This window comes from Streptomyces sp. NPDC045701, assembly GCF_056432045.1.
Genome location: NZ_JBWKJV010000005.1, coordinates 27,482 through 83,981, shown reverse-complemented (window position 1 = coordinate 83,981; position 56,500 = coordinate 27,482). Strand labels below are relative to the sequence as shown.

The following is a 56,500-nucleotide window of genomic DNA, read 5'->3' as shown; positions in this document are numbered from 1 at the left end:
CCGCAGCGCGCCGCGGCCGAGCTCGGAGTCGGTGAGCGCGGCGGTGTAGTTGGCCAACCCCGCCCAGACCTCCTGGCGGGAGCCCCTGCCCAGGCCGAGGCCCTTGACCTCGATCCGGTGCAGGCTCAGCCAGACCGCGTAGCCGATGGGCAGTGCGAAGAAGACGGCGAACAGGAGCCCGGCCGGGAGGAGGAACAGATAGGGCGCGTTCCGCACCCGGCGCCGGTCGGCGCGGGAGGAGGAGCGGGCGCGCGCGGCTCCCGTCACGGGGCGACCTCGAAGCCCTGCTTCTTCAGGTCCGCGACCGTGGCGTTCCGCATCGCCGTGAGCGCCGTGCCGAAGCCCGACTTCGCCTTGGCGGCCTTGCCGAACTCGTCCTTGAAGGCGGTGTACGCGACATTGACGTTCGGCCCCCAGGCGGCGGGCGCGGTGGTCCTGGCTATCGCGGCGGCGCGGAGGTAGAAGTCCGGCTGGTTGGCGAAGAACGCGGGCGGCTCGGCGAGCGCGCCGCCGGACTGGGCGGCGGTGGCGGCCGGGTAGACGCCGCTCTCCTTCACCAGCGCGGCAAGCGCCTCGGGGTCGGTGTTCAGCCAGGTGGCGAACTCCACCGCGGCGGCCTTGTGCCGGGAGTCGTTGGTGACGGCGGTGGTCGAGCCGCCCCAGCTACCGGTGACGTTGGCACCCACGGTCCACTGGGGGAGCGGTGCCATCGCCCACTTGCCCTTGGTGTCCGGCGCGGCGGTGGTGAGGGTGCCCGGCGCCCACACCGCGCTCACCCAGGCGATCTGCTTGCCGGTGTTGAGCGCCTTGTTCCAGGCCGGGGTGTACATCGGCTGGTTGTCGACGGCGCCCTCCGCGACCAGGCCGCCCCAGAAGCCGGCGACCTTCCTGGTGGCCGCGTCGTCGATGCCGACCTTCCACTTCTCGCCCTCGGCCGTCCACCACCTGGCGCCCGCCTGCTGGGCGAGCCCGGCGAACAGGCCGGAGTCGTTGGCGGAGAAGGTCGTCAGGGCCTTGTCCGGGGCCTTCTTCTTCAGCGCGCGGGCGGTGGCGGCGAACTCCTCCCAGGTGGTGGGGACCTTCAGCCCGTACTGGGCGAACAGGTCGGCGCGGTAGTAGAACATCATCGGCCCGGAGTCCTGGGGCAGCGCGTACACCGCGTCGGTGCCCAGCGTGACCTGCTGCCAGACGCCCGGGGCGAACGCCTTCTCGGCGTCGCCGGCCTCCGCGGAGATGTCGGCCAGGACGTCGTTGCTGACCAGGGTCGGCAGCGCCTGGTACTCGGCCTGGACGAGGTCGGGGGCCTGGTGCGCCTTGGCCGCCGTGATGATCTTCGTGACCAGGTCGTCGCCGGAGGCCTGCTTCTTCACGGTCACCGTGACGTCCGGATGCTGCTTGTTCCACAGGGCGGCGACCTTGTCCATGCCGGGCGCCCAGGCCCAGTACGTCAGTGACACGGGGCCGGACGCGGCGTCCCCGTCGTCGCCGGGCGCCCCGCACCCGGTGAGGGCGGAGGCACCGAGACAGACGGCGGTGGCGGTGGCGATGGCGGAAATGCGGCGGCGCAGCGCGTGCGGCATGGGGGCTTCTCCCTGACCGAGGGGGGCGGCCTCCGCCGTGGTGGGAGGCCTGCCATGCTTCTGTGAGCGTTCACAGTAGAGAAACATCCCAGACACTTGTCAATGGTTGATGCTGTGCGGTTATGTTGCGTTCTAGCGGCGCCGCCTGTGTGTGCACGTTCCCACTTGATCGGTATGCCGCCGGACGCTTCCCGAGGAATCAGGAGAAACCCCATGCCGGAGACCACTCCCCGCGGCCTGCGCCGGCTCGCCTACGGCGGGGACTACAACCCCGAGCAGTGGCCGGAAAGCATCTGGCAGGAGGACGTCCGGCTGATGCGCGAGGCGGGCGTCACCATGGTCAGCGTCGGCATCTTCTCCTGGGCCAAGCTCGAACCCGAGCCCGGCGTGCACGACTTCGGGTGGCTCGACCGGCTCCTGGACCTGCTCCACCAGCACGGCATCCGCGCCGACCTCGGCACGCCCACCGTCGCCCCGCCCGCCTGGTTCTACCGCGCGCACCCGGAGGCGCTGCCCGTCACCCGCGAGGGCACGCGGTACGCCTTCGGCTCCCGCGGCGCCATCTGCCACAGCTCACCGGCGTACCGCGCCGCCGCCTCGGACATCACCGAGCGCCTCGCCCGCCGCTACGGCTCGCACCCCGCCCTCGCGCTCTGGCACGTCCACAACGAGTACGGCGTCCCCGTCAGCGCCTGCTACTGCGACACCTGCGCCGACCGGTTCCGCCACTGGCTCGACGCCCGCTACGGCTCCGTCGACGCCGTCAACGACGCCTGGGGCACCGCCTTCTGGGGCCAGTACTACACCGCGTACGACCAGATCGACCCGCCCCGCGCCACCCCCACCGTCGGCAACCCGGCGCAACAGCTGGACTACCGGCGCTTCGCCGACGCCACCATGCGCGAGAACTTCGTCCGCGAACGGGACATCCTTCACCGCCTGGCACCCGGCGTGCCGGTCACCACCAACTTCATGACCGCCCTCAGCCAGTGCGACAGCGTCGACTACTGGGCCTGGGGCCGCGAGGTCGACCTCGTCACCAACGACCACTACCTCATCACCGACGGCCGCCGCACCCACGTCAACCTCGCCATGGCCGCCGACCTCACCCGCTCCGTCGCCGGCGGCGCCCCCTGGCTGCTGCTGGAGCACTCCACCAGCGGCGTCAACTGGCAGGCCCGGAACCCCGCCAAGCGCCCCGGCGAGATGGCCCGCAACTCCCTCGCCCACGTGGCGCGCGGCTCCGAGGGCGCCATGTTCTTCCAGTGGCGCCAGTCCCGGCGCGGCGCCGAGAAGTTCCACTCCGCGATGGTGCCGCACGCCGGCACCGACTCACGCGTCTGGCGCGAGGTCGTCGCACTCGGTGCCGACCTCGGCGCACTGGCCGGGCTGCGCGGCACGCGGACCGTCGCCGACGCCGCCATGGTGTGGGACTGGCACTCCTGGTGGGCGCAGAACCTCGAATGGCGCCCCAGCGAGGACCTCGACGCCCGCGAGCGGGCCGACAGCTTCTACGAGACCCTCTGGGACCGGCACCTGACCGTGGACTTCGCCCACCCCGAGGCCGACCTGTCGGCCCATCCCCTCGTCGTGGTCCCCGCCCTGTACCTCACCACCGAGGCGGCGGGCCGCAACCTGCGCTCCTACGTCGAGAACGGCGGCACACTCGTCGTGTCGTACTTCTCCGGCATCGTCGACGAGCACGACGCCGTCCACCCCGGCCCGTACCCCGGCGCGCTGCGGGACGTCCTCGGCCTCACCGTCGAGGAGTGGTCGCCGCTGGGGGAGGGCGAGACGGTACGGATCACCGAGCGGGCCGGGGACCGGACGCTGACCGGTGACGTGTGGACCGAGTTCGTCGTCCCGCGCGGCGCCGGGACGGTGTGGACGTACGCCGACGGCCCCGCCGCGGGCCGCCCCGCCGTCACCCGCCACCGCCTCGGCAAGGGCACCGCCTGGTACGTCTCCACCCGCCTCGCCCCGCCCGCCCTGGACGCGATCATCGGCGCGGCCTGCGAGGACGCGGGCATCGCGCCGCGCACCGAGCTGCCCCGCGACGTGGAGGTGGTGCGCCGCGCCGGCGCCGGCGGCACCTACCTGTTCGCGCTCAACCACACCTCCGCCGACGCCAAGGTGCCGCTGGACGGCCCCGGCACGGAGCTCCTCGGCGGCGAGGCCGTCAGCGGCCACCTCGCCGTCCCGGCCGGCGCCGTCCGGGTCGTCCGGCTCGCCTGACCCGCACCGCACACCACCGCCGCACCAGGTACCACCCCGTCACACCCCGCATCACCGCCACGCACATCGTCGAAGGGACACGACATGCACGGCACCACCGGAGCGGCCGCGGCCGCCCTCACCGTCGCCGCGGGCCTGGTCCTCGCCGGGCTGCCGGCGACCACGGCCCGGGCCGCGGCCACGCTCACCAACCCGGGGTTCGAGAACGGCGCCACCGGCTGGTCCACCTACTCGGCCACCGGCCGGAACGGCGCCTCGTTCACCGAGGCCGGCGGGGCGAGCGGCAGCACCCGGCTCTCCCACTGGTCGTCGTCCGCGTACACGGTGGAGACCTACCAGTACCTGTCCGGGCTCGCCGACGGCACGTACACCCTGAGCGCCCGCGTCCGCTCCAGCGGCGGACAGAACGCGGCGTACATCGCCCTGCGCAACTGCGGTGGGGCCGAACAGCGCACCGACCTGCCGCCCACCGCGAACGGCGCCTGGATCCGGATCGTCACCTCCGTCAAGGTGACCGGCGGCGGGTGCACCGTGAGCCTCAACTCGGACGCCCACGCGGGCGAGTGGGCCAACTTCGACGACCTCACCTTCACCCGCGGCACGACCGGCCTCACCGTCAAGGGCGGCGACCTGTCGACGCTCCCCAAGAACGAGGCCCACGGAGCGGCCTACCGGTACGCGAACGGCACGAGCGGCGACGCGATGGCCGTCCTGAAGTCGGTCGGCATGAACTACGTACGCCTGAAGGTCTGGGTGAACCCCGCCGACGGCTACAACGACAAGGCGAAGGTCCTCGCCATGGCCAAGCGGGCCAAGGCCCAGGGCATGAAGGTCCTGGTGGACTTCCACTACTCGGACACCTGGGCCGACCCGGGCAAGCAGTACAAGCCCGCGGCCTGGTCCTCGCACACGTACGAGCGGCTGAGGAAGGACGTGTACGACCACACGTACGACGTCCTCGGCGCGCTCAAGGCACAGGGCACGACCGCCGACATGGTCCAGATCGGCAACGAGATCAACGCCGGCATGCTGTGGGAGGAGGGCCGTACGTCGAACTGGCCGCAGCTGGCCGGCCTGCTGACGTCCGGCGCGAACGCCGCCAAGGCCGTCTCACCGGCCACGCAGGTGGCCCTGCACCTCGCCAAGGGCGGCGACAACGGGGGCACCCGCTGGTGGTTCGACCAGGCCGTCGCCCACCAGGTGCCCTTCGACGTCGTCGCCCTGTCCTACTACGGCTACTGGCACGGTCCGCTCTCCGGTCTCCAGGCGAACCTGGACGACGTCGCCGCCCGGTACGGCAAGCCCGTGCTGGTGGCGGAGACGGCGTACGCGCACACGCTCGCCAACGACGACTTCCTGGAGAACAACGTCGCCACCGAGGACACCCTGGCGCCCGGCTACCCGGCCACCCCGGCCGGCCAGGCCGCGAACCTGCGGGACGTGATGAACGTCGTGGAGGCCGTGCCCAACGGCCGCGGCCTCGGCGTCGTCTACTGGGAGCCCGCCTGGACGGCCGTCACCGGCAGCGGCTGGGACCCGGCCGACCCGGCGTCGGGCAACGCCTGGGAGAATCAGGCCCTGTTCGACTACGACGGCAGGCTGCTGCCGGCGGCGAACTGGTTCCGCCACCGCTGACCGCGTCCGCCGGGCGGACCGCCCGGCGACGGCACCGCGAGGGGCGGGACCCCACCCGGATCCCGCCCCTCCACCCGTGTACCCGCCGCGCCGCGCCTCACCGCACCGGCGTGAAGTCCCGCGCCCCGATGAACTCCGGCCGGCGGACCGGGGCCGCGAACGGCTCCACCGCCGTGTTCTCCACGCTGTTAAACACGATGAAGACGTTGCTGCGCGGGAAGGGGGTGATGTTGTCGCCCGAGCCGTGCATGGCGTTGCAGTCGAACCAGGTCGCCGACCCCGCCCGGCCGGTGAACAGCCGGATGCCGTGCGCGTCCGCGAACCCGGTCAGCGCCTCGTCCGACGGGGTGCCCGCGTCCTGCATCTGGAGCGACTTCTTGTAGTTGTCCTTCGGCGTCTCGCCCGCGCAGCCCAGGAACGTCCGGTGCGACCCCGGCATGATCATCAGACCGCCGTTGGTGTCGAGGTTCTCGGTCAGCGCGATCGACACGGACACCGTCCGCATCCGCGGCAGCCCGTCCTCCGCGTGCCAGGTCTCGAAGTCCGAGTGCCAGTAGAAGCCCGAGGCGCCGAAGCCCGGCTTCACGTTGATCCGCGACTGGTGGACGTACACGTCCGAGCCGAGGATCTCGCGCGCCCGGCCCACCACGCGCTCGTCGCGCACCAGCCGCGCGAAGACGTCGCTGATCCGGTGGACCTCGAAGACCGACCGTACGTCCTGGGACTTCGGCTCGACGATCGAGCGCTCGTCGGCCCGGATCGCCGGGTCGGCGACGAGCCGGTCGAGCTCGGCGCGGTAGACGGCGGCCTCGTCCTCGGTGATCAGCTGGTCCACGGCGAGGAAGCCGTCACGCTCGAACGACTCCAGCTCCGGGGTGAGCGGCCCCCAGACGACCGGGTCCCGCCGGGGCGTGACCACCTCGGACGCGCCTCGGGTGGGGTACAGGTCCTGCAGGGTCGTGGTCGTCGTCATGGTTCAGCCCTCCTCGGTGAGCAGCGGGTAGACGCCGTTCTCGTCGTGGTCCTCCCGTCCGGTGACGGGCGGGTTGAACACGCACACGCACCGGAAGTCGGTCTTCGGGCGCAGGGTGTGGCGCTCGTGGCCGTCGAGCAGGTACATCGTGCCGGGCTCGATCCAGTGGGTCTCGCCCGTCTCGTCGTTGGTCAGCTCGGCCTCGCCCTCGACGCACAGCACGGCCTCGATGTGGTTGGCGTACCACATGGACGTCTCGGTCCCGGCGTACAGCACGGTCTCGTGCAGCGAGAAGCCGACCTTCTCCTTGGCCAGCACGATGCGCTTGGACTCCCAGGTGCCGGAGGCCGCCTTGACATGGCGCTCGGTGTTCTCGATGTCCTTGAACGATCGGACGATCACGGTGGTGCAACTCCCTTTCTTACGGGTGGGGGTCAGGCGGTCTCGCGGACCGCGCGGGCCAGCGTCCGCAGCCCCTCGTCGAGCTCGTCGGGCGTGATGGTCAGCGGCGGCAGCAGCTTGACGACCTCGCTCCGCGGGCCCGAGGTCTCCAGCAGCAGGCCCAGCTCGAAGGCGCGGGCGCAGACGGCGGAGGCGCGGGACTTGTCGGTGAACTCCATGCCCCAGACCAGGCCACGGCCCCGGAAGTGGGCGCCGTAGGCGGAGTTCTCGTCGCAGATGGCCAGCAGCGCCTGCTCGACCTGCTCGCCCCGGGCGATGGTCTGCTTCTCCATCTGGCCGTCGGCCCAGTAGCTGTCCAGTGCGGCGGTGGCGGTGACGAAGGCCGGGTTGTTGCCCCGGAAGGTGCCGTTGTGCTCGCCGGGACCCCACACGTCCAGCTCCGGCATGAACAGGCACAGCGACATCGGCAGGCCGTAGCCGCTGATGGACTTGGACAGGGTGACGATGTCGGGGGTGATGCCCGCCTCCTCGAAGGAGAAGAAGGCCCCCGTGCGACCGCAGCCCATCTGGATGTCGTCCACGATCAGCAGCATGTCCTGCCGGTCGCACAGCTCCCGCAGCGCCCGCAGCCACTCCGGCCGGGCGACGTTGATGCCGCCCTCGCCCTGCACGGTCTCGACGATCACGGCGGCCGGCTTGTTCAGCCCCGATCCCTGGTCCTCCAGGAGGCGCTCGAACCAGAGGAAGTCCGGCACCCGGCCGTCGAGGTAGTTGTCGAACGGCATCGGCGTGCCGTGCACCAGCGGGATGCCCGCCCCGGCGCGCTTGAACGCGTTGCCGGTGACGGCGAGCGAGCCCAGCGACATGCCGTGGAAGGCGTTGGTGAACGACACGATCGACTCGCGCCCCTTCACCTTGCGGGCCAGCTTCAGCGCGGCCTCCACCGCGTTGGTGCCGGTCGGGCCGGGGAACATCACCTTGTACGGGAGGTCGCGCGGCCGGAGGATCACGTTCTGGAAGGACTCCAGGAACGCCCGCTTGGCCGTCGTGGCCATGTCGAGGCCGTGGGTGATGCCGTCCCGCTCGATGTAGTCGAGCAGCGCACGTTTCAGTACGGGGTTGTTGTGCCCGTAGTTGAGGGAACCGGCGCCGGCGAAGAAGTCCAGGTAGCTGTGTCCGTCCTCGTCGGTGAGGCGGGCCCCCTGGGCGCGGTCGAACACGGCGGGCCAACCGCGGCAGTAGCTGCGCACCTCCGACTCCAGGGTCTCGAAGACGCTCAGGGCGGGCGGGGTGATGGTCACAGCGGTTCGTCTCCTCGGTGGGGGTGTCTCGGGCGTACGTGTCGGGCGGCGGGCGGCGGACGGCGACCGGGCGGTTCGGCGCGTCCGGGCGTGCGGCGATCGCGTGCCGGGCGATCGCCTGTCACACGACGGGTGTCAGGCGATCGGGCCGATGCGGTAGAGCACCTCGGGCTCGTGGGTCCCCTCGGGGAACAGCTCCCCGTCGAAGAGCACCTCGCGCTCCAGGGAGGCGCCCCGGCGCTCCGCGTACGACGCGAACAGCCGGTCGGACGCCGTGTTGTCCGGCGTGACGGTCGTCTCCACGGTGTCGACGCCCTGTCCGGCCACGCGCGCGGTCAGCGCGTCCAGCAGCACACCGGCCAGCCCCCGGCCGCGGTGTGCCTCGTCCACGGCGACCTGCCAGACGACGAGGGTCCGGGGGTGCTGCGGCCTGACGTACCCGGTGACGAAGGCGATGGGTTCCCCGTCGGCGCCACGCGCCACGAGGGACGTGCCGGCGAAGTCACGGCACCACAGGAGGTAGCTGTACGAGGAGTTCAGGTCCAGGACCTTGGAGTCGCGGGCTATGCGCCAGATCGCGGCTCCGTCCTCCACTCGTGGGGTGTCGATACCGATGGCCGGTGCGGCCGGTCGGTGGAATTCGTTTCGGGCACCTGCAAGGTCTGCTTGTGCGGCGGTCATGCGGATTGAACTTACCCAGCAATTTCTGAAATTGCATCGCCGGAAGGGGTTGGGTGAGCATCTGACCTGTGTTATCGCGCGGGCGCGAGCTCAACCGGGGAACGCCCGCAGGAGCCTGCCATTTGCCGGTATATGTACCGCCAAAACGGGCGTGATGTGGAGTCGATCACACCGGAGTGATCCACTCGGCGACTGCCCGGATTGACCTTGACGGCCTTATTGAAATCTCTGTGTTTAGCCTCGTCGATACGGGGCAGAAGAATGCGGGAAGCTATCCCCTATATAACACCCGTGGATATCCGGGTATCAATAGGAATTCTGCGTTCTGGTGAAGTGGATGTCCTGCGTTCCGGCCCGGGCCGGCCCCCTGGCCGCGCCATGTGCGCCGTGCTCCGCCGCGCCACCGGATGAGTCGTTCCGGTCTCCCCGTCCGTACCTGTGTTTCGACGCCGGGCGCGCGCCGGAAGACACACACGTAGGTGTCGGGAAGAAGAGCCGACCGGGAAGCGGTTGACGACCACAGTGATCATCAACGGTGATGGGTGGGGGCCAGAAGTGGAGCTGCGTCAGCTGGAGTGCTTCGTGGCGGTCGCCGAGGAGCTCGGCTTCGGCCGGGCCGCCGAGCGGCTGCACACCGTCCGGGCCGCGGTGAGCCGGCAGCTCGCCCTGCTGGAGGGGGAGCTGGGCCTGCGGCTGTTCGACCGCTCCGCCCGGCACCTGCGCCTCACGGCCGCGGGTGAGCGGCTGCTGCCCGAGGCCCGCGCCGCTCTCGCCGCCGCCGCCCGGCTCCGGGACACCGCGGCGGGCATCACCGCCGGGACCGAGGGGCTCGTCCGGCTCGGCACCTCCCGGTCCTTCGCCGACCGCGTCTTCCGCGCCCTCGACACGCTGGCCGCCCGCCGCCCCGGGCTGCGCGTCCGGTTGGAACGGGCGCCCCAGGAGGCCCGCCTCGCGGCCGTGCGCTCCGGGACGTTCGACGCCGCCCTGGTACGCGGCGTTCGGCACGCCGAAGGGGTCATCCTGCACCCGCTGTGGACGGACCCGCTGGTCGCCGCCCTGCCCGCGTCCCACGCGGCGGTGCTCGGCCTCGCCGACGACGAGCCCCCCAGCCTCGACCGGCTGGCGCGGCTGCCCCTGCGGCTCCCCCCGCGCGCCGCCGACCCCGACTTCCACGATCTGGTGACGGCCGCGCTCCCCGGCTGGACGCCCGGCCCGCCGTTCACCACGCTCCGGGAGACGCTCACCGAGCTCGCCGCCCACCCGGACCCCTCCTGGACCGTGTTCCACCCGGCCGGACCCCTCCCGCCGACCGGCCGGATCACGTTCCGCGCCCTGCCCGGCCTCACCGTCCCGGTGTCCCTCGCCGTCCCGGCCGGGCGCCCGCCCGCCCCGGCGGTCCGGGCCCTGCTCGACGCACTGGCCGCCACCGGGACCGACCCGCGCGGCCCGGGCGACCAGCGCGGCCCGGGCAGGGACGCCCCCGCGCCCGCAACGGCGCCCGCGCCTGCCCCCGCCCCCGTACCGGCGTCCACGCCCGCCTCCGCACTGGCGCCCGCCGCCGTGTGCGTGGGGCCCCTCCCGGAGGCCACGCCCCTGCCCCGGTGACCGGTCGCGCCCAGGCTTCGTGCCGGGTCAGGCCCCGACCCGTGCCGGGTCACGCCCAGGCTTCGGTGACCGCCCGGCGCGCGCCCGCCACGTCCACCGCCGCGCCGGTCAGCCGGCCCAGGGCCGCCCCGAGCGCCGCCACCGAGGACTCCACCACCTCCCGGTCCGCGTCCACCCCGTAGTGGTTGACCCGCACCATCTCCTTGGCCAGCGCCCCGCCGCCCGCCGCCAGGGGCAGCGAGGGGTCCGCGGCCAGGGCGGCGGCCACCAGCCCGGCGGCGTCCACCCCCGCGGGCGTGCGCAGCGTCGTCGCCACCGGGGCGGCGTCCCTCGCCTCGTACACGTACGGCTCCAGTCCGCCGCCGAGCGCGAGCACCCCGGCGCGGGTGGCCGCCGCCGCCGACGCGTGCCGGGCCATCAGCCTGTCCAGGCCCTCCGCCTCGATGCGGTCCAGGCACGCCTCCAGCGCCAGCATCTCCAGCTGCGCCGGAGCGTGCAGCAGCGCCTTGCGGCCGCCGTCGATCCAGCGCTCCTTCCAGTCCAGGAGGGAGAGGTACGAGCGGCGCGGCGCCGCCGGGTTGGCCGCGAACCGCTCCCACGCGCGCGTGCTGACCGACACGGCCGACACACCGGCCGGGCCGCCCATCGCCTTCTGCGCGCCGATGACGCACATGTCCACGCCCCAGGCGTCCGGCAGCACCGGCTCGGCGCCGATCGAGGCCACCGCGTCCAGGTGGAACAGCGCGCCGTGGGCCCGTACCACCTCACCGATCTCCGCGACCGGGTTGGTGTTGCCGGTCGCGGCCTCCGCGTGCACCAGCGACACGAAGTCGATCTCCGGGTTCCGCTCCAGCGCCTCGGCGATCTCCCCGGCGGTCACCGCCGTGTGGAACGGCACCTCCAGGTCCACCACCGTCGCGCCGCAGTCGTGCAGCCAGTCGCCGAAGGTCTGCCCGTACGGACCGGTCACCACGTTCAGCGCCGTCGAGCCGGGCCGCGCGCCACTGCGGATGCAGCCCTCCAGCGGCAGCAGCGCCTCGCCCTGGGTGATCACGACGTCCTGCCCGGTGTCCAGCAGCGCGGCCACGCGCCGCTCGATGGCCGCGAAGCGGTCGGCGGTCAGCGGGGGCAGGTCGAGGAGGGGGTGCGTCACGGGGCGGGCTCTCTTCCGGTGCGTTCACGTACGGGACTGCTCCGCCGAGCGTACTTCCGCCCTCGTAGAGTGCTGCACATGAGCGTGGTGCTGCATGTGACGGGGCGGGTGCTGGCGGGCCCGGAGGACGTACGGGACGAGCTGTGGGTGGTCGACGGGCGGGTCACCTACGACCGGCCGTCGCACGCCGGCGACGTCAGGAGGGTGCGGGGCTGGGCGCTGCCCGGCCTGGTCGACGCGCACTGCCACGTCGGCCTCGACGCGCACGGCGCCGTGGACGAGGCCACCAGCGAGAAGCAGGCACTCACCGACCGGGACGCGGGCACCCTGCTGATCCGGGACGCCGGGTCCCCGGCGGACACCCGCTGGATCGACGACCGCGACGACCTGCCGAGGATCATCCGGGCCGGCCGGCACATCGCCCGCACCCGCCGCTACATCCGCAACTACGCCCATGAGATCGAGCCCGCCGACCTGGTCGCGTACGTCGGCCGGGAGGCCCGGCGGGGCGACGGCTGGGTCAAGCTGGTCGGCGACTGGCTGGACCGCGAGACGGGGGATTTGGGCGCCTGCTGGCCGCGCGCCGAGGTCGAGGCGGCGATCGCCGAGGCGCACCGGCTGGGCGCCCGCGTCACCGCCCACTGCTTCGCCGAGGAGTCGCTGCGGGACCTCGTCGAGGCGGGGATCGACTGCGTCGAGCACGCCACGGGTCTGACCGAGGACACCATCCCGCTGTTCGCGGAGCGCGGCGTCGCCATCGTGCCGACGCTCGTCAACATCGCCACGTTCCCGAAGCTCGCGGACGGGGGAGAGGCCAAGTTCCCGCGCTGGGCCGACCACATGCGGCGGCTGCACGAGCGCCGGTACGACACCGTGCGCGCCGCGTACGACGCGGGCGTCCCCGTCTTCGTCGGCACCGACGCCGGCGGCTCCCTGGCGCACGGCCTGGTCGCCGCCGAGGTCGCCGAGCTGGTCAGGGCCGGCATCCCGCCCCTGGAGGCCCTGTCGGCGACGTCCTGGGGGGCCAGGGCCTGGCTGGGACGGCCCGCCCTGGAGGAGGGCGCCCCCGCCGACCTGGTGGTCTACGACGAGGACCCGCGCGCGGACGTCCGCGTGCTCGCGGCGCCCCGGCGGGTGGTCCTCGCCGGCCGCGTCGTCGGCTGACGGGGCGACGGCCCGGCCGGCCGCGCCACCGGGGCGGTGAACGGCGACCGGCCGGTCACCCGGCGGGGAACGGCGGGCGGGTGTTCACCGGGTGAGGACATGCCCCCGGCCGGTCACCCGGTGCGGAACGGCTCCCCGGGCGTTCACCGGCTGAGGAACATCAGCCGGGCGCGCTTCTCGGCGATGTGGACCTCGGGCAGCACGACCTCCGGCAGGACCACCTCCGGGCCCGTCTCGAACCCGGTGCGGACCAGCAGGGCGATCGCCTTGTCGTTGGCGGCGTCCGGTTCGGCGACGACCCGCTCGCGGCCCTCCAGCGCGTACGAGATCAGCGCCGACACCAGGTGCGTCGAGAAGCCGCGCTCGGGCGCGTTCGTGGGCGCGATCAGCAGGTGGACGCCGATGTCGCCGGGTCGGACGTCGTAGCACTCGCCGACCCGGTCGGCCTCCGGCTCGTACGTCTGGAAGAGCGCCACCGGCACGTCGCCGCGGTACACGAGGAACGCGTGGTGCGTGGTGAGCGAGTCGAGGTGGGCGTAGACCTCCCGCACGTCGTCGACGGTCGTCTCCCGCATGCCCCAGAACCGGGCGCGCTCCTCGCCGACCCAGCCGTGCAGCAGCTCCGCGTCGCGCTCCGGGTCGACGCGGGCGAGACGGACCGTCCCGAAGCCGTCGACGGCCCGCTCGTACACGTACTCAGTCGTGGTCATGGTGTTCCTCGTGCTCCTCGGTGAGCTGGTTCCAGTCGGTGACTACGGCGGCCAGTCCGCCCCGTAGCCACAGGGGCAGTTGGTCGCGCCGGTGCGGGTCGCCGGGGATGCCCGAGGCGCCGAAGGGCACCACCCACAGGCTGTCCTCGCGCCGCGCCAGGTCCCAGACGTAGCGGGCGGCCGGGCCGCGGGCGCTGAGGTCCGTGACCCCCGGGACGCTGGAGGTGGACAGCACGCAGTCGTGGTCGCCGTCCAGGCCGGGCCAGGTGTCGGCGGGGTCGGGCAGCGCGGCCCAGGGCGCGAGGCGGTGCGTGGTGCCCCAGGGCTCCGCCGGAGGGGCCGCGGCGACCTCCTCCACGGCGTCGCGGACCGCCGCCGACCGGTCGGCCTCCGGTACCGGCCCGCCGGTGAGCAGTGTCTCCAGGGCGTAGGCCACGCGCGGAACCAGGGCCAGCCACGGCTGGAAGAGCGCCGGGTACGCGGGCGGTTCGGCCAGCACCGCGAGCGCGGGGTGCGCGGCGAGACGGCGCACGACCGCGCCGCGTACGGCCGCGAAGAGGGCCGCGTCCGTACTGCCGGCCGCCATCCGGCGGTTCCAGCACAGCAGCCGGTCGCGCAGCTCGCGGGCGTGCGGGCTCAGGCCGGCCAGGCCGGCCACCAGCGACAGCAGGTGCCGCGCGGAGGCCAGGTGGGTGTCCATGTGGACGGCCGCCATGTCGGGGCCGGTCCAGTCCTTGCGCCCGTCCAGCAGGTGGGCGATGCGCTGGGCCCGGTGCGGTGGCGCGAACTCCACGCCCAGGGGGCCCGCGATCCCGCGCGCGTTGGCCATCACGGCCACGCCGTCGACCGGCTCGCGGGGCATCGGCTCATGGGCGCCGTGCCACTCGTGGCCGGGCTCCCAGGCGGGGACGACCCGCAGCCGGTTGTCGTGGCGGCGCAGCGGGACGTGGCCGGCGACCCGGTGGAGGGTGCCGCCCCGGGTGTCGGCGGCCTGGACGACGTTGACCGGTTCCACCCAGGGGTCGAACGCCCGGTCGACGTCCGCGACGGTGCGGGCGGCGAGCAGCGCGGGCAGGGTGGCGAAGCCCAGCCGGTGCGTGACCCGGGGCGGGTACCGCAGGCTGATCACGTCGTCCGGCCCGTCGACGACCACCGGTCCGCGCTCGGTCTCCACGACCTCCACGGTGACCGGCTCGGCGCCCTTCACCTCGATGGTCTCGGTGTGCGCGCGGGCCGGCGACCAGCCGTCCGGCCCGAGCGCCTCCACCCCGCCGTCCCCGGTGCGGCGCAACCGCTCCCGGTACAGGTCCTGGTAGTCGGCCATGGCGTTGGTGATGGCCCAGGCGACCGTGCCGGTGTGGCCGAAGTGGGCCAGACCGGGTACACCGGGGACGGCGAGCCCGACGACGTCGTACTCGGGGCAGGCCAGCCGGATCTGCTGGTACACGCCGGGAGCCTCGATGAACCGGTGGGGATCGCCCGCGATGAGCGGCGCCCCGGTCGCGGTGCGGTCACCGGTCACCAGCCAGCCGTTGCTTCCGGCGGTGCCGGGGGCGTCGGTGGCGAACAGCTCGGCGTACTCCTCGCCGAGCCGGCGGGCGACGTGGTCGCGCCACAGCTTGGTGGGGAAGCCGGCGAAGAGGATGTGCGTCGAGAGCCAGACGGCGAGCGGGGTCCACGGTTCCCACCGCCCGGGGGCCAGCCCGGTGGCGGCGAACTCGGGGGAGCGGCGGGCGCCGGTCGCGAGCCCGGCGTTGACCCCGTCCACGTAGGCGCGCACCCAGGCGCGGGTCGGCTCGTCGAGCGCGTCGAAGCAGCGACGGGCGGTGTCGGCCAGGCGGGCGCGGCGGGCGAAGACGTCCCAGTCGAGGGCCTCGGCGCCCAGGAAGGCGGCCGTCGTGCCCTGGGCGCGGTGCCGCTCGACCTCCAGCTGCCAGGCCCGGTCCCGGGCGGTGACGCGCCCCTGCGCGTGGCTGAGTTCGTGCGCGTCGGCGGCGCGGAGATGCGGGATGCCCCAGGTGTCCCGGTAGACCTCGATGCTCACTCTTGTCCCGATCTCTTTAGGTTAGGCTGCCCTAACTTAAGGCACGGTCGTGCGAGAAGCAATCCGAGGGCGCGTTGACACCCCGTGACGAACCGGCGGCCGCCATCGTTGGCCATCCTCCGTGCCGCCGTGGGGCGAGTGGGGATGCGGCGAACATCCGTGCCGGAAGATTCGAATATGCGAACGGAAACCCCCCTTTGGGGTGAACTCACGTCAGGTTCACGCCCCTTCACTCTCCGTGCGTAAAGATTCCGGTGTCCCGGCGTCGTCCCGCTCATGCGTTCCCCATGGGCCGGGTTCGCGACGCCATGTCTCCTGTGGGGGTTCCACCACCGTGAACAGCACCACCCTGCGCCTGCCCACCCGCCGCCGCACCCTCGCCGCGGCCGCCGTCGCGGCGCTCGCCGCCGGCCCCGTACTCCTCGCCGTGCCCGCCGCGCACGCCACCGGGGGAGAAGGGCGGGCGAGCGCCGTCGTCCTGCGCACCGACCTGGACGTGGCCCTGCTGAACAAGACCGTGCACGTCCCGCTCACCGCCGCGCTCAACGAGGTCCAGGCACCCGCGAGCGCCCGGAGGACGGCCCTCGCCGTCACCCTCGACGGCGTCGATGGGGGCAGGCCGGTCAGCGTCCTCAAGGCCGACGTCGCCACCGCCGACGCGACCGCCGACCAGCGCCGCGCGGAGGGGCGCACCGAACTCGCCCACGCGAAACTGCACGTCCCCGGCCTGCCCCTGCTGTCGCTGATCGAGGTCGAGAAGGTCACCTCCCGCGCGCTGTGCGAGGCGGGCCGGCGGCCGGTCGCCGAGGCGAACCTCCTCGGCCGCGTCACCGTCCTCGGCAAGCGCGTCACGCTCACGGCCGGCGGGCCGGCGAAGGTCGAGGTCCCCGGTGTCGGCGAGGTGACGCTCGACCTGTCGAAGACCCGCACCACCTCCCGTACCGCCGCCGCCACCGCCCTGGCCCTCACGGTGTCGGTGAACCCGCTGAAGGCGAACGTCGCCGACGTCACCGGCACGGTCACGCTCGCTGAGGCCACCTGCGAGTCCCCCGTTCCCACCGAGGCGCCCGCGTCCCCCGAGGCGCCCGCGAAGCCCGCCGGGGCCGAGCCCGCCGGCGTACGGCCCCAGACGGCCGGCGACCCCCCGGAGGCCAACCTCGCCGAGACGGGCGGCAGTTCGTCGACGCCCTACCTGGCGGGCGGCTCCCTCGCCCTGCTCGTCGCCGGTGCGGGCGCCCTGGCCCACACGCGCCGCGCCCGCGCGGCCCGCGCCCGCGGCTGACGCGGCGGTGCACGGCGCTCCCGGGGGGCGCCGTGCACCGGCCGGAGATTCTTGCGGCGGTGCCGATATGCGCACAGACTGGAGGGAGGGAAGCTCGCCCCTCATGCAGAGAAGGGGGCTCCCATGGACAGGCAGTTGCAGATTCACCTATTCGAGGAAGGAAGCGATCCCGAGCGGATCGACCGGATGACCGGACATCTCCGCCGGGAACTCCTCCAGCTCGAAGTCGACGACGTGGAGACCCTCCCCGCCGAGGAAATCCCGGCCGGTGCGCGGGCTTTCGGGCCGATGGAGATCGGCGCGCTGCTGGTCACCCTCGGGCAGTCCGCCACCGCCCTACGGCAGGTCGCCGGCGTCCTGCACGGCTGGTGGTCCCGGTTCCAGGAAGCACGTCCGTCCCTGCGGCTGACGATGGACGGCGACGTGCTCGAACTCTCCGAAGCGTCCCCGGACCACGTCGCCGAGGCCTTCGAAGCGTTCATCAGCAAACACTCCACCGTCGGGGCATGACCCGAGGCACCGCCATGAACGACTCCCGTCACGCCCTGATCGTCGCCAACGACGACTACCAGGAAGGCGGCCTGCAGAAACTCTCCTCACCCGCCGCGGACGCCGAGGCGCTCGCCGAGGTTCTGGGGGATCCGCGCATCGGGGGGTTCGACGTCCACGTGGTGCGCAACGAGCCGTCCCACGTCATCCGCATGCGCATCGAGGACTTCTTCGCCGATCGCAAGCGGGACGACACCTTGCTGCTGCACTTCTCCTGCCACGGGTTGAAGAGCGAGTCGGGGGAATTGTATTTCGCCGCTCCCGACACCCGCCCGAAGCGCCTCAAAGCGACGGGAATCGCCTCGGAGTTCGTCCAGACCTGTATGGCCGACACCCGGGCCCGCACCACCGTCCTGTTCCTCGACTGCTGCTACGGCGGCGCGTTCTCGCCGGGGACGGTCGCCCGCGCGGCCGGTGACGCCCATGTCCTGGAGAACTTCGCCGGCGAGAAACTCGGCGGCGAAGGACGCGGATGGGCCGTCGTCACCGCCTCCGACTCCATGCAGTACGCCTTCGAGGGCGCTCGGCTCGCCGACGAGGCGGACCCCAAGCCGTCCGTCTTCACCAGCGCGTTGGTGGCCGGCCTCGCCACCGGGGAAGCGGACCGCAACGAGGACGGCAAGGTCTCCCTCAACGAGCTGTACGACTACGTCTTCGAACAGGTGCGGCGGGAGAACCGGAACCAGACCCCCAGCTGCAAGTCCGACCTGCGCGGCGATCTGTACCTCGCGCGCAGCGAACGGCGCCGGATCGTCCCGGCCCCCCTGCCGGAGCAACTGCGCGCCGCGCTGGCCAGCGAGGAGATGTTCACCCGGCTCGGCGCCGTCACCGAACTGAGCAACTGGATGAGGCACCGGGACCTGCCCGTCGCCGCAGCCGCCCGTCAGGCGCTCGAGCACGTGGCGCGCAATGACATCCACGCCGTGGCCGAACAGGCGAGCGCCGCCCTCGGCGAGGTGCGGATCACCCCCGACCCGGCCGCCCTGCGCTTCGACCCGGTGGACCAGCACACGACGCCGCCCCGGCAGCATGTGCGCCTGCTCGGTCCACCGCTCGCCCGCCACTGCACTCCCCGCACCGCGTGCGACTGGCTGCACGCGACCCCGTCCGGGGCCGGCTTCGACGTCACCGTGGACACGGCCGCGCCGGGGCCGCTGAGCGGAGACCTGCTGCTCAAGGGCTTCGTGGGGGAAACGGCGATCCACGTGGAGGCGGAAGTACGGGCCGGGGCCGAGACGGTGCCGACCGACGTTCCGCCGCCCGAGCCCGAGCCACCGCGGCCCCCGCCCAGGCCCCCGGCACCACCCCCGCCCCCGCCGCTCGGCCACGAGCCGCCCCAGCCGCTCGGGCACGAGCCGCCCCCGCCCGAGCCCCGGCCGGCCCCGCCGACCCCGTCACCCGGCCCCAAGGCGTACCGCGCCCCCGCGTTCGCCGTCACCGCTCTGGCGTCGGCCGTCGCCGCTCTCGCCGTCGGCATCAAGGCGGCCGTCGAGGCGCTCCGGCTCGTGCGGGCGGGGGAGACCTGGGCCGGCGTCCAGAGTCACCTCGCGCGCGAGTCCACCCGCGACCTGGTGATCTGCCTGGTCCTGACGCTGCTCGCGCTGATCCTCGTCGGCGTCGCCCGGCACGACCTCCGCGCCTCGCCCGGCCTCTACAGCAGACAGCGGGCAGCCGCCACCAGCCTGCTCGACTGGTCCGCGAAAGCCCTCGCCCTCCCGGTGTTCGTCCTGGCACTGCTGGGCGTCATCGCCATCATGATCGCCGCCAACATCACCTGACGCCTCAGCGTCCCCCCGCGTGCCCGGCCATCACCAGCGCCTGGTCCAGGGCCTGGAGGAACCGGTTCGTCGTCGCCCGGTCCCGGACCGCGAGCCGCAGCCACTGCGGCCCGAGCCCCGGGAAGGTATCGCCGCGCCGCGCCGCGAACCCCAGCGACCGCAGCCGCTCCCGCACCACGTCCGCGCCCTCCATGCGGACCAGCACGAACGGGCCCTCCGCCGCCGTCACCGTCCGCACCTCGTCGAACTCCGCCAGTCCCGCCAGCAGATGGGCCCGCTCCACCGCGATCCGGTGTGCCGCGTGGTCCGCCTCCGCCAGCGCCGCCCGCGACATGCACGCCTCGGCGGCCGCCAGGGCCGGCGACGACACCGGCCACAGCGGCTGCGCCCGCTCCAGCGCCGCCACCGTCTCGGGACCGGCCAGCACGTAGCCGATCCGCAACCCGGCCAGGCCCCACGTCTTGGTGAGGCTGCGCAGCACCACCAGACCCGGCAGGTCCGTCCGTCCCGCCAGCGCCTCCCGTTCCCCGGGCACCGCGTCCATGAACGCCTCGTCCACCACCAGGGTCCGCCCCGGACGGGCCAGCCGCGCCAGCAGGGCGGCCGGGTGCAGCACCGACGTCGGGTTCGTCGGGTTGCCCACCACCACCAGGTCGGCGTCCTCCGGAACCGCCTCCGGGTCCAGCCGGAACCCGTCCTCCTCCCGCAGCAGCACGCGCCGCACCTCGTGCCCCGCGTCCCGCAGCGCCGACTCGGGCTCCGTGAACTGAGGGTGCACCACCACCGGCCGCCGTACCCGCAGCGCGCGGGCGAGCAGCACGAACGCCTCCGCGGCCCCCGCCGTCAGCAGCACCCGCTCGGTGGGCAGGTCGTGCCGCGCCGCCACGGCGGCCCGCGCCGCCCGCCCGTCGGGGTAGGCCGCGAGCCCGGTCAGCGAGGCCGCGATCCGTTCCCGCAGCCAGTCGGGCGGGGTGTCGGCACGGACGTTGACCGCGAGATCGGTCAGTTTCTCGTCCCGGACCTCCGCGTCACCGTGGTGCCGCAGATCGTGAGTGTCGGTGTGCGTATACATGGCCGCCAGCGTGGGTGAAGTGGGGGGTGGGGGACGGGAGACGCGAGGTCTCCCGGAAGCGCTCCATGAACAGGGTCTAACACTCCGGTGTCTCCCCACCGGTGTACCCGTGACCCACATTCAACAATCGCCTGCGCGCGACCGCGCATGTCACCCGCTCCTCCGCCGACGTCCGCTTCGGTACGAGGAGTTCGCCGCCGCCCGCCAGCGCCGCCGCCTCCGCCACCGACGGCGTTCCGACGGCCGCCAGCACCGCGTCCGACGGACGCGGTACGGCGACCAGGGCCAACTCCCGCGCCGGGTGGGCGCGCAGCGGCACGCCGAGACGGGCCGCCGCCTCGACGATCCCCGCCTCGCCCGCCTTGGAGTCGACCGTCGCCAGCTCCGCCACGGCCGACAGGGGCAGCCCCGCCTCCCGCAGCGCCACCCCGATCAGCCCGAGCACCGAACGGGCGGACACCCCCCGCCCGGCGCCCACACCGACCACCACCGTCATCGCGCGCAGTGCTCCACCAACCGCCGCGCCGTCTCCGGCGCCACCGCCCAGTGCGTGTGCACGTAACTCGCGTGCACACCGCCCCGGACGAAACCCTCCACGCTCCCCCGAGCCCCTCGAGCAGGGGGGATCCCCACCGGCTGCCGCAGCCCCCAGGCGGGTGCCTCGCCGGCGCCCGGCTCGATCACCGTGCGGTGGAACTCGTGCCCCCGCATCCGCGTCCCGGCCACCGCCAGCGGACTGTCGCTCAGGGCCACCGCGTCCCGGTACCCCAGCGTCAGCCGCTGCGTCATCCGCGCGTCCGCGTCCAGGACGCCGCACATCGGCTGCCCGTCCAGCGAGCGCGCCAGGTACAGCAGTCCGGCGCACTCGGCGGCCACCGGCGCCCCGGACGCCGCCAGCTCCGCGACCGCCTTCCGCAGCCGGGCGTTGGCCGACAGCTCGGAGCCGTACACCTCCGGGAACCCGCCGCCGATCACCAGTCCGCGGGTGCCCTCCGGCAACCTCTCGTCCCGCAGCGGGTCGAACGCCACCACCTCCGCGCCCGCCGCCGTCAGCAGCTCCGCGTGCTCGGCGTACGAGAAGGTGAACGCGGCACCCCCGGCGACCGCCACGACCGGCCGCCCGGCGACCGGCTCCAGGGACGGCTCCCAGGGCGCGTCCGGCAGCGGCGGCGCCGACCGCGCGAGCGCCAGCAGGGCGTCCAGGTCGCACCCCGCCCGCACCTGCTCCGCCTGCGCCGCGACCGCCTCCACGGCCGCCGCCTGCCGCTCGGCGACCGGCACCAGACCCAGGTGCCGCGACGGCGTCGACACGGCCGGCGCCCGCCGCAGCACGCCCAGCACGGGCACCCCCGACTCGCCCAGCGCCTCCCGCAGCAGGTGCTCGTGCCGGTCGGTGGCCACCTTGTTGAGGATCACCCCGCCGATCCGCACCTCCGGGTCCCACGAGGCGAAGCCGTGCACCAGCGCGGCCACCGACCGGGACTGCGACGAGGCGTCCACCACCAGCACCACCGGCGCCCTCAACAGCTTGGCCACCTGCGCCGTCGACGCCAGCTCGCCCTGGTCGGCGGCACCGTCGTACAGGCCCATCACGCCCTCGACGACCGCCAGGTCGCAGCCGCGCGAGCCGTGCGCGAAGAGCGGCGCGACCAGGTCCGTACCGCACATGTAGGCGTCGAGGTTGCGGCCCGGGCGGCCGGTGGCCAGCGCGTGGTAGCCCGGGTCGATGTAGTCGGGCCCCACCTTGTGCGGGGACACCGCGAGACCCCGGCCGGCGAACGCGGCCATCAGGCCGGTCGCCACCGTGGTCTTGCCCGCGCCCGACGACGGCGCGGCGATGACGAGACGTGCTACCACTCGATGCCCCGCTGGCCCTTCTGACCCGCGTCCATCGGGTGCTTGACCTTCGACATGTCGGTGACCAGGTCGGCGAACTCGCACAGCTCGGCGGGCGCGTTGCGGCCGGTGATCACCACATGCTGCCGGCCGGGCCGGTTCCGCAGCACCTCGACCACCTCGGCGGTGTCGATCCACCCCCAGTGCAGCAGGTACGCGAACTCGTCGAGGACGTAGAACGTGTACTTCTCCTCGGCGAGGTCGCGCTTGACCTGCTCCCAGCCCTCGCGCGCCTTGTCCTCGTGCGACTGCTCGCCCTCGGCGACCTCGCGCTGGATCCAGGACCAGCCCTCGCCCATCTTGTTCCAGGTCACGGTCCCGCCCTTGCCGGTCTCGCCGAGCGCCTTCAGGGCGTTCTCCTCGCCGACCTTCCACTTGGCGGACTTGACGAACTGGAAGACCCCGATCGGCCAGCCCTGGTTCCAGGCGCGCAGCGCCATGCCGAAGGCGGCGGTCGACTTCCCCTTGCCGACGCCCGTGTGCACCATCACCAGCGCGCGGTTGCGGCGCTGGCGGGTGGTGAGTCCGTCGTCCGGTACGACGGTCGGCTGTCCCTGCGGCATTAAGCGGCCCTCCCGGTAGTTGCTCTGACATCCCTGACGAGACCCGCGATGGCGTCCGCCCGCAGCTCGTCCAGTGTGACGGCGGTGCCGCCCAGGCGACCGGCCAGTTCGGCGGCCATGCCCAGGCGTACCGGACCGGTCTCGCAGTCCACGACCACGGACGCGGTGCCCTCCGCCGCGTGCAGCCCGGCCGCCCGCGCGGCCAGCGCCACCGGCTCCGGCCCGCCGGTCGCCCGGCCGTCCGTGACGACGACCAGCAGCGGGCGGCGCGCCGGATCGCGCAGCCGCTCCACGCGCAGCACGTCGTGCGCCTTCAGCAGCCCGGCCGCGAGCGGGGTGCGCCCACCGGTCGGCAGCTGCTCCAGCCGGACGGCGGCGGCGTCGACCGACGACGTCGGTGGCAGCGCGAGGTCGGCCGACGAGCCCCGGAAGGTCACCAGCCCCACCTTGTCGCGCCGCTGGTAGGCGTCCAGCAGCAGCGACAGCACGGCACCCTTCACGGCGCCCATCCGCTGCCGGGCCGCCATCGAACCGGACGCGTCCACCACGAACAGCACCAGGTTCCCCTCGCGCCCCTCGCGCGTCGCCTGCCGCAGATCGTCCCGCCGGACGACCAGCCCCGGCCCCGACCGGCCGCGCGCCCGCTGGTGCGGGGCCGCCGCCTGCACGGTCGCCGCCAGGTGCAGCTTGGTCAGCGCCCCCCGCGGCCGCCGCGCCCCGGTCGTCCTGCCGTGCTCGGTACGCGCCCGGGAACGGCGCCCCGCCGCGCCGTCGCCCAGGCCCGGCACGCTGAGCACCTTCGTGCGGAACGGCTCGGCGGCCTTGACGGGCGCCTGCTCGCCCCCGCCGGGGCCGGGCGCGGGCGCCGGGGCGGGCGCCTCCTCGGGCGCGGCCGGCTCACCCCCGTCGGACCCACCGCCGTCCGGCTCACCGCCCTGCGGGGGTACGCCGCCTCCGCCGGGCCCTCCGCCGGGGCCCTCCGGCCCGGGGTCCGGGTCCGGGTCGTCGTCCCCGCCGAACTCTTCAAGCGTCTCGTCCAGCTTGTCCTCGTCGAGCCCCGGCGCGTCGAACGGGTTGCGCCTGCGCCGGTGGGGCAGCGCCAGCAGAGCCGCCTGCCGCACGTCGCCGGACGTGACGTCCGTCCGCCCCTCCCACGCGGCCAGCGCCGTCGCCGTCCGCGCCATCACGATGTCGGCACGCATGCCGTCCACCTCGAACGCCGCGCACGTCGCGGCGATCTGCCGCAGCGCCGCGTCGCCCAGGGTCACCTCCGGCAGCAGCGCCCTCGCCGCCGCGATCCGCTCCCGCAGCGCGGCCTCCTCGCCGGCCCACCGCGCCGCGAAGGCGGCCGGGTCGTCGTCGTACGCCAGCCTGCGCCGCACCACCTCGACCCGCTGGTCGGGCTCCCGCGAGGCGGCCACCTCCACGGTCAGCCCGAACCGGTCCAGCAGCTGCGGACGCAGCTCGCCCTCCTCCGGGTTCATCGTCCCGACCAGCAGGAAGCGGGCGGCGTGCCGTACGGAGACGCCCTCCCGCTCCACGTACGAGGCACCCATGGCGGCCGCGTCGAGGAGGTGGTCGATCAGGTGGTCGCTCAGCAGGTTGACCTCGTCGACGTAGAGGATGCCGCGATGTGCCTGTGCCAGCAGCCCCGGCTCGAACGCCTTGACGCCCTCCGCCAGGGCCCGCTCGATGTCGAGGGCACCGACGAGGCGGTCCTCGGACGCGCCCACGGGCAGCTCGACCATGCGGGCGGGGCGGGACGTGGCCGTACCGCCCTCGTGCGGGCCGTCGGGGCACTGCGGGTACGGCGCGGCGGGATCGCAGCTGAAGCGGCAGCCCGGCACGACCGTCACCTCCGGCAGCAGGGCCGCCAGGGCGCGCACCGCCGTGCTCTTCGCCGTGCCTTTCTCGCCGCGGACGAGGACACCGCCCACCGCCGGGCTGACGGCGTTGAGCAGTAGCGCCAGCCGCAGATCGGCCATGCCTACGACGGCGGTGAAGGGATAGCGGGCGCTCATGCTGTGATCACTCCTTCGAGTGGATTCCATCCGGCTTCGGAGGAGTTGTCCGGAACGTGCGACTGGCTGCTGTTCTTGGCCCCGCCGGTGCGGGGGCGGTCCCCGCCCGCACGGGCACCTCGTCGGGCCGGTGCCGTGCTCCCCGCTTGTGCGGGGGTGCGAACCCCGGTCATGGCGCCCCCGGCGGGACGAACGGCAGCCCTGCCGGGGCGCCCCGCTCGATGAGCTTCCAGAGGGCGTCCGTGTCCGCGTGTTCCTCGATCAGGTCGCCGAGCCGGTCCAACTGCTCCTCGCGCAGCGCCCCGAAAGACGTGTCGGGCGCCGGGACGAACCGTCTGCCGGCCGCCCGCGCCACCTCGGTGAGGAACGCCCGGCGGAACCCGTCGCTCTCCAGCGAGCCGTGCCAGTGGGTGCCCCACACGGCGCCGACGCGGCAGCCGTCCAGGAACGGTTCCCCGCCCCGTACGTCAGCGACGCCGTGGTGGATCTCGTACCCCTCGACCCGCTCGCCGAGGGCCTCGCCGACCGGCCGTGCCAGGGTCTTCTCGGGCGCGAACCGCACCCGTACCGGCAGCAGCCCCAGACCCGCCACCTCACCGGCCCGGGACTCGACCTCGTCGTCGATGAGCTCGCCCAGCGCCTGGAAGCCGCCGCACACGCCGAGCACCGGACGGCCCTCGGCCGCCCGCCGGGCGATCGCGTCCGCCAGCCCGCGCTCGCGCAGCCACGCCAGCGCCTTCACCGTCCCGCGCGTGCCCGGCACCACCACCAGGTCGGCGTCGGCGAGCTCCTCCGGGCGGTCCACGAACCGGACGACCACGCCCGGCTCGGCGGCCAGCGCGTCGACGTCGGTGAAGTTCGACATCAGCGGTACGGCGCAGACGGCGACCCGCAGCACGTCCTCGCTGACCGGCGGCGCCACGACCGACTCGCGCACCGCGCCGCGCAGCGAGACCCGCAGCCCGTCCTCCTCGTCGATGCCGAGCCCGTGCGTGTACGGCAGGACACCGAACGTGCGGCGGCCCGTCAGGTCCCGCAGCATCTCCAGGCCCGGCTCCAGCAGCGTCACGTCGCCGCGGAACTTGTTCACCAGGTAGCCCGCGATCAGCTCCTGGTCCTCGGGCGCCAGCAGCGCCGTCGTCCCGAAGAACTGGGCGAACACCCCGCCCCGGTCGATGTCGCCGACCACGACCACGGGGAAGCGCGCGGCCCGCGCGATGCCCATGTTGACGATGTCGTTGCGCCGCAGGTTGATCTCGGCCGGGCTGCCCGCGCCCTCGCAGACGACCGCGTCGTAGGTGCTGCGCAGCTCCTCCAGGCACTCCAGGACCGTGCCCAGCAGCGCCTGCTGCCGGCCGCCGTGGTAGCCGCGCGCGCTCAGCTCGCCGACCGGCTTGCCCATCAGCACGACCTGGCTGGAGCGGTCGCTGCCCGGCTTCAGCAGCACCGGGTTCATCAGCGCGGTCGGCTCGACCCGCGCCGCCTGCGCCTGCATGGCCTGCGCGCGCCCGATCTCCGCGCCCTCGCGCGTGACGAAGGAGTTGAGGGACATGTTCTGCCCCTTGAACGGCGCGACCCTCACGCCCTGCCGCACCAGCCAGCGGCAGATGCCGGCCGTGACGACGCTCTTGCCCGCGTCGGACGTGGTGCCCGCGACGAGCAGCCCCCCACCCCGCTTCATGTACGCCTCCGCTTGATCGCCCCGTACGCCAGCCGCCCGCCCACGCACACCGCGAGGGTCAGGGCACTCACCCGGCGCGACAACCGCACCGCCCGCTCGATGTCCGGCACCTCCACGGCCCGGCCCTCCCCGTTGAGCACGGGCCGGTGCTCGACGCGGCCACCGTACGAGAGCGTCCCGCCGAGCCGTACGCCCAGCGCGCCCGCGAAGGACGCCTCGACCGGGCCCGCGTTCGGGCTCGGGTGCTTCGCCGCGTCCGCCCGCCAGGCCCGTACCGCACCGCGCGGGTTCCCGCCCGCGACCGCCGCGAGGACGGCCGTCAGACGGGCGCCGGGCCACCCGGCCACGTCGTCCAGGCGGGCCGAGGCCCACCCGAAGCGGCGGTACCTCGGCGACTTGTGCCCGACCATCGCGTCCAGGGTGTTCACCGCCCGGAACGCCACCAGCCCCGGTACGCCGCCGACCGCGCCCCACACGAGGGCGCCGACCACGGCGTCGGAGGTGTTCTCGGCGACCGATTCGACCACCGCGCGGGCGATGCCGGGCCCGTCCAGGGCCTGCGGATCCCGCCCGCACAGGTGCGGCAGCCGCTCCCGCGCGACCTCCAGGTCGCCCGCGGCCAGCGCGCCGCCGATGGCGCGGGCCTCGCGGCCCAGCGAGGTCCCGCCGACGACGGCCCAGACGGAGGCGGCGGTCAGGGCCACCGGGAGGAGGCCCCGGTTCCGTACCGCGCCGGTGACGAGCGCGGCGGCTCCGGCCGCGCCCCCGGCGCACACCAGGGCGTGCAGGGCGCCCCACGCGCGGTGGTCGCGCCACAACAGGCCCTCCACCGCGCCGGCGGCGCGCCCGAACGCGGCGACGGGGTGCCCGCGGCGGGGATCGGCGAGGAACAGGTCGGCGGCCAGCCCGGCGGCGGCGCCGTACGCGAAAGCATGGTCACTGCGCATCGGATCAGTCCGCCGATACGCCTCGCCGACCATGGGGAGGCAGGTGTCTGTAGGGGTGGCCGCGCATGGGTGATGTCCTCACTCAGGGTCCGCGCCCTGGCTCGACGTGACCGGCGACGAGAGTTCCTGACTCATCCGGCCCCTGGGGGCCGGACTCACAGTGGCGGGACCGCGCCGGATTCGCACCGGCTTCCTCTCCTGCCGCCGTAATGGCCCCGGCAGTCCACCACGCCCCGCGAACGCCCGTCAACTCGCCGTTGACCTGCGACGGGACGGTGTGCCGAGGCACACACCGCCGGGCGCGGGCGCCCGCGCGCGGCGGAAACGGCACGGCGCCCCCGGAACGGAGATCCGTTCCGGGGGCGCCGTGAGCCGCGGGCCCGCGTCAGGTGACGATCAGGAAGATGCCGTACGCCACGGCCGCCGCGCAGAGCGCGAAGCAGGCGTACGCGCCCGAGCGGGCGAGGGCGGCCGAGCCGCCGTTCGCGGAGGCCGTCTCCTGCTTGGAGAGCCCCATGATGCCGAGGGTGAACAGGCCCACCAGTGCGACGGTGGCCAGGAGGCTGACCCCGAAGACGGAGCCGAGAGCTGCCCAGTCGATCTTCATACTGTTCTGTCCTTACACCGTGGCGGCGGGAGCCGGGGCGGTGGTCTCGCCGGCCGGAGCCGGGATGGTGGCCTTGAGGTCGTCGGAGGCGTGCGCCGCGAGGGCGGCGCCGGCCGGCGGCGGGGTGACGGCCGCGATGGCGGTGGTCACGACGCCCGCGGGCTCGTCCGTGCCCTCGGCGTCCACGTCGTTGACGTTGGTGTGGTCGACGACCTGGCGGCGGGAGATGAACCAGATCGCGGTGCACGAGGCGACCAGGAAGACCGCGACGGCGGCGACGCCCCAGTCACCCTGCTGGGTGACGAACTCCGAGGCGGCGGCGACCAGGCCGGCGGCCGGCAGGGTGAGGCCCCAGGCGACGAACATGCGGGTGGCCGTGGACCAGCGGACCACGCCGCCCTTGCGGCCGAGGCCCGCGCCCATCACGGCGCCGGAGCAGGAGTGCGTCGTCGAGAGCGAGAAGCCCAGGTTGGAGGAGGCCAGGATGACGGCCGCCGCGCTGGTCTGGGCGGCGAAGCCCTGCTGCGGCTGGAGGTCGGTGAGGCCCTTGCCCATGGTGCGGATGATGCGCCAGCCGCCGAGGTAGGTGCCGAGCGCGATGGCCATACCGGCGGAGACGATCACCCAGACCGGCGGGTTCGAGCCGGGCACGAGGACGCCACCGGCGACCAGGGCCAGGGTGATGATGCCCATCGTCTTCTGGGCGTCGTTGGTGCCGTGGGCGAGGGAGACCAGACCGGCGGAGGTGATCTGGCCGGCGCGGTAGCCCTTGCGGCCGGTCTTGTCGTCGATGTTGGCGCCGGCCTTGTACGTCAGGCGGGCGGCGAGCATCGCGGCGACGCCGGCGACCAGCGGGGCGGCGACGGCCGGGATGAGGACCTTGGTGACGACGACGCCGCCGTTGACGCCGCCGATGCCGACCGAGGCGACGGTGGCGCCGATGAGGCCGCCCATCAGGGCGTGCGAGGAGCTGGACGGCAGGCCGACCAGCCAGGTCAGCAGGTTCCACAGGATCGCGCCGACGAGGGCCGCGAAGATCACTTTGGGTTGGATGCCGTCCTCGTTGATGAGGCCGCTGGAGATTGTCTTGGCGACCTCGACGGAGAGGAAGGCACCGACCAGGTTGAGCACGGCGGACATGGCCACCGCCGTCTTGGGCTTCATCGCGCCGGTCGAGATGGTGGTCGCCATCGCGTTGGCGGTGTCGTGGAAACCGTTCGTGAAATCGAACACTAGAGCTGTCACGACCACGATGGCGAGCAGCAGCGTGATGTGTTCCATTTACCCAGGCAATCGTTCGACGTCAGTGGCATGGTGAACGTAGGCAACCTGAGTGAACGGAAGGTGAACTGGGTCGGGCGTCATGGTGACCCCCACCGGTATCGCCCCGTCCGCTCCCTTCCGCCCGGGCAGGCCCCGGGGGCCGCGAGCCCAGCGATCCGGGCGTTTCGGGGCCTTTGGTAACGGTTCCCCCGCGGACGCCCCGCCCCGCGGAAGAGATCCTGCTCACCCCACCGTCCCGGCGCCCTTCGCTTCAACCGTCGGCGCGGACCCGACCCGTCGGCGCGGACCCGTCGCCGCGCGGACGCGGGGCCCGGATACCGGGACCGCCGGGACGAGGGCGGAGGCGGCTGACAGGATCGGGCGCATGACTCAGGACACGATCGAGCAGGCGTGGGACGCGGTGGTCGCCACCGCCCGCAGGACAGTCACGGACGGACTGGTCGTCGGCACGTCGGGAAACGTCTCCGCACGGGTGGGCGATCTCGTCCTCGTCACGCCCAGCGCAGTCCCCTACGACCGCCTCACCCCCGCCGACCTCGTGGCCGTCGACCTCGACGGCACCCGGATACGCGGCCGGCTCGCCCCCACCAGCGAGCTGCCCATGCACCTGGAGATCTACCGCCGCACCCCGGCCCGCGCCGTGGTCCACACCCACGCCGTGCACGCCACCGCCGTGTCGACCCTCGTCACCGAACTCCCACTGATCCACTACATGGCCGCGGCCCTCGGCGGCCCCGTCCGCGTCGCCCCGTACGCCCTGTACGGGACCGAGCGGCTGGCCGCGCACATGCTGGGCGCCCTCGACGGCCGCACCGGCTGCCTGCTGCGCAACCACGGCACCGTCACCTACGGCGACTCCCTGGACCAGGCGTACGACCGCACGGCCCAGCTGGAGTGGATGTGCCGCGTGTGGCTCACCGCCCGCTCCGTCCCCGGCCTCGCCCCCAGCCTGCTGTCGGCCGCCGAACTGGACGAGGTCGCGGAGAAGTTCCGCGGCTACGGCCGGCCCGGCTGACCGGACGGCCCGCGCCCGGCGCCGCACCCCACGCCACGCCACGCCGGTGGGCGCCGCCCGCTGGCATCCGCCCCCGCCGGTGCCGACACTGGAACGATGCGCCCGGCTACAGCGACGGCAGTGGCCGTCACCACCCTGATCGGCGCCGGCGCGGCCACGGTCGCGGCCGGCCGGTACGCCAGCAGCGCCGCGCTCACGGTGCCGCCCGGCCGGCCCCTGCCCGGCGAGCCCCGGCTCACCGTGCACGCCACCGCCGCGGGCCAGGTCGCCCTGACGCGCTGCCTCGCCTCCCGGCGCCCCGGCACCTACGGCCTGGCGGGCCCCGGCGTCCACGCCGTCGTCGGCCCCGTCCTGGACGACGTGCCGCACACCGCCGACACCGTCGTACGCCGCCTCGAACGCGTCGTCGGGGGCCGGCTGGAGGTCGGCGGCCACGTCGGGTTCACGCCGCAGCTCCACATCGGCACCCCCTCCGGCGCTCTCGGCCTCGCCCACCAGGACGTGGAGGTGCCGGGCGAACTGGGCCCCCTGCCCGCCTGGTTGGTGCCCGCCGCCCGCTCCACCTGGGTCATCGCCGTCCACGGCATCGGCACCACCCGCGAGCACCCCATGAACCTCATGGGGTTCCTGCACCGGATGCGCCTCCCCGTACTCGCCCTCGCCTACCGCGGCGACCCCGGAGCGCCCCGCCCCGCCGGCGGCCTCGGTCACCTCGGCGACTCCGAGTGGCGCGATCTCGACGCCGCGATCCGCCACGCCGTGCGGCACGGCGCCGAGCGCGTCGTCCTCCTCGGCTGGTCCACCGGCGCCGCCATGGCCCTGCACGCCGCCGCCGGCTGCGGCCTGCGCGACCGGATCAGCGGCCTCGTCCTCGACTCGCCGGTCCTGGACTGGGAGGCCACGCTGCGGGCCCTCGCCACCGCCCGCCGCGTCCCCGCCCCGCTGCTCCCGCTGGCCGTCCGCGCCGCCCAGGGCAGTACCGGCGTGCACGGCGACCGGCTCGCCGAAGCGGCCGACCCGGACGGGCTCCGCGTACCGACCCTCGTCTTCCACGGCCCCGACGACCACCTCGCCCCCTGGCAGGCCTCCCGCGAGCTCGCCTCCCGCCGCGCCGACCTGGTCACCCTCCACACCGTTCGCGACGCCTCCCACGCCGCCATGTGGAACGCCGACCCGCACCGCTACGAAGAGGCGCTGCGCCGCTTCCTCACCTCCCTGATCTGACCTCGGCCCCAAACCCCCGCCGAGCCTCCGGACCGGATCTGCGCCGCGCCCCGGCCCGGATCCCCGCAGGGCCTCCGGCCGGTCGTCCGCACCTCACCGGCGAACGGCCCGTGAACGGCCCCCGCCCGGGGTGCGAACCCGGCGAATCGGATTCCGTTTGGGCTTTCGGGGCGTCAGCGGGAAGACTGCCCCTGTGACGTCTCGAAAGCCTGATGAGCAACTGGCGCGCAATTCCAGACTCCGACTCGTCCGTCCGCGGCCCCTCACCACGGCCCGACGGGCCGTGACGACCCGGCGTACCCGGCCGGTGCCGCGGCCGCCGGAGGGGACCCCGCCGCCCGCCGAGCTGGCCCGACAGGCGAGGGCGGTGCTCGCCGACGCGGTGCGCATCGCCCGCTGGGCCGCCGTCGAGCGCGACCGCGATCACGGCCCCCACGCCACGTCGGCCACCGAACGGGCGGCCGCCGCCCTCGGCCTGACGCCCGCTCAGGTACGCGCCGGCTGGGACCGCGCCCGGCTCGCCGGACTCGTCGAACTGCACGGCGACACCGCCCGCCCCGGCTGGCGCCTGCGCGCCTGGGACCGGGACGACTCCGCCGTGCTGCGCGGCTGGGTCGCCCTCTTCGACGCCTGGTCGCTCGTCCACCCGGCGCCCGGCGACGTCGCCCCCGCGTCGGTCGCCGAGGTCGTGGAAGCCGTCCCCCAGGTGCTCTCCCTCCTCCAGCTCTCCGCCGGTCCGGTGCTCGTCCCGGCCCTGCTCGACCTGCTCCGCCAGCGCGTCGCCGAACTCCGCGAGGAGCGCTGCGAGGTGCCCGTCGGCCACCGCCCGGAGCCTCCCGCCGCGAACCCCGAGAAGCCCGCGGATTCCGCGAACCCCGAGGTGGCCACCGCGGAGACCTGGACGCAGCCCCGGCCGGACCCCGGCTCCCTGCCCCGCCTGCTCGACTGGGCCCTGGAGGGCCTCGCCGCCGTCGGCGCGCTGACCCTCGGCGACGGCCAGGCCACCCTCACCCCGCTCGGGAACTGGGCCGTGTGGGTGAAACTGGAGCAGATCTGCGTGGCCGCGCAGAGCCCGGCCGGCCACATCGAGCAGTCCGCCGAGGACATGCTGCGCGGCTGCGCCCGCCTCACCCCCGGCCCGGCCCGCGTCGAGTACCGCGCCTGGCTCGCCGCACGCCCCGTCGGCAGCGCCGTCACCGAGCTGCTCGCCGTCGCGCGCGGCGAGGACGCCCTGCTGCGCGGCCTCGCCTTCGAAGCGCTCCGGGTCGTCGGCGCACCGGCGGAGGCCGAGGTCCGGGCCGCCGCCGAAGAGGTCTGCCTGCGCCCCTACGCGCTTCTCTGGCTCGCCGAGTACGAAGGCGCCGACCCCGACGAAGCGCCCGACGTCCTGACCCGCGAGGAGGCCACCTGGCTCTGGGTCGACACCGCGGCCGCCGTCGCCGACCACGGCGAGAGCACCCTCCTGGTCCGCCACCTGGAGTCCGCCGTCCAGGGCACCGTCCCCGCCCTGCTCGACGAGGTCAGGGCCGTGAGCCACCCCCGCACCGTCCAGGTCCTGGTCGCCCTGGCCGCGGCACACCCCGACCCGGCCCTCGCCAAGGCGGTGCGCCGCGCGGCCTTCCAGGTCCACACCGGCGGAGCGTGACCGAGCCCTACACCGCGGCGCCGGGGGCGTACGTCCCGAAGCTCCAGACGTTGCCCTCGGCGTCCCGCGCCATGTAGTCCCGCGAGCCGTACTCCTGGTCCGTGGGCGGCATGAGGATCTCCACCCCGTGCTCCACGGCCCGGGCGTGATGCGCGTCGGGATCCTCCACCACCACGTACACCCCGACCGGGCCCGCACCCGCCATGACCTTCGCGAAGACCCCGTCCCCGCCCCTGGTGCCCAGCATCACCATGCCGTTCCCGTGCGCCAGCTCGGAGTGGACGACGCGGCCGTCCTCGCCCTCGTACACGCTCACCTCGGTGAAACCGAACGCTTCCTTCAGCATCCTGATGGCGGCCTTCGCGTCCTCGTACAGGATCGTCGGATAGATGCTCGGTACCTGCGTCATGCTGATCACTCTCCGATTCGGCGCCCGCCCCCGGCCTCGTGACCTGGGGGTTTCCGACCTTTCGACCTTGCGACGGTGATCCGGATCTCAGCTGTTGTCCAGTCTGGCACCCGCCGCCGACAACGGAGTCCGGTCGGCTGCCCGCTCACCGGAAGGTGTTGTGCCGGACGGTGTCGCCCCCGGGGGCGGAGCCGGCGTGCATGCGCCCGGCCCCGGCGGCCGTCCGGGCCTGCGCCCTCCGCGCCCCGGCAGTGGGTCGCTCCGGGCTCCGGCGTGACCGAAAAGCAGTTGCAGCCGCCCGTTAGACTGGCCCGTATGGCCATTCTCCCTGTGCATTAGACCGGCGTCGAAGCCTCCGCACCCGCCGTCCTTCCGCCGTCTTCCACACCGCCCTGGAGTCTGTCCGTGATCACCGCTTCCGGCGTCGAGCTGCGCGCCGGCGCCCGCGTCCTCATCGAGTCCGCTTCCTTCCGCATCGCCAAGGGCGACCGCATCGGCCTGGTCGGCCGCAACGGCGCCGGCAAGACCACCCTCACCAAGTGCCTCGCCGGCGAGGGCGTGCCGGCCGGCGGCACGATCGCCCGCTCCGGCGAGGTCGGCTACCTCCCGCAGGACCCCCGCACCGGCGACCTCGACGTCCTGGCCCGCGACCGCATCCTCTCCGCCCGCGGCCTCGACACCCTGCTGCGCAAGATGCGGCAGAACGAGGAGCGCATCGCCGGCGGCTCGGGCGCCACCCGCGAGAAGGCACTGCGCCAGTACGAGCGCCAGGAGACCGAGTTCCTCACCAAGGGCGGGTACGCCGCCGAGGCCGAGGCCGCGACCATCGCCGCCGCCCTCGGCCTGCCCGACCGGGTCCTCGGCCAGCCGCTGCACACCCTCTCCGGCGGCCAGCGCCGCCGCGTCGAGCTCGCCCGCATCCTGTTCTCGGACGCCGACACCCTGCTCCTGGACGAGCCGACCAACCACCTCGACGCCGACTCGATCGTCTGGCTGCGCGACTACCTGAAGACGTACCGGGGCGGCTTCATCGTCATCTCCCACGACGTCGACCTGGTCGAGACCGTCGTCAACAAGGTCTTCTACCTGGACGCCAACCGGTCGACGATCGACATCTACAACATGGGCTGGAAGCTCTACCAGCAGCAGCGCGAGGCCGACGAGAAGCGCCGCAAGCGCGAGCGCGCCAACGCCGAGAAGAAGGCCGCGGCCCTGAACTCGCAGGCCGACAAGATGCGGGCTAAGGCGACCAAGACCGTCGCCGCGCAGAACATGGCCCGCCGCGCCGAGCGACTGCTGTCCGGACTCGAAGAGGTCCGCGCCTCCGACAAGGTCGCCAAGCTCCGCTTCCCCGAGCCCGCGCCCTGCGGGAAGACCCCGCTCACCGCGGAGGGACTCTCCAAGTCGTACGGGTCGCTGGAGATCTTCACCGACGTGGACCTCGCCATCGACAAGGGCTCGCGGGTCGTCATCCTCGGCCTCAACGGCGCGGGCAAGACGACGCTGCTGCGGCTGCTCGCCGGGGTGGAGAAGCCCGACACCGGTCAGGTCGTCCCGGGGCACGGCCTCAAGCTGGGCTACTACGCCCAGGAGCACGAGACCCTGGACCCCGACCGCACCGTCCTGGAGAACATGCGCTCCGCCGCGCCCGACCTCGACCTGGTCGAGGTGCGCAAGACGCTCGGCTCCTTCCTCTTCTCCGGCGACGACGTCGACAAGCCGGCGGGCGTCCTCTCCGGTGGCGAGAAGACCCGGCTGGCGCTGGCCACCCTGGTCGTCTCCTCGGCCAACGTCCTGCTGCTCGACGAGCCGACGAACAACCTCGACCCGGCCAGCCGCGAGGAGATCCTCGGCGCCCTGCGCACCTACAAGGGTGCCGTCGTCCTCGTCACGCACGACGAGGGCGCCGTGGACGCCCTCCAGCCGGAGCGGATCATCCTGCTGCCGGACGGCGTCGAGGACCTGTGGGGCGCGGACTACGCGGACCTCGTGGCCCTGGCGTGACCCCCCGGGAACGGCCCGCCCGGGGCGTGACCGAGGCCCCGAGCGTCTCCGTCTGGATCATTCGGCTTACGCGTGATCCATCATCTGAGTGAGTACGTCTCGTACTGCGGCGTGGCGCCGAGCGGACCTCCGGTCCCGGAGCCACGCCGCTTTTCCTTTCCGTTCACCGCGCTGACCTGGGACGACGTCCCTGGCAAGCGATCCGGTCAGGGATCCCGGTCCGGACGGCGGGCCCCGGGCGGCGAAACCCCGCGGCACGGACCTTGTCGAATGGCTGGCCAGGAAGCGCCCGAGGGGTGATCATGAGAAGACCAGAGCGCACTTCCCATGAGGAGGCACGGGTGGCCGAGACTCTGAAGAAGGGCAGCCGGGTGACCGGCGCCGCGCGCGACAAGCTCGCGGCAGACCTGAAGAAGAAGTACGACTCCGGTGCGAGCATCCGGGCATTGGCCGAGGAGACGGGCCGATCCTACGGATTCGTCCACCGGATGCTGAGCGAATCCGGAGTCACGCTGCGTGGACGCGGCGGAGCGACGCGAGGCAAGAAGGCCGCTTCGGCCTGACGGCCACAGCGACCCGACATCCCGAGCGTGGCTCGTCCGGCCCACCGGTTCCGGCAGGGCCACCCGGTCGATCGCAGTGTCGATCGGGTGGTTACTGTTCAGTCACTTGATGGCTGCACTGCTCCACCGGACCCGGAGGCGCCCCATGACCTCGCTCGACCCAGTCCTCGAAGTGCTCGACAAGGACGGTGTACGGCTCACCGTCGAGGACGCCGTTGCCACGGTGACCCTGACCAACCCGGCCAAGCGCAACGCCCAGTCCCCCGCTCTGTGGCGGGCGTTGACGGAGGCCGGACGGTCGTTGCCCGGCAGCGTGCGGGTCGTGGTGCTGCGCGGTGAGGGCAGGTCCTTCTCCGCCGGACTCGACCGGCAGGCGTTCACGCCGGAGGGTTTCGACGGCGAGCCGTCGTTCCTCGATCTGGCACGCGGCTCCGACGCCGGACTCGACGCCGTCATCACCGAATACCAGGAGGCATTCACCTGGTGGCGCCGTAACGACATCGTGTCGATCGCGGCCGTGCAGGGGCACGCGATCGGCGCGGGCTTCCAGCTCGCCCTGGCATGCGACCTCCGGGTCGTGGCACAGGACGTGCAGTTCGCGATGCGCGAGACCGGTCTGGGCCTCGTCCCGGACCTGACCGGCACGCACCCGCTCGTCGCGGCGGTCGGCTACGCCCGCGCGCTGGAGATCTGCGCCACGGGCCGGTTCGTCCACGCCGACGAGGCCGAGCGCATCGGGCTGGCCAACCTCGTCGTGCCCGCCGGCGACCTCGACGGCGCGGTACGGGACCTGGCGGGCGCGCTGCTGGCGGCGCCGCGCGACGCGGTCATCGAGACCAAGGCGCTGCTGCGCGGCGCCCAGGAGCGTACGTACGACGAGCAGCGGACGGCCGAGCGCGCCGCGCAGGCACGCCGCCTGCGCGACCTGGCCGGTCTGGCCGACTAGCCACCTATCCCCGCTCCTCCGGAACGACGTCGGTGACCACCACGGTCACCGGCAGGTCGCCGCCGACGGCCCCGCGTACCGCCCGTGCCACGTCCAGCACCCGGCGGCCCGGGGCCGTCGCCAGTTCGACGCGCAGGTGGTCGGCCGCCCGGTGCACGGGAGGGCCCAGCACCGCCGTCAGCCGGGCCACCCCGGGGACGGCGGCGGCCGCGACAGCCGCGGGGTCCGCCGGGTCCGGCGGGGCGGGCTCTCCCTCCGGCGGGGGAGCGGCGGCCGGCGGATCCGGCGGGGCGGGCTCTCCCTCCGGCGGCGGGGCGGCGGCCGGCGGATCCGGCGGGGCGTCCAGAAGGGCCGTCACCCGCAGGTCCACCTCCGAGACGGTCAGCCCGAGCCGCCGCTGCGCCGCCACCGCCAGCGCCGTGCGCAACCGCTCCGCCACGTCCGGCAGCGGTACGCCGTACCCGGCGGCGAAGTCCGCCTCGATCCGCAGCGGCCCCGGCGGTACCGCGGCCGGCGGGGCCGGGAACGCGGGCGCGGGCGCCGATCCGGGGTCCGCGAGCCCGATCCGCAGCCGGCCCGGCTCCACCCCCGGCACGTGCCGGGCCGCTCCGCGGAGCACCGCGTCCGTGGCGCGCTCCGCGATCCACGCCCCGTCCGCGGGGCCACCCAGTGCGAACAGCCGGCCCAGGCCGATGCGGCTCCGGACCGTCGCCACCCATCCGTCAGACGTCGTCATGCCCCCAGCCTGCCGTATCCCCGGCGCGAGATCCGGATACCACCCTTAATGTGAGCGAAGGAGAGCAAAACCCCTCGAAGGGACATGGTGATGACCGACGCGTCGCAGTCCACCCAGGCCGACCAGGCCGCGAAGGCGGCCCGGGTCCAGGAACCGGCGGCCGAGGAGACCAGGAAGACCTCCATGGCCAAGCGGGGCGGAAGCGCCGGCGAGCCTGCGTCCCGCGGACGGACCACCATCGCCGACGGGGTCGTCGAGAAGATCGCCGGGCTGGCGGCGCGTGACGTCGTCGGCGTCCATGCGATGGGCAGTGGCGTCTCCCGCACCTTCGGCGCGGTGCGCGACCGGGTCCCCGGCGGCAGACCCGACGTCACGCGCGGGGTGAAGGCCGAGGTCGGCGAGGTGCAGACGGCACTCGACCTGGAGATCGTCGTCGAGTACGGCGTCTCGATCCGGGATGTCGCCGGCGCGGTGCGCGAGAACGTCGTCTCGGCGGTCGAACGGATGGCCGGTCTGGAGGTCGTCGAGGTGAACGTCGCCGTGAGCGACGTGAAGCTGCCCGAGGACGAGGAAGAAGAGCCGGAGAGCCGGCTCCAGTAGCCGGCCGCTTGAGGAGCGCACGATGAGCATGGCGATGATCGGTCTGTTGGCCGGAATGGCGCTCGGCTTCGCCGGATATTTCGGCGGTTTCGGAGCGTTTCTGCTGGTGGCCGCCCTGGGGGCGGTGGGCTTCGTGGCCGGCCGGTTCCTGGACGGGGACCTGGAACCCGGCGACTTCTTCCGGAGCCGTGACCGCGAGGACCGGCGGAGGTGACGCGGTGACGGGGGTCCTGGCGGCGGATCGGGGCGCGACCACGATCGCCGACCGCGTGGTGGCCAAGATCGCCGCCCACGCGGCACGGGAAGCACTCGAAGGCGTACCGGCGGACGAAGGCGGTACGGAGGAGGGTGGCAAGGACCAGGGCCGGCCGGACCAGGGCGGCGCGCGCGGCACCGGTGGCGGCCTCCACGGCCGCCCGCCGCACGCGGCGGTCGTCGTGCACCGGGACACCGCGCGCGTCCGCATCAGCCTGGAGCTCGGCTACCCCTGTGACATCGGCGCCCGGTGCGCCGCCGTACGCCGCCAGGTTGTGCGGCGCGTGCGGACCCTGGCGGGCATGGAGGTGCAGGAGGTGGCGGTCCAGGTGGAACGGCTCCACTCCCCGTACACCGGGGACCGCGACAACAGCGGCGGGAGGGTCCGATGAGTCCGGCCGCGCCCGCCGATCCCGTACCGGTGCTGGAGGAGCCGGCGCGGGGCGGCCCGCACCGCTTCTGGTCCGTGCGCCGCCTCCCGGCCGCCCTGCTCGCGCTGCTGGTACTCGCCGGAGCGGGCCTGCTGCTGTACGACGTCGCCTCCGTGTGGGCCGGGCGGCCCGGCATGCGCTGGCGCCGCACCCTCGCGGACGACCTGGCCGTCCGGCAGCTCGACGACGTGGCGGTGATCGCCGGAGCCGGGGTCGCCGTCGCGCTGGGAGTGTGGCTCCTGGTGCTGGCCTGCACCCCCGGGCTGCGTTCCGTCCTGACCATGCGGGGCGGCGACGGGCCGCTGCACGCCGGGCTGCGGCGGGAGGCGGTCGAAGTCGTGCTGCGCGACCGGGCGATGGCGGTGGCGGGCGTGCAGTCCGTACGGGTAAGGGCGAGACGCCGCAAGGCCGCGGTACGGGCGGTATCCCACTTCCGCGAACTCGACCAGGTGCACGCCGACCTGGACACCGCGCTGCGGGCCGCGGTCGGGGAGCTCGGCCTCGCCCGGCCGCCGCACCTGTCCGTGCACGTCGTCCGACCGGCCCGGAAGGGGTGAGCGGCATGATGAGAACCGTCAACCGGGTCCTGCTGGGCCTGGCCGGAGCGGTACTGATCTGCGCGGGCGGAGCCGCCCTGGCGGCCGGCCTCGACCTGGGCGTGCCGTCCTGGTGGCCGTGGCGCGGATCGGACACCCCGCTGCTCAGCGACTCGGCGCGTACGAGGTGGGGACGGCCGGTCGTGGTCGCCGTGCTCGCGGTGCTGGTGCTTCTCGCGCTGTGGTGGCTGGTGGCCCAACTGCGGCGGCACCGGCTCGCGGAGGTGCTGATCGACAGTCGGGACGGGGAGAGCGCGGTCCTGCGGGGCCGGGCGCTGGAGGGCGTCGCCGAGGCGGAGGCGGAGGCCCTGGACGGTGTGACGCGCGCCCGCGTCCGGCTCACCGGCCGGCGTACGGCGCCCTCGGCGCGGGTGTCGCTGCTGCTGGAGCCCCATGTGTCGCCGGACGAGGCCCTGTCGCTCCTCCGGGACGGCGCGCTGCGGCACGCCCGCGAATCGGCGGGCCTCCAGCGGCTCCCCGCGGAAGCCCAGCTGCGCGCCGCGAAACACTCCGCCCGCCGCGTCTCCTGACATCCCCCGGACCGCCGCCCGGTGGCCGGGCGCCCCATCGAGTCCCCGGTCACGAGGACGGCCGACCGCGAGGCCGGCCGGCTCCCGGGCCGGCCCGGCGCCGCGGCGTTCGGCGCCCGGCCGTCGGGTCAGAAGCCGTGCCGGGCGCCGAACTGTTCGGCGCCCGGCCGTCGGGTCAGAAGCCGTGCCGGGCGCCGCCGTCGACGGGGAGCATCACGCCCGTCAGGTACGAGGCCGCCGGCGAGAGGAGGAACGCGGCGGCGTTGCCGAACTCCTCCGGAGTGCCGTAGCGGCGCAGCGGCACCCGCGACTCGGACGCGGCGCGGGCCGCCGAGGGGTCCCCGGACAGGGCGTCCAGCTCGCGCACCCGGTCGGTGTCGATACGGCCCGGCAGCAGGCCGACCACCCGGATGCCGCTCGGCCCCAGGTCGCCCGCGAGCGACTTGGCGAAGCCCGCGAGACCCGGGCGCAGCCCGTTGGAGATGGTCAGCCCCGGGATCGGCTCGTGCACCGAGCCGGACAGCACGAACCCGATCACCCCGCCCTCCGGCAGCGCGGCGGCCGCCGCCCGCGCCATCCGCACCGCGCCCAGATACACCGAGTCGAACGCCGCCTGCCACTGCTCGTCCGTGTTGTCCGCCGCCCAGCCGGGGGCCGGGCCGCCCACGCTGACGAGGACGCCGTCGAAGCGCCCGAAGTGCGCCCGGGCGGCGGCGATCAGGCGCTCGGGGGTCGCCGGGTCGGCGTTGTCCGCCGCCACGCCCACGGCGCCGGGACCCAGCTCGGCGGCGGCCGCGGTCACCGCCTTCTCGTCGCGCGACGAGAGCACGACCTTCGCGCCCTCCGCCACCAGGGCGCGCGCCGAGGCGTTGCCCAGGCCGCGGGAGGCGCCGGTCACGACGTACACACGGTCCTTCAGTCCAAGATCCATGGGCCTATCCTGCCGTCTCCTCCCGCGCCAGCGCGAGGGCCGTTCCCACCAGACCGATGTGGCTGAACGCCTGGGGGAAGTTGCCCAGCTGCCGCCGCGCGGAGGCGTCGTACTCCTCGGCCAGCAGCCCGACGTCGTTGCGCAGCGCCAGGAGCCGTTCGAACAGCTCGCGGGCCTCCTTGGTGCGGCCGGTCATGCGCAGCGCGTCCGCCATCCAGAAGGAGCAGACGAGGAACGTCCCCTCGTCACCCGGCAGCCCGTCGACCGGCACGCCCTCGGTGGTGTACCGCCGGATGAGCCCGTTGTGGTTCAGCTCCGCGTACACCGCGTCCACCGTGCCGACCACGCGCGGGTCGTCCGGCGGCAGGAAGCCGACCCGGGGGATCAGCAGCGTGGCCGCGTCCAGCTCCCGGGAGCCGTAGGACTGCGTGAAGGTGTTCCGTTCCGGGTCGTACCCCTTCTCGCACACGTCCCGGTGCACCTCGTCGCGCATCGCCCGCCAGCGGTCCACGTCGCCGCTCAGCTTCGGGTCCCGCTCCAGGGTGCGCACCGCGCGGTCGGCGGCGACCCAGGCCATCACCTTGGAGTGCACGAAGTGGCGGCGCGGCCCCCGCACCTCCCACAGCCCCTCGTCGGGCTGCCGCCAGGTCGACTCCAGGAACCCCAGCAGGCTCAGCTGGAGTTTCCACGCGTGCGACTGCGACGCGAGCCCCGCCTCACGCGCCAGGTACAGGGAGTCGATGACCTCCCCGTACACATCGAGCTGCAACTGCCGCACTGCCGCGTTGCCGGTCCGGACCGGCGCCGACCCGGCGTACCCGCGCAGCCACGGCAGCTCCGTCTCCGGCAGCCGGCGCTCACCGGCGACGCCGTACATGATCTGGAGGTCCGCCGGGTCACCGGCCACCGCCCGCAGCAGCCAGTCGCGCCACGCCGCCGCCTCTTCGAGGTAGCCGGCCGCCAGCAGCGCGCCCAGGGTCAGCGTCGCGTCGCGCAGCCAGCAGAAGCGGTAGTCCCAGTTGCGCACGCCCCCGATGTCCTCCGGCAGCGAGGTCGTCGGCGCGGCGACGATCCCGCCCGTGGGGCCGTACGTCAGCGCCTTGAGGGTGATGAGCGAACGCATCACGGCCTCGCGGTGCGGTCCCTCGTACGTGCACTGCGCCGCCCAGGACCGCCAGTCCTCGAGCGTGTGCTCCAGCGCCTCGAACGGGTCGACCAGCGGCGGACGCGGCCGGTGCGACGGGTGCCAGGTCAGGACGAACGCCACCTTCTCGCCCGCGCCGACCGTGAACGAGGAGCACGTGCTGAACTGCTGACCCCAGGTCTTGACCTCCGGATCGCTGCGCAGCCATATCGAGTCGGGACCGGCGATCGCCACCCGGTGGCCGTCCATCCGGCGCACCCACGGCACCACGGACCCGTAGTCGAAGCGCAGGCGCAGCACCGACGCCATCTCGACCGTGCCGCTGACCCCCTCCACGACGCGTACGACGTCGGGCGCCTCGTCGCGCTGCGGCATGAAGTCCAGCACCTTCACCGTGCCGGTACGGGTCTCCCAGACGGACTCCAGGACGAGGGAGTCCCCGACGTAGCGGCGGCTGGTGCAGGTGTGTCCGTCCTTCGGGGCGATGCGCCAGTGGCCGTTCTCCTCGTCGCCGAGCAGTGCGGCGAAACAGGCCGCCGAGTCGAAGCGCGGCAGGCACAGCCAGTCGATCGAACCGTTCTTGCCGACCAGCGCCGCCGTCTGCAGGTCCCCGATGAGGGCGTAGTCCTCGATGCGTTGCGTCACGCTCAGGCGTCTTCCCGCCCGGGCCGACCGCTAAGCGGGCGCGGGTGCGGCCGGTTCCCGCTCGTCGTCGCCGGTCGCGGCGCCGGCCGCCGCCTCGCGGTCGCGCTTCTCCCGGCGTACCAGCACCACCCAGCCGACCGGCACGCCCGCCGCGAACAGCCACCACTGCACCGCGTACGCCATGTGCGGGCCGATGGAGTCGTGGTCGGGCTCCGGGATCAGCTCCGGCGCGCCCCCGGCCGGGACCGGGGCGGTCTGCTCCAGGTAGCCGCCGAGCACCTCGCGGCCGAGGCTCTCCGCCTGCCGCTCGCTGTTGATCAGCATGACCTGGCGGGGCGGCAGCCCGCTGAGGTCCTTGATGCCGCTGGCGCCGGTCGTCTCGTCCGCCTTGAGCCGCCCGGTGACGGTCACCTCGCCCTCGGGGGCGGGCGGCACCTCGGGGTACGACGTCTGGTCGGCGGCCGCCGGGATCCAGCCCCGGTTGACGAGGACCGCGCGGCCGTCCTCGAGGACGAGGGGGGACAGGACGAGGACGCCGATCCGTTCGTCGGCGTTGGTCCGGCGGCGTACGACGACCTCGTGCGCCGTGTCGAAGGTGCCGGTGGCGGTGACACGTCGCCAGTAGTCGGAGCGGGGGACGGTGCGACCGGGGGAAGTGAGCTCCGTCACGGGGACGGGCTTCGCCTTCAGGTTGTCCTCGATCAGCTGGTTCTGGGCGACCCGGTGCTCGTGCCGGTGGAACTGCCAGAAGCCCAGCTCGATCATCACGGGGATGAGAACGAGGGCGATGAGGGTGAGGATCACCCACTGCCGGGACAACAGGAAGCGGTACACGGCTTCGACCGTACCCGCTCGTGTCCGCTCCCCGGAGAGGGGGTCCCGTCCGGCCGGCGCGGGCCGGTGTGCGACGAGGGCCGGCCGGCATGGGACGGACCGTGTGGCGCGGGCCGCCCCGCGCGGTCCCGGCCGCGGAAGGGAAGCGTTCCCGGCCGGGAGCCGTGTGCCGCCCCTGAGCACCGGGCGGCGCCGGGACGGCTCACACCTTGTCGACGATGCCCACCCTCCCCTTCTCCGCGCGGGCGCAGTGCGCCCCGCAGAACCACTGGCCCTCGGCTTCGACGCCCTGGCCGATGATCTGGACCCGGCAGTGCTCGCAGATGGGCGCCATACGGTGGATGGCGCAGGCGAAGCAGTCGAAGACGTGCACGGCGCCTTGCGCGTGCACCTCGAAGGACATGCCGTAATCGTTTCCGCAGACCTCACAACGTGCCATGCGCCACAGGGTGCGGTCCGGCGCTCCACAAGGGGTGGCGCAACGCCAGGCGGGTCACCCGTCTGCCTACTCGTCCGCCGGGGCCACGTCACCGAGCAACTGGGTGAACGCCGCCTCGTCCACGATCGGCGTGCCGAACGACTTGGCCTTGACCGTCTTGGAGGTGGCCGCGTCCGGATCGTTGGTGACCAGCAGGCTGGTGAGCCGGGAGACGCTGGTCGCCACGTGGAGGCCCGCCTCGACCGCCCGGTCCTCCAGCAGCTCGCGGTCGATGGAGGTGTCACCCGAGAACGCCACCCGCATGCCCTGCTTGAGTGGTTTGTCCGCTTCATAGCGCCCGGGGTTGGGGTACGGGCAGGCCGGACGCTTCCGCGACGGCCGCCAGCTGTTCCCGTGGTACGAAGCCTGCCGCCCGATGCGCGGCACGGTCGACGCGGCGGGGGAGGAGGCCCATTCGGTGAGCGGACGGCACTCCAGCAACGGCAGCCGTACGCCCCGCTCCGCCGCCGCGTGCAGGCTCGGGCGGAACGCCTCGGCCAGCACGCGCGCGTCGTCCAGCGCGTTGTGCGCCCGGCGCTGCACGACGCCGAAGTGCGTGGCCAGCGTCTCCAGCTTGAAGTTGGCCAGCGGGAGGCCCAGTTCCTTGGAGAGCGCGATGGTGCACAGCCGCTGCCGCACCGGCGCCGTCCGGTCGGCACGCGCGTACTCGCGGGCGATCATCGACCAGTCGAACATGGCGTTGTGCGCCACCAGTACCCGGCCGTCGAGCCGCGCGGAGAACTCCGCCGCGATGTCCCCGAAGAGCGGCGCCCCTTCCAGTACGTCGCTCGTCAGGCCGTGGATCCACACCGGGCCGGGGTCGCGCTCCGGATTGACCAGCGTGTACCAGTGGTCCTCCACATCGCCCTGCGCGTCGAGCCGGTAGACGGCGGCGGACACTATCCGGTCGTCGCGGGCGAGGCCGGTGGTCTCCACGTCGACGACCGCGTACCCCTGTGTCGGGTAGGCGGTCGGCCACGGTGCTGCTGTCGTACGGTCGTCGAGCATGGTCACTGAGAATAGAGGCCGCCACTGACAACGCCGTCGCCGGGCTTGTCCCATACGCTCCCCGGGTGGACGCCTCGCACCCCTGATCCCTTGCCCGGCCCGGCAGTTGACCCGGTCGTTCAGCTCTGTGCCCGGCGCACGACGAGGCGCCCGTCGCCGAACCGCTCGCCGCCGGTGAAGGGCATGTCGTCGGTGACGGTGACCGTAAGGCCCTCCCGGCCGGCCAGCGGGCCGAGGTCCACCGGGCCGTCGCCGGTCTCGCACTGCCACAGCTCCAGTTCGGTCAACCCGGCGAGGTCGCGCAGCGGGGTGAGTCCGCCGGCGAAGGCGCAGCGCCAGAGGAAGAGCTTCTCCAGCGTGGCGAGCCCCGTGAGCGCCCCCAGGTCCAGAGGCGCGAGCTCGTTGAGCGTCAGGGAGGTCAGCCGGGGCGGCGACGCCATGCGGGTCAACTGCCGCAACTGGGTCGGGCTGGAGAGCGCGAGCGAGGTGAGGGACGGCCACCGTTCGATCCCGTCGAGTGCGACGTACCGCACCTGGCGCTGGAGCGTGAGGCTGGTGAGCTGCGGTCCGACGGGCAGTTCGTCCAGGCTCTCGACGAGGAGGGCGTGGCCCAGGTGCAGCATCCTCAGGTTCGGCATGTCACCCAGCGGCTCGACGCGGACGCCGGAATGCACCTCGTACAGCGACAGCCACTCCAGGCCCGGCCCCGCCAGCGGCGAGAGGTCGGTCAGCGACGAACACCGGCTCAGGCCGACGCTCCGGAGGCCGGGGAAGCGCGCGAGCGGGGAGAGGTCGCCGAGAGCGGCGTTCTCGTACACGAAGAGCCGCCGCAGGTCGTCCAGGACGTGCAGCGGCGTCAGGTCGGGGTGGTCGCCCTCCATGTGGACGGCGCGGACGTGCGGGACGCGGCGCAGCGCCTGGAACTGCTCCGCCGTCTTCACGTGCAGGTGGTCCTCCTCCCAGGTGCGCCCGGCCAGGACCTCCCGCAGATACGTCTCCGTCTCGAACGAGCCCCACGCCTGCGACAGCTGGAACGCGACGGGCGGACGCGTGTCGTGCCGGAACCGGGCGACGACCCCGAACGCGGCGTCCCCCTTGATCAGCGCGGCCGTCCGCACCACCGCCGCCGCGCCGGACTCGTCGAGCCCCTCCTCCGGGCCCGGCAGCAGTTCCAGCACCAGCTCGCCGACCTTCGCCAGCTCCTCGGCGTCGCTCTGGCCGCGCGGCGGCAACAGGCCCTGCGTCCGCTCCTGGACCGCGCTCCGCACCCCCGGGTCCAGCTCCGGGGCGTGCTCCAGGCACGCCGCCGCCAGCAGCACCAGCCGGTGGCGGTGGCACGGCTCGTTGTCCGCCCTGCGCAGCAGGTCCGTCAGCAGCCGGGCCCGCTCGTCCACGCGCGCGTGCCCGACCGCCATCTGCACGACGTCGTCCCACTGGTCGTCGTGCGCGTGCCGCACCAGCACGCCGAAGTCCCGCGACTCCACGGCGGCCTTGGCGCCCAGATAGTCCTGGAACGTCCGGTGGACGAAGTCGACGGCACCCGGCCGCGGCTCGCGCAGCAGCCCGCTCCTGATCAGCAGGTGCGAGAACACCTGCTCCGCCGTGCCCTCCACCTGCGGCATGGCGCCCAGCCACTGCGCCACCATCCCCACCGCGTCCGCCCGGTCCGCCTCCGCCTGCCCGTTGCGGATGAGCCAGTACGCGAACCGCTGGAGCAGTGCCATCTGCTCCTCGCGGGTGAGGTCGACGCCCTCCACCCCGACGACCTCGCGCTCGGTGTCCCGGCGCACCAGCAGCATGTCCAGGGCGGCGTCGTACAGTTCCTTGCGCGCTCGGGGGAGCTGCATCCGGCGGTCCCGGTTGAGCGCGCACAGCAGCGAGCACATCAGCGGGTTCGTGGCCAGCCGGCCCAGGGCCCGCCGGGTGCCCACCGCGTGGAGCAGCGACCTCTCGTAGGTGTCGAGCCGGCTCCGCTCGGCCGGTGCGGCGCACTCCTGGCGCGCGGCCTCGTGCCAGTGCTCGATGAACGCCCGGATGTCGTCCCGTTCCATCGGGAGCAGTGAGTGGGTGGCGAAACCGTGGTGGGCCAGCCAGTCCTCCGGTACCGCGGACGGCCGCGTCGTCACCACGTACCGGGCGTGCGGGAAGGCCGCGATCAGGCTCCTGAGCCACTCCTGGGTCCGCTTGCGCAGCCGCGCCGGCACCTCGTCCACCCCGTCCACGAGGACCAGCGCCCTGCCGTCTGCCATCAGCTGCTCCACCCACCCGGCCGGCGCCGCGCCGTGCAGGGGCACCCCCGCCGCCCGCAGGAAGTCCCCCGGGCCGGGCAGCGCGCCGGAGGGCGAGAAGGTGCGCAGCCGCAGGACGAAGGGGACGCACCGGTTCCAGTCGTCGAGGTCGCGGCCGAAGCGCCGGTGCGCGGCGTTCACCGCCAGCCACTGCACCAGGGTGCTCTTGCCGGAACCCGCCGGTCCGCGCAGCAGGATCCGGTCGGCGTCGGCGAGCGCCTGCTCCGCCGTGAGGGCGACCTGTCCCGTGCCGGGCGGGCCGAAGCCCTCGTGGCGGACGCCCTCACCGCTCACCGCCAGGCTGATGTAGGCCGTGTCCAGCGGCCACTCGCCCGTCGACCGCCCCAGCGTCAGCCCGAACAGCTCCAGCCGGCCGTGCGTCGCCACCACGTAGTCCGCGTACCGCTGTTCGAACTCCAGCGCCACCGCGTCCGGGCGGCGACGGCCCGCCGCCAGGTCCTCCACCAGGGCGTGGGTGCGGCCGGCCGCGCGGGTCTGTTCCACGGCCGCCCGCGCGGGGAAGGACGGGTGCGCCGTGAGCTGGTCCACGACGTGCGCGCAGCACAGGGCGAGGAGCTCCCCGTACAGGTCCGCGGCCCGCGGGGCCAGCCCCCGGACGGCCGCCGCCGAGCGCAGCTCCGCGCTCAGCCGCGCCGGGTCCAGGTCCACCGCGAAGAGACGGTCCGCGCCGATCTCGCCCGCCGCGGCGAAGCTGTCCCGTACGGCGTCGACGGCGGCCAGCCGCTCGTTCTCCGGCAGGGAGCCGTACGACTCGGCTAGACGGCCGGCCAGGACCCTCGCCAGCCGGTCCGGCTTCGGCGGGCGCGGCAGCGGGCGCAGCGGGCCGTCGACGAGACCCGCGCCCGTCCGGGGGGCGACGAGCGACTTCGCCACGGCGCCGAGCACCGTGCCCGCCAGGCGGGTGACCACAAGTTCCATGCCCTGCAACGTCGTTGCTCCCCCCGAGACGGCCCGACCGGGATCGTACGACGCCGGCCGGGCGGACGCGGCCGGAGCCGTACGGTTCAGGCCGTCGCCGTCCGGTTCAGGCCGAGACCCACCGGGCGGGGTCCGTGCCCCACAGGCCGGGCGGGCGGGCCCAGTTCGACGGGCCCCCTTCGTACGAGAGCGGGGGCAGCGCGTGGAGCAGCCGGCCCATGGCGCTGTCCGTCGTGGTCGTCCAGCGCTCCGGGTCGTGGCCGCCGCCCGGCGCCGGGGCTCCGGCGAGGCCGTGCACCAGCCAGTGCGCGGTCTGCGTCAGGGCGAGCCGGGCGAGCCACGTCCCGCCGCCGTCCGGGCCGTACCGGCCGGTCAGCGCCCGCAGCACGGCGGCGGCCAGCAGATAGCCGGTGCCGTGGTCGAGGGCCTGGGCGGGCAGCGCGCCGGGCTCGGCGTCGGAGCCCTCCAGCACGGCGATGCCGGTCGCCGCCTGGACCAGGCTGTCGAAGCCGCGCCGTTCCTGCCACGGCCCGTACCGGCCCCACGCCGACAGCTGGGCGACGACCAGGCCGGGGCGGCGCTCGGCCAGCGCCTCGGCGGAGAGCCCGAACCGGTCCAGCGCGCCCGGCCGGTAGCCGGTGACCACCACGTCGGCGCCCGCGAGCAACTCCTCGAACACGCGGTGGTCCGCGCCGCGCCCCAGGTCCAGGGTCGTCGAACGCTTGCCCATCCCGGTGTCGTTGTGCGCCTCCTGGCTCTCGGGCAGGTGCGGCGCGTCGATCCGCAGGACGTCCGCGCCCAGCAGCGCCAGCGTCCGCGTGGCGACCGGCCCCGCCAGCACCCGCGTGAGGTCCAGCACGCGCAGCCCCTCGCACGGCAGGAGCGGCGTACCGGTGATCCGGCTCCGCGCGCGCGTGGGCACCGCCTCCGGGGCGTCGTCCGTGCGCTCCAGCGTCAGCAACGGCCGGGTGGCCACCAGGGCGCCCTGCTCGTGCGCGGCCCACCGCGCCACTCCGCGCACCGCGACGGCCAGACCGCCCGCCGCGTACACGGCGTCCTCCACCTCCACGGCGCGCCGCTCCGCGATCGCGCCGGCGACCGCGTCCGCCCCGGCGTCGTCCGGCAGCCCGAGCGCGAGGAGGAGCCGCTCGCGGTGGTGCGGGTAGTTGGCGTGCGTGCGCACCCAGCCGTCCGCCGCCCGCCAGAACCGCGACAGCGGGGCGAACGTCGTCCCGGCCCGCCCGTCGACCCGGACCAGCCGGTCGCTGAGGAACGCCGTGGCCACCGCCCCGTCGTCGACGCGCACCGCCGGCACCGGGCGTCCGGCGCGGACGGCGGCCAGCTCGGCGGCGGCGAGGGAGCAGACCGCGACGGTCGCGCGCGCCAGCTCCATGACGGGCAGCCTCGCGGGCCAACCGCCCGGGGGGCCGCCGTGGGAAACCCGCTCCAGCAGAGCCGGATCGGCACCGAGTGCCGCCCACGCCGCAGACGTACCGGCGGAAAAGTCACTGTTCATACCGGCACTATGGCACTCAGTGCCAGCAGGCGGGAAGACCCCGCACGACAGCGGCCCCGGACGCGGCGAACACGCCGCGCCCGGGGCCGGAGAGCACCGGTCCGTCAGCGCCGGACCGCGTCCAGGGCGTCGGTCAGGCCCTTGCCGTAGAAGCCGTTGTCGCGCTTGCCGCCCTCGCACACCGCGTCGACCGTGCCGTCGCCGTTGATGTCGTACGGGTCGGTGCACGCGGTGTCGTCGGCCTGCTTGTACAGCAGCGCCTTCACCTCGGCCGGCGACGCGTGCGGGCGCGTCGACTTGATCAGCGCGGCCACGCCGGCCACGTGCGGCGACGCCATCGACGTACCGGCCTTGTAGCCGTACTTGCCGCCCGGCAGCGTCGACAGGATCAGCCCGTTGGTGGCCGGGGCCTCCGGCGGCTGGTACGCCGTCGAGTCACCGCCCGGGGCGGCGATGTCCACCACGCCGAGACCGTAGTTCGAGTACGAGGACTTCAGGCCCTTCGCGCCCGTGGCGGAGACCGTCACCACACCGTCGAGCATGGTCGGGACGTCCGGGCACACCTCGGGGTCGACGACCCGCTCCACCGGGGTGGTGTCGTTCGGGCTGGTCTTGTCGACGATCTCGTCCGCCGCCAGGTCCGTACGGGCGTTGCCCGCCGCCGCGACGTTGACCGCGCCCTTGCGCTCCGCGTACCGCGTGGCCCGCTGCAGCGCCTCCACCAGGGCGCCCTGGTCGAGGTCGTTCTTGCAGGTGTACAGCCACGGGTCGACGTAGTAGCTGTTGTTCGTCACCTCGACGCCGTGCTCGGCCGCCCAGACGAAGCCGCAGACCACGGACTCGGTGTAGAAGAACCCGTCGGGGTTGGACACCTTGATGCCGGAGACCTTCACGCCGGGGGCGACACCGGTGACCCCGACGCCGTTCTTCGCGGCGGCGATGGTGCCGGCCACGTGCGTACCGTGGTCGCTCTCCGTGGGGCCCGGCCGCCAGGAACCGTCGGTGGTGTCCGGCGCCCCGGTCACGCAGTTCGCGGACGCGGCGCGGTCGAAGTTGGGCGCCAGGTCCGGGTGGGTGTCGTCGACGCCCGTGTCCAGGACGGCGACGGTGACCTTCTTGCTGCCGAGGGACTTCTCGTGGGCCTTGTCCGCCTTGATGGCCGGCAGGTCCCACTGCAGGGGCTCGAACGGGTCCTGGCCGGCGTCCGCCCGGTCGGCCGCCGCCCGCGCCTCCGCGGCGGACAGGGGCTGCTCCGCGCCGATGTCGGTGGTGGACTGGGCGGCGAGCGGCGCGGTCCTGGTGGCTCCCGCCGACTTCACACCGCGCACCCCGCGGATCGTCCTGGCGAAGTCCGGGTTCTGCGAGTGGACGACGATGACGCCGATCTGGTCGTACGAGATCACGACGGTGCCGCCCGCCGCGGCTATCGCCCGCTTCACCGCCTTGGCGGTGGAGTGACCACCCGTCACATTGACCACGTACGACATCTTCGGGCCGTCCGTCACGGCGGCGGACCCGGCGGCCGGGGTCTCGTCCAGCGGGGCGGCCGAGGCGGCGGCCGGAAGCAGACCGAGCGAGGCCGTGAGCGCCAGGCCGGCGGGCAGCGCGAGTATTCGCGCGCGTCCGGATCGCAGATGAGCCATGGGTTCTCCACATCATCCTGAGATCCGTCCACACACCGGTTGTGTGTGGACGGGTGCATGACGAGCGAAGCTATCGCCGATCATCCCGGCCCATCAATGACTTCGGGGAAGAAAAAGGCCCCAGGTGAACCGCGTCGCCGTGGCCTCCGTGCCGTTGACAGAGGAGAGCACGAGCGAGTACCGGCCTCCCACCCCGAGGTTCTTGTCCATGCCCAGCGCACCAGCGTCACGAGGAGTTCCCGTGGTCACCGATGCACCGCCGCCCGAGGGCGGTCCGGACACCAGTCCCGCCCAGCCCACGACAGAGTCGTTCGTCGAGGTGCAGGAGAGCGCGGAATTCGGCGAACTGCGCCGTGCCCACCGCTCCTTCGCCTTCCCCCTGACCATCGCCTTCATCGCCTGGTACCTGCTGTACGTCCTGCTGTCCAACTACGCGGGCGGCTTCATGGGCACCAAGCTGTTCGGCAACGTCAACGTCGCGCTGGTCCTCGGCCTCGGCCAGTTCCTGACCACCTTCCTCATCGCCTGGTTCTACTCCCGGCACGCCGCCGGGAAGCTCGACCCCAAGGCCGAGCTCATCAAATCCCGCATGGAGGCCCGCATGGCATCCGGCATGGAGGCCGACGCATGAGCAGCACCACCACCGGAACCGCCCTGCTGGCCGCCGCGTCCGACGCCTCGGAGCACCGGCCGCTGATCATCACCCTCTTCGGCCTCTTCGTCGTCGCCACGCTCTGCATCACCGTCTGGGCCGGCCGCCAGACCAGGAACGCCTCCGACTTCTACGCGGGCGGCCGCCAGTTCACCGGCTTCCAGAACGGGCTGGCGATCTCCGGCGACTACATGTCCGCCGCGTCGTTCCTCGGCATCGCGGGCGCCATCGCCCTCTTCGGCTACGACGGCTTCCTCTACTCCATCGGCTTCCTGGTGGCCTGGCTGGTCGCGCTGCTCCTGGTCGCCGAGCCGCTGCGCAACTCCGGCCGGTACACCATGGGTGACGTCCTCGCCTACCGGATGCGCCAGCGCCCCGTCCGCACCGCCGCCGGCACGTCCACCATCGTCGTCTCGATCTTCTACCTGCTCGCCCAGATGGCCGGCGCGGGCGTCCTCGTCTCGCTGCTGCTCGGCATCACCTCGGACGGCGGCAAGGTCGCGATCGTCGCCCTCGTCGGCGTACTGATGATCGTGTACGTGACGATCGGCGGCATGAAGGGCACCACCTGGGTGCAGATGGTCAAGGCCGTCCTGCTCATCGCCGGCACCCTGCTCATCACCTTCCTGATCCTGCTGAAGTTCGGCTTCAACCTCTCCGACCTGCTCGGCACCGCCGCCGCCAACAGCGGCAAGGGCTCGGCCTTCCTCGAACCGGGCCTCAAGTACGGCGCCACCGGCACCTCGAAGCTCGACTTCATCTCGCTCGGCATCGCGCTGGTGCTCGGCACCGCCGGCCTGCCGCACATCCTGATCCGCTTCTACACGGTTCCGACCGCCAAGGCCGCCCGCAAGTCCGTCAACTGGGCCATCGGCATCATCGGCGCCTTCTACCTGATGACCATCGTGCTGGGCTTCGGTGCCGCCGCCCTGCTCGAGCCCGCCGACATCATCGCCTCCAACAAGGCGGGCAACACCGCCGCGCCGCTGGCCGCGCTGGAGATCGGCGGCGGTGGCGGCTCCACCGGCGGCGCGATCCTGCTCGCCGTGATCTCAGCGGTCGCCTTCGCCACCATCCTCGCCGTCGTCGCCGGCCTCACCCTGGCCTCGTCCTCGTCCTTCGCGCACGACATCTACGCCAACGTGATCCGCCGGGGCCGGGCCACCGAGAAGGAGGAGGTGCGCGCCGCCCGCTGGGCGACGGTCCTCATCGGCGTCGTCTCCATCGCGCTCGGGGCGATGGCCCGCGACCTGAACGTGGCCGGCCTGGTCGCCCTCGCCTTCGCGGTCGCCGCGTCGGCGAACCTGCCGACGATCCTCTACAGCCTGTTCTGGAAGAGGTTCACCACCCAGGGCGCCCTGTGGTCCATCTACGGCGGCCTGACCGCATCCGTGGCACTGGTGCTGTTCTCACCGGTCGTCTCCGGCAAGCCCAGCTCCATGTTCCCGGACGCCGACTTCGCCTGGTTCCCGCTGGAGAACCCGGGCCTCATCTCCATCCCGCTGGGCTTCCTGCTCGGCTGGCTCGGCTCCCTGCTGTCCAAGGAGGAGCCGGACCGGGGCAAGTACGCCGAGTTGGAGGTCAAGTCCCTCACCGGCGTCGGAGCGCACTGACCCGCACACCCCGGGCGACGGTACGCGGCCGCGCCGTGGGGATCGTCGTAGATCCCTACGACGCGGCCGTGCCGCTCCTGTGGACAATGGCCCGTGTCGTTGTCGGCGGCGTCCCGTAGGCTCCTTGGTATACGCAACCTGGTAACCGGGGGAGGGCGCCCACCGTGCTCATCGACACATACGGCCGAGTGGCCACCGACCTGCGCGTCTCGCTCACCGACCGGTGCAATCTGCGGTGCACCTACTGCATGCCCGAAGAGGGGCTGCAGTGGCTCGCCAAGCCCGACCTCCTCACGGACGACGAGATCGTCCGGCTGATCCGCGTCGCCGTCACCGACCTCGGCATCAGGGAGGTCCGCTTCACCGGCGGCGAGCCCCTCCTGCGCCCCGGCCTCGTCGGCATCGTCGAGCGCTGCGCGGCCCTGGAGCCCCGCCCCCGGATGTCGCTCACCACCAACGGCATCGGCCTCAAGCGCACCGCGACCGCCCTCAAGGCCGCCGGCCTGGACCGGGTCAACGTCTCCCTGGACACCCTGCGCCCCGACGTCTTCAAGACCCTGACCCGCCGGGATCGCCACAAGGACGTTCTGGAGGGCCTCCAGGCCGCCCGGGACGCCAAGCTCACGCCGGTCAAGGTCAACTCCGTCCTGATGCCCGGCCTCAACGACGACGAGGCCCCCGACCTGCTCGCCTGGGCGGTGGAGAACGACTACGAGCTGCGCTTCATCGAGCAGATGCCGCTGGACGCCCAGCACGGCTGGAAGCGCGACGGCATGATCACCGCCGGTGACATCCTGGAGTCGCTCCGCACGCGCTTCACCCTCGACCCCGAGCCCGACGAGGCGCGCGGCTCGGCACCCGCCGAGCGCTGGATCGTCGACGGCGGACCGCACCGGGTGGGCGTCATCGCCTCTGTCACCCGGCCGTTCTGCCGGGCCTGCGACCGGACCCGGCTCACGGCCGACGGCCAGGTGCGCACCTGCCTGTTCGCCCAGGAGGAGACGGACCTGCGGGCGGCCCTGCGGTCGGACGCGCCGGACGAGGAGATCGCCCGCATATGGCGGCTCGCGATGTGGGGGAAGAAGGCCGGCTCCGGGCTGGACGACCCGAGCTTCCTCCAGCCCGAGCGCCCGATGTCGGCGATCGGCGGCTGACCGGCCGGCCCGGTCACTCCCCGGAGGGGCGGGACTCCCACTCGGCCAGCGTGACGACGTCCTTCAGGAAGCCCCGTACGCCCAGGAACTGCGACAGGTGCTCGCGGTGGTCGTCACAGGCCAGCCAGGTCTTGCGACGCTCGGGGGTGTGCAGCTTCGGGTTGTTCCACGCCAGCACCCACACCGCAGCCGTACGGCAACCCTTGGCGGAACAGATGGGGGTGGTCTCGTCGCTCACAACACGTCCAAACGAAGGCCCGAACTACCCGGACAAAGGCGACGCCGGGCAGCCACGGGGGGAGCTGCCCGGCGTCGGTCCGTCGCTCCGACGGGGGATGCGGAGCGCCTACGAAGTATGTCACGGGGACCGGGGTGGAGTGCACGGAAACCACATGATTGATCTGAGCTTTTCTTGAGCTGCGCGGACCGGCGGCAGGTCGACGGAGCGCCGGTACCGGGCGGGTGACGCGCCGGTGGCAGGCCGGCCGTGGCTCAGTTCTGTTCGTACTCGTGTTCCCGCCGGGGGTCCCGGTCCACCCGGTCGTCCTCCGCGACCGGTTCCGCCGCGGGTTCCGCTTCTGCCCGTTCCCCGGCGTCTTCCGCCTCTTCCGCGGGGCGCCCCGACGCCAGCACCGGGCGCTCGGCCGGTGGCGGGACGAAGCTCCGCGGCTGCGGGGGAGCGGTCTCCCGGCCCGCGTTGGCGATCACCACCGCGACGTACGGCAGCACCGCCCCCAGGACCAGCGCGACGATCGCCACCTGCCGCTGGACGTTCCACAACGACGCCGCCGCGATCACCGCGACGGTCCGCACCGACATCGAGATGACATAACGCCGCTGCCGGCCACGCACGTCGTCCGCCAGTCCCTGACGGGCGCCGGTGATCCGGAAGACCTCGTCGCTCCCGCGCTTCCGCATCGCGCTCCACCACCCGCCGCACTCGCGCCGGACACTCCCCGGACCGGCCTGCTTCCACCGTACGCCCGCCCTCCGCCCGGTACGAGGCCGGGGCGCCCCTCGCCGGGCCGCGAGCGGTCGCGCCTCGCCCGGATGGAGTCCTCCGACATGCGCCGTCCGACGGACGGGCCGAGACTTGTCGGGACTGCTCACGTCAATCCGTACCAAGGAGGCAGCCATGGGCTGGTTGTGGGCGATTATCGTCGGATTCGTGCTGGGCCTGCTGGCCAAGGCGATCCTGCCGGGCAAGCAGCACAGTCCACTGTGGCTGACCACGATCTTCGGCATCATCGGTGCCATCGTCGGTAACGCCCTGGCCAGGGCATTCGGCATCGAGGCGACCCCGGGCATCGACTGGGGCAGGCACGCCCTGCAGGTCGTGGCCGCGGTCGTCATCGTCGGCCTCGGCGACATGCTGTACATGTCGATGCGACGCAGCAGACGGCGAGCCTGACGCACGCCGCGCGGTGGGGGGGGGGGGGGGGGGGGGGGGGGGGGGGGTCGGGGTGGGGGGGGGGGGGGGGTGGGGGGGGTGGAGGGGGCAATTAGTGTTGCAGAGTGCTTTTTTCTTTTCTGTAGGC

General features: G+C 73.6%; 51 protein-coding genes, 1 pseudogene and 1 riboswitch (1 of these 53 only partly in view). Of the genes and pseudogenes, 22 read left to right on the top strand and 30 right to left on the bottom strand.

Annotated features, from left to right (window positions below; all coding sequences use genetic code 11):
* Together AC07DW_RS08170 and AC07DW_RS08165 are read right to left on the bottom strand one after the other, a co-directional pair.
* Window positions 1-267 carry the beginning of a carbohydrate ABC transporter permease gene (locus AC07DW_RS08170; RefSeq protein WP_478856806.1) on the bottom strand. The gene continues 678 nt to the left of window position 1, outside the view, so 267 of the gene's 945 nt are visible here — the first part of the coding sequence; it begins with the start codon at window positions 265-267; its stop codon lies beyond the left edge, outside the window.
* Window positions 264-1,580, bottom strand: a complete 1,317-nt coding sequence (locus AC07DW_RS08165) for an ABC transporter substrate-binding protein (RefSeq protein WP_478856805.1) — start codon at window positions 1,578-1,580, stop codon at window positions 264-266. The genes AC07DW_RS08170 and AC07DW_RS08165 overlap by 4 nt, the downstream gene beginning before the upstream one ends.
* A 213-nt stretch (window positions 1,581-1,793) precedes the next feature.
* Here AC07DW_RS08165 and AC07DW_RS08160 point away from each other — a divergent pair, with 213 nt between their 5' ends.
* Window positions 1,794-3,815 carry a beta-galactosidase gene (locus AC07DW_RS08160; protein ID WP_478856804.1) on the top strand — a complete coding sequence of 674 codons (2,022 nt, stop codon included), beginning with the start codon at window positions 1,794-1,796 and terminating at the stop codon, window positions 3,813-3,815.
* Between the two features lie 84 nt (window positions 3,816-3,899).
* Entirely contained in the window at window positions 3,900-5,450 is a 1,551-nt protein-coding gene (locus AC07DW_RS08155) for a glycoside hydrolase family 53 protein (RefSeq protein ID WP_478856803.1), read from the top strand.
* 97 nt (window positions 5,451-5,547) lie between these two features.
* Here the strand turns inward: AC07DW_RS08155 and thpD are convergent, their stop codons facing one another.
* The 4 genes from thpD to ectA form a co-directional block, all read right to left on the bottom strand.
* Window positions 5,548-6,423 (bottom strand): ectoine hydroxylase, encoded by an 876-nt coding sequence (gene thpD, locus AC07DW_RS08150; RefSeq protein ID WP_478856802.1) that lies wholly within the window; start codon window positions 6,421-6,423, stop codon window positions 5,548-5,550.
* A gap of 3 nt (window positions 6,424-6,426) precedes the next feature.
* Window positions 6,427-6,825 carry an ectoine synthase gene (locus AC07DW_RS08145; protein ID WP_084901406.1) on the bottom strand — a complete coding sequence of 133 codons (399 nt, stop codon included), beginning with the start codon at window positions 6,823-6,825 and terminating at the stop codon, window positions 6,427-6,429.
* 32 nt (window positions 6,826-6,857) lie between these two features.
* Window positions 6,858-8,126 carry a diaminobutyrate--2-oxoglutarate transaminase gene (gene ectB / locus AC07DW_RS08140; RefSeq protein ID WP_478856801.1) on the bottom strand — a complete coding sequence of 423 codons (1,269 nt, stop codon included), beginning with the start codon at window positions 8,124-8,126 and terminating at the stop codon, window positions 6,858-6,860.
* Between the two features lie 135 nt (window positions 8,127-8,261).
* Window positions 8,262-8,807 (bottom strand): diaminobutyrate acetyltransferase, encoded by a 546-nt coding sequence (gene ectA / locus AC07DW_RS08135; protein WP_478856800.1) that lies wholly within the window; start codon window positions 8,805-8,807, stop codon window positions 8,262-8,264.
* Window positions 8,808-9,362: 555 nt separating this feature from the next.
* Between ectA and AC07DW_RS08130 the strand changes: the two genes are divergently transcribed.
* Window positions 9,363-10,412, top strand: coding sequence for a LysR family transcriptional regulator (locus AC07DW_RS08130; RefSeq protein WP_478856799.1), 1,050 nt, complete (start codon window positions 9,363-9,365; stop codon window positions 10,410-10,412).
* A 49-nt stretch (window positions 10,413-10,461) separates the two neighbouring features.
* Here the strand turns inward: AC07DW_RS08130 and AC07DW_RS08125 are convergent, their stop codons facing one another.
* Window positions 10,462-11,565: a pyridoxal-phosphate-dependent aminotransferase family protein gene (locus AC07DW_RS08125; RefSeq protein WP_478856798.1), complete on the bottom strand. Its 1,104-nt coding sequence runs from the start codon at window positions 11,563-11,565 to the stop codon at window positions 10,462-10,464.
* A 78-nt stretch (window positions 11,566-11,643) separates the two neighbouring features.
* Here AC07DW_RS08125 and AC07DW_RS08120 point away from each other — a divergent pair, with 78 nt between their 5' ends.
* Window positions 11,644-12,729, top strand: coding sequence for an amidohydrolase family protein (locus AC07DW_RS08120; protein WP_478856797.1), 1,086 nt, complete (start codon window positions 11,644-11,646; stop codon window positions 12,727-12,729).
* Between the two features lie 143 nt (window positions 12,730-12,872).
* Here AC07DW_RS08120 and AC07DW_RS08115 read toward each other — a convergent pair whose 3' ends face one another.
* Entirely contained in the window at window positions 12,873-13,439 is a 567-nt protein-coding gene (locus AC07DW_RS08115) for a GNAT family N-acetyltransferase (RefSeq protein ID WP_478856796.1), read from the bottom strand.
* A complete protein-coding gene (locus AC07DW_RS08110) occupies window positions 13,426-15,483 on the bottom strand; it encodes a penicillin acylase family protein (protein ID WP_478856795.1) in 2,058 nt (685 codons plus the stop codon). The genes AC07DW_RS08115 and AC07DW_RS08110 overlap by 14 nt, the downstream gene beginning before the upstream one ends.
* A 334-nt stretch (window positions 15,484-15,817) precedes the next feature.
* On the opposite strand from AC07DW_RS08110, the gene AC07DW_RS08105 reads away from it, so the two are divergent.
* The 3 genes from AC07DW_RS08105 to AC07DW_RS08095 all read left to right on the top strand — a co-directional run bounded on the left by AC07DW_RS08105 (window position 15,818) and on the right by AC07DW_RS08095 (window position 19,092).
* Window positions 15,818-16,765, top strand: coding sequence for an SCO1860 family LAETG-anchored protein (locus tag AC07DW_RS08105; protein ID WP_478856794.1), 948 nt, complete (start codon window positions 15,818-15,820; stop codon window positions 16,763-16,765).
* A gap of 123 nt (window positions 16,766-16,888) precedes the next feature.
* Window positions 16,889-17,275: a hypothetical protein gene (locus AC07DW_RS08100; RefSeq protein WP_478856793.1), complete on the top strand. Its 387-nt coding sequence runs from the start codon at window positions 16,889-16,891 to the stop codon at window positions 17,273-17,275.
* Entirely contained in the window at window positions 17,272-19,092 is a 1,821-nt protein-coding gene (locus AC07DW_RS08095; RefSeq protein ID WP_478856792.1) for a caspase family protein, read from the top strand. The genes AC07DW_RS08100 and AC07DW_RS08095 overlap by 4 nt, the downstream gene beginning before the upstream one ends.
* Window positions 19,093-19,096: 4 nt before the next feature.
* On the opposite strand, the gene cobC is transcribed toward AC07DW_RS08095, so the two are convergent.
* The 9 genes and pseudogenes from cobC to AC07DW_RS08050 all read right to left on the bottom strand — a co-directional run bounded on the left by cobC (window position 19,097) and on the right by AC07DW_RS08050 (window position 29,160).
* Window positions 19,097-20,164, bottom strand: a complete 1,068-nt coding sequence (cobC, locus tag AC07DW_RS08090; protein ID WP_478856791.1) for an Rv2231c family pyridoxal phosphate-dependent protein CobC — start codon at window positions 20,162-20,164, stop codon at window positions 19,097-19,099.
* A gap of 106 nt (window positions 20,165-20,270) precedes the next feature.
* Window positions 20,271-20,669: pseudogene (locus tag AC07DW_RS08085) on the bottom strand (cobalamin biosynthesis protein); the annotation flags it as partial.
* Window positions 20,657-22,021, bottom strand: a complete 1,365-nt coding sequence (locus AC07DW_RS08080) for a cobyrinate a,c-diamide synthase (RefSeq protein ID WP_478856790.1) — start codon at window positions 22,019-22,021, stop codon at window positions 20,657-20,659. The pseudogene AC07DW_RS08085 and the gene AC07DW_RS08080, both read right to left, overlap by 13 nt.
* Window positions 22,015-22,623 (bottom strand): cob(I)yrinic acid a,c-diamide adenosyltransferase, encoded by a 609-nt coding sequence (cobO, locus tag AC07DW_RS08075; protein WP_478856789.1) that lies wholly within the window; start codon window positions 22,621-22,623, stop codon window positions 22,015-22,017. The genes AC07DW_RS08080 and cobO overlap by 7 nt, the downstream gene beginning before the upstream one ends.
* Window positions 22,623-24,644 (bottom strand): putative cobaltochelatase, encoded by a 2,022-nt coding sequence (locus tag AC07DW_RS08070; RefSeq protein ID WP_478856788.1) that lies wholly within the window; start codon window positions 24,642-24,644, stop codon window positions 22,623-22,625. The genes cobO and AC07DW_RS08070 overlap by 1 nt, the downstream gene beginning before the upstream one ends.
* Before the next feature lie 169 nt (window positions 24,645-24,813).
* Window positions 24,814-26,325: a cobyric acid synthase gene (locus tag AC07DW_RS08065; protein ID WP_478856787.1), complete on the bottom strand. Its 1,512-nt coding sequence runs from the start codon at window positions 26,323-26,325 to the stop codon at window positions 24,814-24,816.
* Window positions 26,322-27,272 carry a cobalamin biosynthesis protein gene (locus AC07DW_RS08060; RefSeq protein WP_478856786.1) on the bottom strand — a complete coding sequence of 317 codons (951 nt, stop codon included), beginning with the start codon at window positions 27,270-27,272 and terminating at the stop codon, window positions 26,322-26,324. The genes AC07DW_RS08065 and AC07DW_RS08060 overlap by 4 nt, the downstream gene beginning before the upstream one ends.
* A 120-nt stretch (window positions 27,273-27,392) precedes the next feature.
* A riboswitch (cobalamin riboswitch) is annotated at window positions 27,393-27,468 on the bottom strand.
* 189 nt (window positions 27,469-27,657) lie between these two features.
* Window positions 27,658-27,879 (bottom strand): hypothetical protein, encoded by a 222-nt coding sequence (locus tag AC07DW_RS08055; RefSeq protein WP_478856785.1) that lies wholly within the window; start codon window positions 27,877-27,879, stop codon window positions 27,658-27,660.
* Between the two features lie 12 nt (window positions 27,880-27,891).
* A complete protein-coding gene (locus tag AC07DW_RS08050) occupies window positions 27,892-29,160 on the bottom strand; it encodes an inorganic phosphate transporter (protein WP_478856784.1) in 1,269 nt (422 codons plus the stop codon).
* 367 nt (window positions 29,161-29,527) lie between these two features.
* Between AC07DW_RS08050 and AC07DW_RS08045 the strand changes: the two genes are divergently transcribed.
* From AC07DW_RS08045 to AC07DW_RS08035, 3 genes are all read left to right on the top strand, one after another.
* A complete protein-coding gene (locus tag AC07DW_RS08045; RefSeq protein WP_478856783.1) occupies window positions 29,528-30,178 on the top strand; it encodes a class II aldolase/adducin family protein in 651 nt (216 codons plus the stop codon).
* A 96-nt stretch (window positions 30,179-30,274) separates the two neighbouring features.
* A complete protein-coding gene (locus tag AC07DW_RS08040; RefSeq protein WP_478856782.1) occupies window positions 30,275-31,402 on the top strand; it encodes an alpha/beta hydrolase in 1,128 nt (375 codons plus the stop codon).
* A 193-nt stretch (window positions 31,403-31,595) separates the two neighbouring features.
* Window positions 31,596-33,047 carry a hypothetical protein gene (locus AC07DW_RS08035; protein WP_478856781.1) on the top strand — a complete coding sequence of 484 codons (1,452 nt, stop codon included), beginning with the start codon at window positions 31,596-31,598 and terminating at the stop codon, window positions 33,045-33,047.
* A gap of 7 nt (window positions 33,048-33,054) precedes the next feature.
* Here AC07DW_RS08035 and AC07DW_RS08030 read toward each other — a convergent pair whose 3' ends face one another.
* Window positions 33,055-33,456: a VOC family protein gene (locus AC07DW_RS08030; protein ID WP_478856780.1), complete on the bottom strand. Its 402-nt coding sequence runs from the start codon at window positions 33,454-33,456 to the stop codon at window positions 33,055-33,057.
* Between the two features lie 405 nt (window positions 33,457-33,861).
* Here AC07DW_RS08030 and AC07DW_RS08025 point away from each other — a divergent pair, with 405 nt between their 5' ends.
* From AC07DW_RS08025 to AC07DW_RS08015, 3 genes are all read left to right on the top strand, one after another.
* A complete protein-coding gene (locus AC07DW_RS08025) occupies window positions 33,862-35,460 on the top strand; it encodes an ABC-F family ATP-binding cassette domain-containing protein (protein ID WP_478856779.1) in 1,599 nt (532 codons plus the stop codon).
* A gap of 341 nt (window positions 35,461-35,801) precedes the next feature.
* Window positions 35,802-36,023, top strand: a complete 222-nt coding sequence (locus AC07DW_RS08020; protein WP_006123601.1) for a helix-turn-helix domain-containing protein — start codon at window positions 35,802-35,804, stop codon at window positions 36,021-36,023.
* A 145-nt stretch (window positions 36,024-36,168) separates the two neighbouring features.
* On the top strand, window positions 36,169-36,969 hold the full coding sequence (locus AC07DW_RS08015; RefSeq protein ID WP_478856778.1) for an enoyl-CoA hydratase/isomerase family protein: 801 nt from the start codon (window positions 36,169-36,171) through the stop codon (window positions 36,967-36,969).
* Between the two features lie 4 nt (window positions 36,970-36,973).
* Here AC07DW_RS08015 and AC07DW_RS08010 read toward each other — a convergent pair whose 3' ends face one another.
* Window positions 36,974-37,705 carry an Asp23/Gls24 family envelope stress response protein gene (locus tag AC07DW_RS08010; RefSeq protein WP_478856777.1) on the bottom strand — a complete coding sequence of 244 codons (732 nt, stop codon included), beginning with the start codon at window positions 37,703-37,705 and terminating at the stop codon, window positions 36,974-36,976.
* 90 nt (window positions 37,706-37,795) lie between these two features.
* Here AC07DW_RS08010 and AC07DW_RS08005 point away from each other — a divergent pair, with 90 nt between their 5' ends.
* Genes AC07DW_RS08005 through amaP form a run of 5 tightly spaced genes read left to right on the top strand, consistent with a single transcriptional unit; the run spans window position 37,796 to window position 40,117 of the window.
* Window positions 37,796-38,305, top strand: a complete 510-nt coding sequence (locus tag AC07DW_RS08005; protein WP_478856776.1) for an Asp23/Gls24 family envelope stress response protein — start codon at window positions 37,796-37,798, stop codon at window positions 38,303-38,305.
* Window positions 38,306-38,327: 22 nt separating this feature from the next.
* Window positions 38,328-38,519 carry a hypothetical protein gene (locus tag AC07DW_RS08000; RefSeq protein ID WP_478856775.1) on the top strand — a complete coding sequence of 64 codons (192 nt, stop codon included), beginning with the start codon at window positions 38,328-38,330 and terminating at the stop codon, window positions 38,517-38,519.
* A gap of 4 nt (window positions 38,520-38,523) precedes the next feature.
* Window positions 38,524-38,952 (top strand): Asp23/Gls24 family envelope stress response protein, encoded by a 429-nt coding sequence (locus AC07DW_RS07995; protein WP_478856774.1) that lies wholly within the window; start codon window positions 38,524-38,526, stop codon window positions 38,950-38,952.
* Window positions 38,949-39,548, top strand: coding sequence for a DUF6286 domain-containing protein (locus tag AC07DW_RS07990; protein WP_478856773.1), 600 nt, complete (start codon window positions 38,949-38,951; stop codon window positions 39,546-39,548). Before AC07DW_RS07995 ends, AC07DW_RS07990 begins: the two co-directional genes overlap by 4 nt.
* 5 nt (window positions 39,549-39,553) lie before the next feature.
* A complete protein-coding gene (gene amaP / locus AC07DW_RS07985; RefSeq protein ID WP_478856772.1) occupies window positions 39,554-40,117 on the top strand; it encodes an alkaline shock response membrane anchor protein AmaP in 564 nt (187 codons plus the stop codon).
* Window positions 40,118-40,292: 175 nt separating this feature from the next.
* On the opposite strand, the gene AC07DW_RS07980 is transcribed toward amaP, so the two are convergent.
* The 8 genes from AC07DW_RS07980 to AC07DW_RS07945 form a co-directional block, all read right to left on the bottom strand.
* Window positions 40,293-41,048 carry an SDR family oxidoreductase gene (locus AC07DW_RS07980; protein ID WP_478856771.1) on the bottom strand — a complete coding sequence of 252 codons (756 nt, stop codon included), beginning with the start codon at window positions 41,046-41,048 and terminating at the stop codon, window positions 40,293-40,295.
* A gap of 4 nt (window positions 41,049-41,052) precedes the next feature.
* Window positions 41,053-42,837, bottom strand: coding sequence for a glycoside hydrolase family 15 protein (locus tag AC07DW_RS07975; protein ID WP_478856770.1), 1,785 nt, complete (start codon window positions 42,835-42,837; stop codon window positions 41,053-41,055).
* A 30-nt stretch (window positions 42,838-42,867) separates the two neighbouring features.
* Window positions 42,868-43,671, bottom strand: coding sequence for an SURF1 family cytochrome oxidase biogenesis protein (locus AC07DW_RS07970; protein ID WP_478856769.1), 804 nt, complete (start codon window positions 43,669-43,671; stop codon window positions 42,868-42,870).
* Between the two features lie 202 nt (window positions 43,672-43,873).
* On the bottom strand, window positions 43,874-44,110 hold the full coding sequence (locus AC07DW_RS07965; RefSeq protein WP_478856768.1) for a hypothetical protein: 237 nt from the start codon (window positions 44,108-44,110) through the stop codon (window positions 43,874-43,876).
* 66 nt (window positions 44,111-44,176) lie between these two features.
* On the bottom strand, window positions 44,177-45,163 hold the full coding sequence (locus AC07DW_RS07960; RefSeq protein ID WP_478856767.1) for a DEDDh family exonuclease: 987 nt from the start codon (window positions 45,161-45,163) through the stop codon (window positions 44,177-44,179).
* Window positions 45,164-45,276: 113 nt separating this feature from the next.
* On the bottom strand, window positions 45,277-48,384 hold the full coding sequence (locus AC07DW_RS07955; RefSeq protein WP_478856766.1) for an NACHT domain-containing protein: 3,108 nt from the start codon (window positions 48,382-48,384) through the stop codon (window positions 45,277-45,279).
* A 106-nt stretch (window positions 48,385-48,490) separates the two neighbouring features.
* Entirely contained in the window at window positions 48,491-49,900 is a 1,410-nt protein-coding gene (locus AC07DW_RS07950; protein ID WP_478856765.1) for a CoA transferase, read from the bottom strand.
* A 104-nt stretch (window positions 49,901-50,004) separates the two neighbouring features.
* Complete coding sequence (locus AC07DW_RS07945; protein ID WP_478856764.1) at window positions 50,005-51,543, bottom strand: S8 family peptidase; 1,539 nt, start codon at window positions 51,541-51,543, stop codon at window positions 50,005-50,007.
* 241 nt (window positions 51,544-51,784) lie between these two features.
* Between AC07DW_RS07945 and AC07DW_RS07940 the strand changes: the two genes are divergently transcribed.
* The 3 genes from AC07DW_RS07940 to moaA all read left to right on the top strand — a co-directional run bounded on the left by AC07DW_RS07940 (window position 51,785) and on the right by moaA (window position 54,962).
* Window positions 51,785-52,174 carry a DUF485 domain-containing protein gene (locus AC07DW_RS07940; protein WP_478856763.1) on the top strand — a complete coding sequence of 130 codons (390 nt, stop codon included), beginning with the start codon at window positions 51,785-51,787 and terminating at the stop codon, window positions 52,172-52,174.
* Window positions 52,171-53,808 (top strand): solute symporter family protein, encoded by a 1,638-nt coding sequence (locus AC07DW_RS07935; protein ID WP_478856762.1) that lies wholly within the window; start codon window positions 52,171-52,173, stop codon window positions 53,806-53,808. Before AC07DW_RS07940 ends, AC07DW_RS07935 begins: the two co-directional genes overlap by 4 nt.
* A 164-nt stretch (window positions 53,809-53,972) precedes the next feature.
* Window positions 53,973-54,962 carry a GTP 3',8-cyclase MoaA gene (gene moaA / locus AC07DW_RS07930; RefSeq protein ID WP_478856761.1) on the top strand — a complete coding sequence of 330 codons (990 nt, stop codon included), beginning with the start codon at window positions 53,973-53,975 and terminating at the stop codon, window positions 54,960-54,962.
* Window positions 54,963-54,975: 13 nt separating this feature from the next.
* Here moaA and AC07DW_RS07925 read toward each other — a convergent pair whose 3' ends face one another.
* Window positions 54,976-55,200: a hypothetical protein gene (locus AC07DW_RS07925; protein ID WP_478856760.1), complete on the bottom strand. Its 225-nt coding sequence runs from the start codon at window positions 55,198-55,200 to the stop codon at window positions 54,976-54,978.
* A gap of 254 nt (window positions 55,201-55,454) precedes the next feature.
* Window positions 55,455-55,880: a DUF3099 domain-containing protein gene (locus AC07DW_RS07920; protein WP_478856759.1), complete on the bottom strand. Its 426-nt coding sequence runs from the start codon at window positions 55,878-55,880 to the stop codon at window positions 55,455-55,457.
* Window positions 55,881-56,097: 217 nt separating this feature from the next.
* Between AC07DW_RS07920 and AC07DW_RS07915 the strand changes: the two genes are divergently transcribed.
* Complete coding sequence (locus tag AC07DW_RS07915; RefSeq protein ID WP_478856758.1) at window positions 56,098-56,373, top strand: GlsB/YeaQ/YmgE family stress response membrane protein; 276 nt, start codon at window positions 56,098-56,100, stop codon at window positions 56,371-56,373.
* Window positions 56,374-56,500: the final 127 nt, after the last annotated feature.

Bases quoted from the DNA above. Each gene is read 5' to 3' on its own strand.
- AC07DW_RS08165 (WP_478856805.1), bottom strand. From the start codon at position 1,580: ATGCCGCACGCGCTGCGCCGCCGCATTTCCGCCATCGCCACCGCCACC.
- AC07DW_RS08160 (WP_478856804.1), top strand. From the start codon at position 1,794: ATGCCGGAGACCACTCCCCGCGGCCTGCGCCGGCTCGCCTACGGCGGG.
- AC07DW_RS08155 (WP_478856803.1), top strand. From the start codon at position 3,900: ATGCACGGCACCACCGGAGCGGCCGCGGCCGCCCTCACCGTCGCCGCG.
- thpD (WP_478856802.1), bottom strand. From the start codon at position 6,423: ATGACGACGACCACGACCCTGCAGGACCTGTACCCCACCCGAGGCGCG.
- ectA (WP_478856800.1), bottom strand. From the start codon at position 8,807: ATGACCGCCGCACAAGCAGACCTTGCAGGTGCCCGAAACGAATTCCAC.
- AC07DW_RS08120 (WP_478856797.1), top strand. From the start codon at position 11,644: ATGAGCGTGGTGCTGCATGTGACGGGGCGGGTGCTGGCGGGCCCGGAG.
- AC07DW_RS08115 (WP_478856796.1), bottom strand. From the start codon at position 13,439: ATGACCACGACTGAGTACGTGTACGAGCGGGCCGTCGACGGCTTCGGG.
- AC07DW_RS08100 (WP_478856793.1), top strand. From the start codon at position 16,889: ATGGACAGGCAGTTGCAGATTCACCTATTCGAGGAAGGAAGCGATCCC.
- AC07DW_RS08095 (WP_478856792.1), top strand. From the start codon at position 17,272: ATGACCCGAGGCACCGCCATGAACGACTCCCGTCACGCCCTGATCGTC.
- cobC (WP_478856791.1), bottom strand. From the start codon at position 20,164: ATGTATACGCACACCGACACTCACGATCTGCGGCACCACGGTGACGCG.
- cobO (WP_478856789.1), bottom strand. From the start codon at position 22,623: ATGCCGCAGGGACAGCCGACCGTCGTACCGGACGACGGACTCACCACC.
- AC07DW_RS08070 (WP_478856788.1), bottom strand. From the start codon at position 24,644: ATGAGCGCCCGCTATCCCTTCACCGCCGTCGTAGGCATGGCCGATCTG.
- AC07DW_RS08065 (WP_478856787.1), bottom strand. From the start codon at position 26,325: ATGAAGCGGGGTGGGGGGCTGCTCGTCGCGGGCACCACGTCCGACGCG.
- AC07DW_RS08060 (WP_478856786.1), bottom strand. From the start codon at position 27,272: ATGCGCAGTGACCATGCTTTCGCGTACGGCGCCGCCGCCGGGCTGGCC.
- AC07DW_RS08055 (WP_478856785.1), bottom strand. From the start codon at position 27,879: ATGAAGATCGACTGGGCAGCTCTCGGCTCCGTCTTCGGGGTCAGCCTC.
- AC07DW_RS08050 (WP_478856784.1), bottom strand. From the start codon at position 29,160: ATGGAACACATCACGCTGCTGCTCGCCATCGTGGTCGTGACAGCTCTA.
- AC07DW_RS08045 (WP_478856783.1), top strand. From the start codon at position 29,528: ATGACTCAGGACACGATCGAGCAGGCGTGGGACGCGGTGGTCGCCACC.
- AC07DW_RS08040 (WP_478856782.1), top strand. From the start codon at position 30,275: ATGCGCCCGGCTACAGCGACGGCAGTGGCCGTCACCACCCTGATCGGC.
- AC07DW_RS08030 (WP_478856780.1), bottom strand. From the start codon at position 33,456: ATGACGCAGGTACCGAGCATCTATCCGACGATCCTGTACGAGGACGCG.
- AC07DW_RS08015 (WP_478856778.1), top strand. From the start codon at position 36,169: ATGACCTCGCTCGACCCAGTCCTCGAAGTGCTCGACAAGGACGGTGTA.
- AC07DW_RS08010 (WP_478856777.1), bottom strand. From the start codon at position 37,705: ATGACGACGTCTGACGGATGGGTGGCGACGGTCCGGAGCCGCATCGGC.
- AC07DW_RS08005 (WP_478856776.1), top strand. From the start codon at position 37,796: ATGACCGACGCGTCGCAGTCCACCCAGGCCGACCAGGCCGCGAAGGCG.
- AC07DW_RS08000 (WP_478856775.1), top strand. From the start codon at position 38,328: ATGAGCATGGCGATGATCGGTCTGTTGGCCGGAATGGCGCTCGGCTTC.
- AC07DW_RS07990 (WP_478856773.1), top strand. From the start codon at position 38,949: ATGAGTCCGGCCGCGCCCGCCGATCCCGTACCGGTGCTGGAGGAGCCG.
- amaP (WP_478856772.1), top strand. From the start codon at position 39,554: ATGATGAGAACCGTCAACCGGGTCCTGCTGGGCCTGGCCGGAGCGGTA.
- AC07DW_RS07980 (WP_478856771.1), bottom strand. From the start codon at position 41,048: ATGGATCTTGGACTGAAGGACCGTGTGTACGTCGTGACCGGCGCCTCC.
- AC07DW_RS07965 (WP_478856768.1), bottom strand. From the start codon at position 44,110: ATGGCACGTTGTGAGGTCTGCGGAAACGATTACGGCATGTCCTTCGAG.
- AC07DW_RS07955 (WP_478856766.1), bottom strand. From the start codon at position 48,384: ATGGAACTTGTGGTCACCCGCCTGGCGGGCACGGTGCTCGGCGCCGTG.
- AC07DW_RS07950 (WP_478856765.1), bottom strand. From the start codon at position 49,900: ATGAACAGTGACTTTTCCGCCGGTACGTCTGCGGCGTGGGCGGCACTC.
- AC07DW_RS07945 (WP_478856764.1), bottom strand. From the start codon at position 51,543: ATGGCTCATCTGCGATCCGGACGCGCGCGAATACTCGCGCTGCCCGCC.
- AC07DW_RS07935 (WP_478856762.1), top strand. From the start codon at position 52,171: ATGAGCAGCACCACCACCGGAACCGCCCTGCTGGCCGCCGCGTCCGAC.
- AC07DW_RS07920 (WP_478856759.1), bottom strand. From the start codon at position 55,880: ATGCGGAAGCGCGGGAGCGACGAGGTCTTCCGGATCACCGGCGCCCGT.
- AC07DW_RS07915 (WP_478856758.1), top strand. From the start codon at position 56,098: ATGGGCTGGTTGTGGGCGATTATCGTCGGATTCGTGCTGGGCCTGCTG.